Source organism: Streptomyces sp. CNT372 (genome assembly GCF_000377145.1).
The window spans coordinates 115,344-161,475 of record NZ_KB897789.1 but is presented as its reverse complement, the minus strand read 5'-3'; the positions used below and the strand labels follow the sequence as shown (position 1 = coordinate 161,475).

Annotated in this window: 45 protein-coding genes, 3 tRNA genes and 1 pseudogene (1 of these 49 running past the window's edge); 39 read left to right on the top strand and 10 right to left on the bottom strand. The window is 72.8% G+C overall.

Going from position 1 to position 46,132, the window contains the following annotated elements:
- The first annotated feature begins 21 nt into the window (after positions 1-21).
- The 3 genes from C593_RS0124940 to C593_RS0124930 all read left to right on the top strand — a co-directional run bounded on the left by C593_RS0124940 (position 22) and on the right by C593_RS0124930 (position 287).
- Positions 22-97 (top strand) — tRNA-Glu (locus tag C593_RS0124940).
- Positions 98-115: 18 nt separating this feature from the next.
- Positions 116-187, top strand: a tRNA-Gln gene (locus C593_RS0124935).
- A gap of 27 nt (positions 188-214) precedes the next feature.
- Positions 215-287, top strand: a tRNA-Glu gene (locus tag C593_RS0124930).
- A gap of 184 nt (positions 288-471) precedes the next feature.
- Here C593_RS0124930 and C593_RS0124925 read toward each other — a convergent pair.
- Both C593_RS0124925 and ndgR read right to left on the bottom strand, forming a co-directional pair.
- Positions 472-720, bottom strand: a complete 249-nt coding sequence (locus C593_RS0124925; RefSeq protein WP_018850055.1) for an SCO4226 family nickel-binding protein — start codon at positions 718-720, stop codon at positions 472-474.
- Positions 721-912: 192 nt separating this feature from the next.
- Complete coding sequence (gene ndgR, locus C593_RS0124920) at positions 913-1,629, bottom strand: IclR family transcriptional regulator NdgR (protein WP_026278050.1); 717 nt, start codon at positions 1,627-1,629, stop codon at positions 913-915.
- A 144-nt stretch (positions 1,630-1,773) separates the two neighbouring features.
- On the opposite strand from ndgR, the gene leuC reads away from it, so the two are divergent.
- The 4 genes from leuC to C593_RS0124900 all read left to right on the top strand — a co-directional run bounded on the left by leuC (position 1,774) and on the right by C593_RS0124900 (position 4,929).
- The gene (leuC, locus tag C593_RS0124915; RefSeq protein WP_018850053.1) at positions 1,774-3,204 is read left to right on the top strand and encodes a 3-isopropylmalate dehydratase large subunit; all 1,431 of its coding nucleotides are present in this window, start codon (positions 1,774-1,776) and stop codon (positions 3,202-3,204) included.
- Between the two features lie 6 nt (positions 3,205-3,210).
- A complete protein-coding gene (gene leuD / locus C593_RS0124910) occupies positions 3,211-3,804 on the top strand; it encodes a 3-isopropylmalate dehydratase small subunit (protein WP_018850052.1) in 594 nt (197 codons plus the stop codon).
- Between the two features lie 104 nt (positions 3,805-3,908).
- Positions 3,909-4,136, top strand: a complete 228-nt coding sequence (locus tag C593_RS0124905; protein ID WP_020610387.1) for an SCO5555 family protein — start codon at positions 3,909-3,911, stop codon at positions 4,134-4,136.
- Positions 4,137-4,281: 145 nt separating this feature from the next.
- Positions 4,282-4,929 (top strand): HU family DNA-binding protein, encoded by a 648-nt coding sequence (locus C593_RS0124900; protein ID WP_018850050.1) that lies wholly within the window; start codon positions 4,282-4,284, stop codon positions 4,927-4,929.
- Between the two features lie 105 nt (positions 4,930-5,034).
- Here the strand turns inward: C593_RS0124900 and C593_RS0124895 are convergent, their stop codons facing one another.
- Complete coding sequence (locus tag C593_RS0124895; protein ID WP_018850049.1) at positions 5,035-5,238, bottom strand: hypothetical protein; 204 nt, start codon at positions 5,236-5,238, stop codon at positions 5,035-5,037.
- A 55-nt stretch (positions 5,239-5,293) separates the two neighbouring features.
- The gene (gene cofC, locus C593_RS30470) at positions 5,294-5,992 is read right to left on the bottom strand and encodes a 2-phospho-L-lactate guanylyltransferase (RefSeq protein ID WP_018850048.1); all 699 of its coding nucleotides are present in this window, start codon (positions 5,990-5,992) and stop codon (positions 5,294-5,296) included.
- A gap of 208 nt (positions 5,993-6,200) precedes the next feature.
- On the opposite strand from cofC, the gene C593_RS0124885 reads away from it, so the two are divergent.
- Genes C593_RS0124885 through C593_RS0124875 form a run of 3 tightly spaced genes read left to right on the top strand, consistent with a single transcriptional unit; the run spans position 6,201 to position 9,152 of the window.
- Positions 6,201-6,953, top strand: a complete 753-nt coding sequence (locus C593_RS0124885; RefSeq protein WP_018850047.1) for a lysophospholipid acyltransferase family protein — start codon at positions 6,201-6,203, stop codon at positions 6,951-6,953.
- Complete coding sequence (locus tag C593_RS0124880; protein ID WP_018850046.1) at positions 6,950-7,960, top strand: NAD(P)H-dependent glycerol-3-phosphate dehydrogenase; 1,011 nt, start codon at positions 6,950-6,952, stop codon at positions 7,958-7,960. Before C593_RS0124885 ends, C593_RS0124880 begins: the two co-directional genes overlap by 4 nt.
- 34 nt (positions 7,961-7,994) lie before the next feature.
- Positions 7,995-9,152 (top strand): D-alanine--D-alanine ligase family protein, encoded by a 1,158-nt coding sequence (locus C593_RS0124875; protein ID WP_018850045.1) that lies wholly within the window; start codon positions 7,995-7,997, stop codon positions 9,150-9,152.
- Positions 9,153-9,459: 307 nt separating this feature from the next.
- Here C593_RS0124875 and C593_RS0124870 read toward each other — a convergent pair whose 3' ends face one another.
- Positions 9,460-9,693, bottom strand: coding sequence for an Lrp/AsnC ligand binding domain-containing protein (locus C593_RS0124870; RefSeq protein WP_018850044.1), 234 nt, complete (start codon positions 9,691-9,693; stop codon positions 9,460-9,462).
- A gap of 257 nt (positions 9,694-9,950) precedes the next feature.
- Here C593_RS0124870 and C593_RS0124865 point away from each other — a divergent pair, with 257 nt between their 5' ends.
- Together C593_RS0124865 and thiD are read left to right on the top strand one after the other, a co-directional pair.
- On the top strand, positions 9,951-10,925 hold the full coding sequence (locus tag C593_RS0124865; RefSeq protein WP_018850043.1) for a thiamine-phosphate kinase: 975 nt from the start codon (positions 9,951-9,953) through the stop codon (positions 10,923-10,925).
- An 83-nt stretch (positions 10,926-11,008) separates the two neighbouring features.
- Positions 11,009-11,815 carry a bifunctional hydroxymethylpyrimidine kinase/phosphomethylpyrimidine kinase gene (gene thiD / locus C593_RS0124860; RefSeq protein ID WP_078521871.1) on the top strand — a complete coding sequence of 269 codons (807 nt, stop codon included), beginning with the start codon at positions 11,009-11,011 and terminating at the stop codon, positions 11,813-11,815.
- Between the two features lie 152 nt (positions 11,816-11,967).
- Here the strand turns inward: thiD and rpmB are convergent, their stop codons facing one another.
- Entirely contained in the window at positions 11,968-12,153 is a 186-nt protein-coding gene (gene rpmB, locus C593_RS0124855; protein ID WP_003957616.1) for a 50S ribosomal protein L28, read from the bottom strand.
- A gap of 260 nt (positions 12,154-12,413) precedes the next feature.
- Between rpmB and C593_RS0124850 the strand changes: the two genes are divergently transcribed.
- The 9 genes from C593_RS0124850 to mutM all read left to right on the top strand — a co-directional run bounded on the left by C593_RS0124850 (position 12,414) and on the right by mutM (position 21,857).
- Positions 12,414-14,201 (top strand): DAK2 domain-containing protein, encoded by a 1,788-nt coding sequence (locus C593_RS0124850; protein ID WP_037747059.1) that lies wholly within the window; start codon positions 12,414-12,416, stop codon positions 14,199-14,201.
- A 26-nt stretch (positions 14,202-14,227) separates the two neighbouring features.
- A complete protein-coding gene (gene recG, locus C593_RS0124845; protein ID WP_018850040.1) occupies positions 14,228-16,423 on the top strand; it encodes an ATP-dependent DNA helicase RecG in 2,196 nt (731 codons plus the stop codon).
- 86 nt (positions 16,424-16,509) lie between these two features.
- On the top strand, positions 16,510-17,094 hold the full coding sequence (rsmD, locus tag C593_RS0124840; RefSeq protein WP_018850039.1) for a 16S rRNA (guanine(966)-N(2))-methyltransferase RsmD: 585 nt from the start codon (positions 16,510-16,512) through the stop codon (positions 17,092-17,094).
- A gap of 26 nt (positions 17,095-17,120) precedes the next feature.
- Positions 17,121-17,603 (top strand): pantetheine-phosphate adenylyltransferase, encoded by a 483-nt coding sequence (gene coaD, locus C593_RS0124835; RefSeq protein ID WP_018850038.1) that lies wholly within the window; start codon positions 17,121-17,123, stop codon positions 17,601-17,603.
- A 199-nt stretch (positions 17,604-17,802) separates the two neighbouring features.
- Positions 17,803-18,921, top strand: a complete 1,119-nt coding sequence (locus C593_RS0124830; RefSeq protein WP_018850037.1) for a hypothetical protein — start codon at positions 17,803-17,805, stop codon at positions 18,919-18,921.
- 242 nt (positions 18,922-19,163) lie between these two features.
- A complete protein-coding gene (locus tag C593_RS0124825) occupies positions 19,164-19,805 on the top strand; it encodes a DUF177 domain-containing protein (protein WP_078521865.1) in 642 nt (213 codons plus the stop codon).
- 2 nt (positions 19,806-19,807) lie between these two features.
- Positions 19,808-19,981 carry a 50S ribosomal protein L32 gene (gene rpmF, locus C593_RS0124820; protein WP_026165248.1) on the top strand — a complete coding sequence of 58 codons (174 nt, stop codon included), beginning with the start codon at positions 19,808-19,810 and terminating at the stop codon, positions 19,979-19,981.
- Between the two features lie 19 nt (positions 19,982-20,000).
- On the top strand, positions 20,001-20,900 hold the full coding sequence (gene rnc, locus C593_RS30465; RefSeq protein ID WP_018850035.1) for a ribonuclease III: 900 nt from the start codon (positions 20,001-20,003) through the stop codon (positions 20,898-20,900).
- A gap of 102 nt (positions 20,901-21,002) precedes the next feature.
- Positions 21,003-21,857: a bifunctional DNA-formamidopyrimidine glycosylase/DNA-(apurinic or apyrimidinic site) lyase gene (gene mutM, locus C593_RS0124810; RefSeq protein WP_018850034.1), complete on the top strand. Its 855-nt coding sequence runs from the start codon at positions 21,003-21,005 to the stop codon at positions 21,855-21,857.
- On the opposite strand, the gene C593_RS33115 is transcribed toward mutM, so the two are convergent.
- Entirely contained in the window at positions 21,854-22,009 is a 156-nt protein-coding gene (locus C593_RS33115) for a hypothetical protein (protein ID WP_158686874.1), read from the bottom strand. The two genes, mutM and C593_RS33115, sit on opposite strands and share 4 nt — an antisense overlap.
- Here C593_RS33115 and C593_RS33940 point away from each other — a divergent pair.
- A pseudogene (locus C593_RS33940) lies at positions 22,007-22,222 on the top strand (integrase); the annotation flags it as partial. The gene C593_RS33115 and the pseudogene C593_RS33940 sit on opposite strands and share 3 nt — an antisense overlap.
- A gap of 23 nt (positions 22,223-22,245) precedes the next feature.
- Here the strand turns inward: C593_RS33940 and C593_RS0124800 are convergent.
- A complete protein-coding gene (locus tag C593_RS0124800) occupies positions 22,246-23,145 on the bottom strand; it encodes a CAP domain-containing protein (RefSeq protein ID WP_018850032.1) in 900 nt (299 codons plus the stop codon).
- A 158-nt stretch (positions 23,146-23,303) separates the two neighbouring features.
- Here C593_RS0124800 and C593_RS0124795 point away from each other — a divergent pair, with 158 nt between their 5' ends.
- The 5 genes from C593_RS0124795 to ftsY all read left to right on the top strand — a co-directional run bounded on the left by C593_RS0124795 (position 23,304) and on the right by ftsY (position 30,970).
- The gene (locus C593_RS0124795) at positions 23,304-23,585 is read left to right on the top strand and encodes an acylphosphatase (RefSeq protein WP_026278047.1); all 282 of its coding nucleotides are present in this window, start codon (positions 23,304-23,306) and stop codon (positions 23,583-23,585) included.
- 405 nt (positions 23,586-23,990) lie between these two features.
- Complete coding sequence (locus tag C593_RS0124790; protein ID WP_018850030.1) at positions 23,991-24,209, top strand: hypothetical protein; 219 nt, start codon at positions 23,991-23,993, stop codon at positions 24,207-24,209.
- Positions 24,210-24,402: 193 nt separating this feature from the next.
- Complete coding sequence (gene smc / locus C593_RS0124785) at positions 24,403-27,957, top strand: chromosome segregation protein SMC (RefSeq protein WP_018850029.1); 3,555 nt, start codon at positions 24,403-24,405, stop codon at positions 27,955-27,957.
- Between the two features lie 232 nt (positions 27,958-28,189).
- On the top strand, positions 28,190-29,608 hold the full coding sequence (locus C593_RS0124780; protein WP_018850028.1) for a sugar porter family MFS transporter: 1,419 nt from the start codon (positions 28,190-28,192) through the stop codon (positions 29,606-29,608).
- A gap of 138 nt (positions 29,609-29,746) precedes the next feature.
- Positions 29,747-30,970, top strand: coding sequence for a signal recognition particle-docking protein FtsY (gene ftsY / locus C593_RS0124775; protein WP_018850027.1), 1,224 nt, complete (start codon positions 29,747-29,749; stop codon positions 30,968-30,970).
- 148 nt (positions 30,971-31,118) lie between these two features.
- Here ftsY and C593_RS0124770 read toward each other — a convergent pair whose 3' ends face one another.
- Positions 31,119-31,790 (bottom strand): bifunctional DNA primase/polymerase, encoded by a 672-nt coding sequence (locus C593_RS0124770; RefSeq protein ID WP_018850026.1) that lies wholly within the window; start codon positions 31,788-31,790, stop codon positions 31,119-31,121.
- Between the two features lie 425 nt (positions 31,791-32,215).
- On the opposite strand from C593_RS0124770, the gene nsdA reads away from it, so the two are divergent.
- The 5 genes from nsdA (at position 32,216) to ffh (ending at position 40,185) form a co-directional block, all read left to right on the top strand.
- Positions 32,216-33,691: a transcriptional repressor NsdA gene (nsdA, locus tag C593_RS0124765; RefSeq protein WP_018850025.1), complete on the top strand. Its 1,476-nt coding sequence runs from the start codon at positions 32,216-32,218 to the stop codon at positions 33,689-33,691.
- A 348-nt stretch (positions 33,692-34,039) separates the two neighbouring features.
- The gene (locus C593_RS0124760; protein ID WP_026278046.1) at positions 34,040-35,398 is read left to right on the top strand and encodes an ammonium transporter; all 1,359 of its coding nucleotides are present in this window, start codon (positions 34,040-34,042) and stop codon (positions 35,396-35,398) included.
- Positions 35,395-35,733 (top strand): P-II family nitrogen regulator, encoded by a 339-nt coding sequence (locus C593_RS0124755; protein ID WP_018850023.1) that lies wholly within the window; start codon positions 35,395-35,397, stop codon positions 35,731-35,733. Before C593_RS0124760 ends, C593_RS0124755 begins: the two co-directional genes overlap by 4 nt.
- A 227-nt stretch (positions 35,734-35,960) precedes the next feature.
- Positions 35,961-38,411 (top strand): [protein-PII] uridylyltransferase, encoded by a 2,451-nt coding sequence (locus C593_RS0124750; RefSeq protein ID WP_018850022.1) that lies wholly within the window; start codon positions 35,961-35,963, stop codon positions 38,409-38,411.
- Between the two features lie 232 nt (positions 38,412-38,643).
- Positions 38,644-40,185, top strand: a complete 1,542-nt coding sequence (ffh, locus tag C593_RS0124745; protein ID WP_018850021.1) for a signal recognition particle protein — start codon at positions 38,644-38,646, stop codon at positions 40,183-40,185.
- Between the two features lie 103 nt (positions 40,186-40,288).
- Here ffh and C593_RS0124740 read toward each other — a convergent pair whose 3' ends face one another.
- Positions 40,289-41,125 carry a methyltransferase domain-containing protein gene (locus tag C593_RS0124740; RefSeq protein WP_018850020.1) on the bottom strand — a complete coding sequence of 279 codons (837 nt, stop codon included), beginning with the start codon at positions 41,123-41,125 and terminating at the stop codon, positions 40,289-40,291.
- Between the two features lie 532 nt (positions 41,126-41,657).
- On the opposite strand from C593_RS0124740, the gene C593_RS0124735 reads away from it, so the two are divergent.
- From C593_RS0124735 to lepB, 7 genes are all read left to right on the top strand, one after another.
- Positions 41,658-42,290: a hypothetical protein gene (locus C593_RS0124735; protein ID WP_078521861.1), complete on the top strand. Its 633-nt coding sequence runs from the start codon at positions 41,658-41,660 to the stop codon at positions 42,288-42,290.
- Positions 42,291-42,474: 184 nt separating this feature from the next.
- Positions 42,475-42,912, top strand: a complete 438-nt coding sequence (rpsP, locus tag C593_RS0124730) for a 30S ribosomal protein S16 (RefSeq protein WP_018850018.1) — start codon at positions 42,475-42,477, stop codon at positions 42,910-42,912.
- Positions 42,913-42,914: 2 nt separating this feature from the next.
- On the top strand, positions 42,915-43,154 hold the full coding sequence (locus C593_RS0124725; protein ID WP_018850017.1) for an RNA-binding protein: 240 nt from the start codon (positions 42,915-42,917) through the stop codon (positions 43,152-43,154).
- Between the two features lie 112 nt (positions 43,155-43,266).
- Complete coding sequence (rimM, locus tag C593_RS30455; RefSeq protein ID WP_486591179.1) at positions 43,267-43,980, top strand: ribosome maturation factor RimM; 714 nt, start codon at positions 43,267-43,269, stop codon at positions 43,978-43,980.
- The gene (trmD, locus tag C593_RS0124715) at positions 43,980-44,801 is read left to right on the top strand and encodes a tRNA (guanosine(37)-N1)-methyltransferase TrmD (RefSeq protein ID WP_018850015.1); all 822 of its coding nucleotides are present in this window, start codon (positions 43,980-43,982) and stop codon (positions 44,799-44,801) included. The genes rimM and trmD overlap by 1 nt, the downstream gene beginning before the upstream one ends.
- Before the next feature lie 128 nt (positions 44,802-44,929).
- Complete coding sequence (rplS, locus tag C593_RS0124710; protein ID WP_018850014.1) at positions 44,930-45,280, top strand: 50S ribosomal protein L19; 351 nt, start codon at positions 44,930-44,932, stop codon at positions 45,278-45,280.
- 57 nt (positions 45,281-45,337) lie between these two features.
- Positions 45,338-46,132: the 5' portion of a signal peptidase I gene (lepB, locus tag C593_RS0124705; RefSeq protein ID WP_018850013.1), read on the top strand. Its footprint extends 21 nt past the window's final position; only the first 795 of its 816 coding nucleotides appear in the window; it begins with the start codon at positions 45,338-45,340; its stop codon lies beyond the right edge, outside the window.

Below are 46,132 nucleotides of genomic sequence, written 5' to 3'. Positions count from 1 at the left end.
TCTTGATGCAGGATCGCCAGGGCCCCCGTTGTGTAGCGGCCTAGCACGCCGCCCTCTCAAGGCGGTAGCGCCGGTTCGAATCCGGTCGGGGGTACCAGCTGGTCTAGACCACCAGTGGCCTATGGTGTAATTGGCAGCACGACTGATTCTGGTTCAGTTAGTCTTGGTTCGAGTCCAGGTAGGCCAGCGGATCCCCGCAAGGGATCAAGATCTCGCCCCCGTTGTGTAGCGGCCTAGCACGCCGCCCTCTCAAGGCGGTAGCGCCGGTTCGAATCCGGTCGGGGGTACGAGTCCGGAGGGGCCCTTCAGATGAAGGGCCCCTCCGGCGTTTCCGTGCCGGACGCTGTCCGGCCGATCCGTCTCGTGTACCGCGATCGCCTCCATCTGCCGTGCGTACGGCGCCGGTTCGGTGTCCCCCCGCCGCGGGCGCCGGCGCCGCGCCCGGCGCGTATGCGCCCGCGGCCGTCCCCGTCACACCGTGACCGGCACCGCGTGGACCTCGTCCGCCGGGTGTCCGGCGCGCTGGTGGACGCGCTGTACGGCGTCCGCGGACGGCCCCTCGGAGAGGCAGTAGACCGTCCCCGACTCGGGATCCGCCCAGGCGTGCTTGAAGTGCACGCCCTCTTCGCCCTCGATCGCGAGATCCGCGCGGTGCGCCTCCATCAACTGGTCGCCCGTGATGCCCTTCATGCCGCGGTGTACGTCCATGAACTCGGCCATCGCTCCTGCACCTCCGTCGGTCGGCAGGTACTTCCATGCTGCACCCGGACATCCGCGCGGACATCCGCGCGGAGGCCCCGCGCCCAGGGGAACACCCCAGGGGGACACCCCGGGAACGCCGACGGCCGGCCCCTGCGGCGTTGAAGGGGCCGGCCGGTCGACGGACGGGTGGGGCGTGGGACGGGGGCCGGATCAGCCGGACCGGCGCAGGGCCTCGCTGAGGCGGGCCGCCGCGTCGATGACCGCCTGGGCGTGCATCCGGCCGGGGTGGCGGGTCAGCCGCTCGATCGGTCCGGAGACCGAGACGGCCGCGACCACCCGGTTCGAGGGGCCGCGCACCGGCGCGGAGACCGAGGCCACGCCCGGCTCCCGCTCGCCGATCGACTGGGCCCAGCCGCGCCGCCGCACACCCGAGAGCGCGGTCGCGGTGAAGCGCGCGCCCTGGAGGCCGCGGTGCAGACGCTCGGGCTCCTCCCAGGCCATCAGGATCTGGGCCGAGGAGCCCGCCTTCATGGTGAGCGTGGAGCCCACGGGCACCGTGTCCCGCAGTCCGGACAGCCGCTCGGCGGCTGCCACGCAGATGCGCATGTCGCCCTGCCGGCGGTAGAGCTGCGCGCTCTCGCCCGTCACGTCCCGCAGGTGGGTCAGCACGGGCCCGGCCGTGGCCAGCAGCCGGTCCTCGCCCGCCGCGGCGGCGAGCTCCGCCAGCCGCGGGCCGAGGATGAACCGGCCCTGCATGTCCCGCGCCACCATACGGTGGTGTTCCAGTGCCACGGCCAGCCGGTGGGCCGTGGGTCGTGCGAGTCCGGTGGCCGCGACCAGCCCCGCGAGGGTGGCCGGGCCGGACTCCAGGGCGCTCAGGACAAGGGCCGCCTTGTCGAGAACACCCACGCCGCTAGAGTTGTCCATGCAACGATACTCACGTCTCACTCTGTGAAACGCAAGTTCACTTTCCCATGGAACTTGTCACGCTGTACGTGCGGCCCACGGACCAACGGGCACCGCACACGATCTCTAGTTGCGCCGGCGGCACAGCCGGCCGGAGGGAAAGCGATGGGTAGGACACTCGCGGAGAAGGTCTGGGACGACCATGTCGTCCGGCACGCCGATGGCGAGCCCGACCTCCTCTTCATCGATCTGCACCTGCTGCACGAGGTGACCAGCCCCCAGGCGTTCGACGGCCTGCGTCTCAGCGGCCGGCAGGTGCGGCGCCTGGACCTCACCATCGCCACCGAGGACCACAACACCCCGACCCTCGACATCGACAAGCCCATCGCCGACCCGGTCTCCCGAGCCCAGCTGGAGACCCTGCGCAAGAACTGCGCCGATTTCGGTGTCCGCCTGCACCCGCTGGGCGACGTGGAGCAGGGCGTCGTGCACGTGGTCGGACCGCAGCTCGGACTGACCCAGCCCGGCACCACCGTGGTCTGCGGCGACTCCCACACCTCCACCCACGGCGCGTTCGGCGCGCTGGCCTTCGGCATCGGCACCTCCCAGGTGGAGCACGTCCTGGCCACCCAGACCCTGCCGATGGCCCGCCCGAAGACCATGGCCATCACGGTCGAGGGCGAACTGCCCGAGGGCGTCACCGCCAAGGACCTGATCCTGGCGATCATCGCCAGGATCGGCACCGGCGGCGGCCAGGGCTACATCCTGGAGTACCGCGGCTCCGCCATCGAGAAGCTGTCGATGGAAGCCCGGATGACCATCTGCAACATGTCGATCGAGGCCGGCGCCCGCGCGGGCATGATCGCCCCGGACGACACCACCTTCGCCTACCTCAAGGGCCGCGACCACGCCCCCCGCGGCAAGGACTGGGACGAGGCCGTCGCCTACTGGCGCACCCTGCGCACCGACGACGACGCCGTCTTCGACGCCGAGGTGTTCATCGACGCCGCCGAACTCTCCCCGTTCGTCACCTGGGGCACCAACCCGGGCCAGGGCGCGCCGCTGGGCGCCAGCGTCCCCGACCCCGCTTCGTACGAGGACGCCTCGGAGCGCCTGGCCGCCGAAAAGGCCCTGGAGTACATGGGGTTGACCGCCGGGCAGCCGCTGCGGGACATCAGGGTCGACACCGTCTTCGTAGGCTCCTGCACCAACGGGCGCATCGAGGACCTGCGCTCGGTCGCCTCCGTCATCGGCGGCCGCAAAGTCGCCGACGGGGTGCGGATGCTGGTGGTCCCCGGCTCGGTGCGGGTCGCCCTCCAGGCCGTGGAGGAGGGCCTGGACAAGGTCTTCAAGGACGCCGGAGCCGAATGGCGCCACGCCGGCTGCTCCATGTGTCTGGGCATGAACCCCGACCAACTGGCCCCCGGTGAGCGCTCCGCGTCCACCTCCAACCGCAACTTCGAGGGCCGGCAGGGCAAGGGCGGACGCACCCACCTGGTCTCCCCGCAGGTCGCCGCCGCCACCGCGGTCCTCGGCCACCTGGCCTCCCCGGCCGACCTGTCCGACGTCGACGTCTCCACTCCCGCGGGGGTCTGAGGAACCATGGAAGCCTTCACCACGCACACCGGCCGTGCCGTCCCGCTGCGCCGCAGCAACGTCGACACCGACCAGATCATCCCCGCGCACTGGCTGAAGAAGGTCACCCGCGACGGCTTCGAGGACGGCCTGTTCGAGGCCTGGCGCAAGGACCCCCAGTTCGTGCTCAACCGCCCCGAGCGCCGGGGTGCCTCGGTCCTGGTCGCCGGACCCGACTTCGGCACCGGCTCCTCCCGCGAGCACGCGGTCTGGGCCCTCCAGAACTACGGCTTCAAGACCGTGATCTCGGCCCGCTTCGCCGACATCTTCCGCGGCAACTCCCTCAAGAACGGCCTCCTGACGGTGGTCCTCGACCAGGCGGTCGTGGACCGGCTGTGGGAGCTGACCGAGGCCGACCCCGATGCCGAGATCACCGTGGACCTGGAGCGGCGCAAGGTGCTCGCCCCGGGCGTCGACGCCGACTTCGAGCTCGACGAGAACGCCCGCTGGCGGCTGCTGAACGGTCTCGACGACATCAGCCTCACCCTTCAGAACGAAGCGGACATCGCGGCCTACGAGGCCGGCCGTCCCTCCTTCAAACCGCGGACGATTCAGGTCTGATCAGCGGCTTTCCCGCACTGCGCCCCCCACCGCCCGGTGGGGGGCGCAGTCGCTTGTTGAGACCCTGTCGGGCGACAACTCGCCCCAGATGGCACAATCGGTGCATGGAACGTGACAGCCAACTCGAGCTCTACGAGGCGGTCGCGGCCCGACTGAAGGAAGCGCACGCGCGAGTGCGCGCACTGCACGTACCGGAGGGCGTGAGGATGGCGCTGTCCCGGAAGCTGCTCGTCGTGACGGCGGCGGCAAAGCACGATCTCCCGGACGCGGCAAGGCGTCTGGACCAGTTGATGAAGGACCTCGACGAGGGCCGATTCCCTCGAGGTGACTGACCGCAGAACTCTCCGTCACGGCCGACTTCGTTGCGGCACTAGGGTGATTAGCCCGTTTCGTGTTTGATTTGCGGTATATATCTGCCTAACGTGCGAAAAAGCCTGGACGCAATCGTTCCGGCCAAATGTCTCCGAAGGGGAAGACGTGAACAAGGCGCAGCTCGTAGAAGCGATTGCCGACAAGCTCGGCGGCCGCCAGCAGGCCGCTGACGCTGTCGACGCGGTGCTGGACGCGATCGTCCGGGCGGTTGTCGGAGGAGACCGGGTCTCGGTCACCGGCTTCGGCTCGTTCGAGAAGGTCGAGCGCCCCGCCCGCTACGCCCGCAACCCCCAGACGGGCGAGCGCGTGCGGGTCAAGAAGACGTCCGTCCCGCGCTTCCGTGCCGGTCAGGGCTTCAAGGACCTGGTCAGCGGCTCGAAGAAGCTCCCCAAGGGCGGCGAGGTCTCCGTCAAGAAGGCGCCCAAGGGCAGCCTCTCGGGCGGCTCCTCCACCCGGACGACGGCCAAGGCCGCCGCCAAGAAGGCCACGGCCCGCAAGACCGCCGCCAAGAAGGCGACCACCGCCAAGAAGACGGCGGCGAAGAAGACCACGGCGGCCAAGACCACCGCGGCGAAGAAGACCACCGCCAAGAAGACGGCGGCGAAGAAGGCGACCACGGCGAAGACGGCGGCGAAGAAGACCACCGCCAAGAAGACCGCGCCCGCCAAGAAGGCCACCGCCAAGAAGGCCCCGGCCAAGAAGACGACGGCCCGCAAGACCGCCGCCAAGAAGTCCACCGCCCGCCGCAAGTAGGCGGTCCCGGTCCCTCCCAGCCACTCACACGCCGGGCCGGTCTCCTCGGGGAGACCGGCCCGCGGCATGTCCGCGGGAGGCGGCCGCCGGGACGCGGGGGCGAGGTCAGAAGGTCTGGAGCGTCACCAGGGTGATGCGCAGTTCCGCGCCCGACCCCTCGGTCTCGATCCGCACCCGCTGCCCGGACCGCAGCAGCCGCAGGCCGCCGGCGTCGAACGCGGCGGCGTCGAACGGGACCGGGGTCCCGTCGTCGAGCAGCACACTGCCGCAACGGGTGTCGGGGTCGTAGGTGTACGAGGTCGCCTGCATGGGCCCCAGCCTATGCCGCCGCCCGCCGCCCGCCGCCCGCCGCGTGAACGCCGGTTCAGGCGTGGTCCGGCTCCCGCGCCTGGGGGCCTCGCGCCCGGACCTCGCGCGCGGCCGCCCCGGGGGTGCGCGGATCACGCGCGGCCGGCAGCCGCAGCGCCGCCGCCCATGCGGCCGTACGGGGACCCACCCCGAGAGCCAGCGCCGCCGCCAGATCCGCTCCCGTGTCGACGTCCCGGCGTACCGAATCGACTCCGTCGAGAACGATTTCCACCGCCCCGGACGCCAAATGGCGGCGGCGCGAAGGCCCCCCGAATGCGGGACGCAATTCGACTCCCGGCAGTGCGCACAGCATTGTTGTGCCGATTCCCGCCGCATCCGCCAGAAATGCCCGCCCCAAAACCGATGCCGCACCGAGTACCCGGGCCAATTCCCGCGGGCGCAATGCCGGGAGATCCGCGTTCAGTGTCGCCACCGCCGCCCCGGGGCGCAGCGCCCGGGCGCTCGCCGCGCCGTGCGCCAGCGCCGCGTCCAGGCCGGCCGCCGGGGCGTCCGGCACGATCCGGGCGCCCAGCGCGGACAACGCGGCACCGGCCGTGTGATCGTCCGTGACGACCACCACATCGCGCACCAGCGGGCAGCCCAGCGCCGCGGCCACCGTGTCCTGGGCGAACGCCAGGGCGAGGCGGGGGCGCAGGTCCGCGCCGGCGGCGTCCGCCAGCCTGCTCTTGGCCCGCGCGAGCGGCTTCAGCGGCACGACGAGGGACCAGCCGAAGTGCGTGTCGGTGTCCGTGGCGAGCCCTCCCTCCGTGCGCGTCGGCCCCCATTCTCGCCCGGGACGCGGAAGGGTCCGGGACCCGGGGGTGCGCCCTGGGCGTACGGTGTCCTCGACAGACCAGGGGCCTGGGGCGACACTTGACCCCCAGCAGCCGGGCCGTGGCCCGGTCGTAGAGGAAGGTGTCCGAGTGTCCCGCCGTAGAATCGGCTTCTGGTACCGCCTGGCCGCGGTCATCGCAAAGCCCCCGCTGTTGCTTCTGTTCAAGCGGGACTGGCGGGGAATGGAGAACATTCCGGCCGAAGGCGGATTCATCACCGCCATCAACCACAACTCGTATCTCGACATGTTCTCCTACGGGCACTTCCAGTACAACAGCGGACGGGTGCCCCGCTTCCTCGCGAAGGCCGTGCTCTTCCGGACCCCCGGGGTGGGCCTGCTGCTGCGCGGCACCGGCCAGATCCCCGTGTTCCGCGAGTCCTCCAACGCCGTCGGCGCCTTCCGTGCCGCCGTCGACGCGGTCGAACGCGGCGAGTGCGTGGCCTTCTACCCCGAGGGCACCCTCACCCGCGACCCCGGTATGTGGCCGATGACCGCCAAGACCGGTGTGGCACGGGCCGCGCTGCAGACCAAGGCGCCCGTCATCCCCGTCGCCCAGTGGGGCGCCAACCTGGTGATGCCGCCGTACGCCAAGGAGAAGAAGGTCCGCCTCTTCCCCCGCAAGACCCTCCAGGTGCAGGCCGGTCCGCCGGTGGACCTCAGCCCCTACTACGGGCAGGAGCCCACGCCCGAGGTCCTCAAGGCGGCGACCGAGGAGATCATGGCCGCGATCACCCGCCAGCTGGAGGAGATCCGCGGCGAGAAGGCGCCCGAGAGGCCGTACGACCTGCGCGAAGCCCGCGCCGAGTTGCGCCGCAGGGGCGCCGGGGAGGAAGCGAAGTGAACGGGCCCGTCAAGGCGGCAGTCCTCGGAACGGGCTCGTGGGGCACCGCGTTCGGCATGGTCCTCGCGGACGCCGGGTGCGAGGTCGTCCTGTGGGGGCGGCGCGGCGAACTCGCCGAGGCCGTCAACACCACCGGCACCAACCCCGACTACCTCCCCGGGATCGAACTCCCCAAGAACCTCCGCGCCACCACCGACGCGGCCGAGGCCCTGGACGGCGCCGACTTCACCGTCCTCGCGGTCCCCTCGCAGACCCTGCGCGGCAACCTCGCCGGCTGGGCGCCCCTGCTCGCCCCGGACACCGTGCTCGTCTCCCTGATGAAAGGCGTCGAACTCGGCACCGCCAAGCGGATGAGCGAGGTGGTCGCCGAGGTCGCCGGTGTCACCGCCGAGCGGGTCGCCGTGGTCACCGGGCCCAACCTGGCCAAGGAGATCGCCTCCCGGATGCCCGCCGCGGCCGTGGTCGCGTGCACCGACGAGAACGTCGCCCGGCGGCTCCAGGCCGCCTGCCACACCCCGTACTTCCGCCCCTACACCAACACCGACGTGGTCGGCTGCGAACTGGGCGGCGCGGTCAAGAACGTCATCGGGCTGGCGGTGGGCATCGCCGACGGGATGGGGCTCGGCGACAACGCCAAGGGTTCCCTCATCACCCGCGGCCTCGCCGAGACCACCCGCCTCGGACTCGCCATGGGCGCCGACCCGCTGACCTTCTCCGGACTCGCGGGCCTCGGCGACCTGGTGGCCACCTGCTCCTCCCCGCTCTCCCGGAACCACACCTTCGGCACCAACCTCGGCCGGGGCATGACCCTTGAGGAGACCATCGCGGTCACCCGGCAGACCGCCGAGGGCGTCAAGTCCTGTGAGTCGGTGCTCGACCTGGCCCGCCGGCACGGTGTCGACATGCCCATCACGGAGACCGTCGTCGGGATCGTCCACGAGGGGAAGCCGCCGGTCGTCGCGCTCAAGGAGCTGATGTCCCGCGCCGCCAAGTCCGAGCGGCGCTGACGCCCGGGGTACCAGCAGGTACGCTCATCGCGATATGAGCACCGAGAACCTCCCCCAGAGCCCCGAGCAGCAGCTCCGCAAGCCGCGCGTAGCCGTCGTCTTCGGGGGCCGCAGCTCCGAACACGGGATCTCCGTGGTCACGGCCGGCGCGGTCCTGCGCGCCATCGACCGGTCCAAGTACGACGTGCTGCCCATCGGTATCACCGCCGACGGGCGCTGGGCGCTCACCGCCGACGAGCCCGAGCGGATGGCGATCACCGAACGGCGCACGCCCAGCGTCGAGGAACTGGCCGAGTCCACCGAGGGCGGCGTGGTGCTCTCCGTCGACCCGGGCAGCCGCGAGGTCGTCTACAGCGAACCGGGCTCCGTGCCCAAGGCGCTGGGCGAGGTCGACGTCGTCTTCCCGATGCTGCACGGCCCGTACGGGGAGGACGGCACCCTCCAGGGGCTGCTGGAGCTCTCCGGGGTGCCGTACGTCGGCTCGGGCGTGCTCTCCTCGGCCGTCGGCCAGGACAAGGAGTACATGAAGCGCGTCTTCACCTCCTTCGGCCTGCCCGTCGGGCCGTACGTGGTGATCCGGCCGCGCGAGTGGGACCGGGACCCGGCGGCCGCCCGGAAGAGGATCGTGGACTTCGCCGGCGAGCACGGCTGGCCGCTCTTCGTGAAGCCCGCCCGCGGCGGCTCGTCCATGGGCATCACCAAGGTCGACGACCTGGCCGGGCTGGACGAGGCCGTCGCGGAGGCGCAGCGCCACGACCCCAAGATCCTGGTCGAGTCGCTGCTGCGCGGACGCGAGATCGAGTGCGGTGTGCTGGAGTTCGAGGACGGGCCCCGGGCCAGCGTCCCCGCCGAGATCCCGCCCGTCACCGCCCACGAGTTCTACGACTTCGAGGCCAAGTACATCGACTCGGCCACCGGTCTGGTGCCCGCCCCGCTGAGCGCGGAGGAGACCGCCGAGGTGCAGCGGCTCGCGGTGGCCGCGTTCGAGGCGGCGGCCTGCGAGGGCCTGGTGCGCGCGGACTTCTTCCTCACCGAGGACGGCTCCGTCGTCATCAACGAGATCAACACCATGCCCGGCTTCACGCCGATCAGCATGTACCCGCGCATGTGGCAGGAGAGCGGGGTGCCCTACACCGAGCTGGTGGACCGGCTCATCCAGGCGGCACTGCGCCGGCCGACCGGCCTGCGCTGAGACCGGCCCGCACCGGGACCGGTCCGCACCGGGACCGGTCCGTGCTGGGACCTGCCCGCACCGGGACCGGTCGCGGAGGCACGGCTGCCGGTCCGGGGCGCGGGGGCCGGCCGGAGGGGACAGGAAAGCGGCCGGGCCCGTTCTCAGGACGGGCCCGGCCGGACGTGTGAGCGGGCGGGGCGCACGTCCCGCGCCCGGGGGCGGCCGTCCGCCCGGACCGGGCCACCGCGCGGCGCAGTACGATCGCGACCGACCGCGGCAGCGCGTCGGCCGGGCGCGGCACAGCGCAGACGGGGGCGAGGGAGTTCTAGAGGTGAACGACCGGGCAGGTCAGGGTGCGGGTGATGCCGTCCACCTGCTGGACCTTGGCGACCACCATGTGTCCCAGCTCGTCGACCGTGTCGGCCTGTGCCCGCACGATCACGTCGTAGGGGCCGGTCACATCCTCGGCCTGGATCACACCGGGAAGGGAGTTGATGGTCTCGGCGACCACCGACGCCTTGCCCACTTCGGTCTGGATGAGGATGTACGCCTGTACCACGGAGCCTCCAGGGCGGCAGCAGGATCTCGCCCCCTGCCGTCGGCGGAGAGATCCCAAGGAGAAGGGTCGCCACGGTATCGCGTCGCCGCGGGCCGCGGGGAGACCCTCGCGGCCGGGGCCGCTCGCGGTGTGGCGTACACAGAACAGAAGTTGACGTTTCTCTTGACGGTACCGAGGGCGGTGAGGGGCCGCGACCGCAGCAGTCGGGCGCGGACCGGAGCCCCGCGTACCACCGACGCATGGAGAGGTGAACCTCGGTGAAGGGCACTGTGGGCGAGTTGGGGGAGTTCGGGCTCATCGAGCAGCTCACCTCCCGGCTCACCTCCACCCCGGCGGTGCGGATCGGGCCCGGCGACGACGCCGCGGTCGTCTCCGCACCCGACCGGCGGGTCGTGGCGAGCACGGACATCCTGCTGGAGGGCCGGCACTTCCGCCGGGACTGGTCGACCGCCTACGACGTCGGCCGCAAGGCCGCCGCCCAGAACCTCGCCGACATCGCGGCCATGGGCGCGGTCCCCACGGCGCTGCTGCTGGGCCTGGTGGTCCCCGCCGAGCTGCCCGCCACCTGGGCCACCGAGCTGATGGACGGCATCCGGGACGAGTGCCAGGTCGCCGGGGCGGCCGTGGTCGGCGGCGACGTGGTGCGCGGCGACCTGATCACCCTCGCCATCACGGCCCTCGGCGACCTGCGCAACCACGAGCCGGTCACCCGGGGCGGGGCACAGCCCGGCGACGTCGTCGCGTACACCGGCTGGCTCGGGTGGTCCGCCGCCGGGCACGCGGTGCTCTCGCGCGGCTTCCGCTCGCCGCGCGCCTTCGTCGAGGCCCACCGCCGGCCCGAGCCGCCGTACCACGCGGGGCCCGCCGCGGCCGGGCTCGGCGCCACCGCGATGTGCGACGTGAGCGACGGACTCGTGGCCGACCTGGGGCACATCGCCCGGGCGAGCAAGGTCCGCATAGACCTGCGCTCGGGGCTGATCGACATCCCGACGCAGATGAACGACATCGGCCAGGCCGTCGGCGTCGACCCGATCCAGTGGGTGCTCACCGGGGGAGAGGACCACGCGATCGTGGCGACCTTCCCGCCGGACGCCAAGCTGCCCGCCCGCTGGAAGGTCATCGGTGAGGTGCTGAACCCCTCCGCGCTGCCGCAGGTGACCGTGGACGGCGCCCCGTGGACCCACACGGGCGGCTGGGACCACTTCGGGGACATCGAGGACGGGCGGGGCTGACCGCCCCGCCGCCCCGCCCCCACAACCGGGCGGGGCGGGGTCCGGCGGCGGGCGTGCCGGGGGCGGGCAGTAGATTCGCCGGCATGCAGACACCCCCGCTGTCACCGCCCCCGCGTGTGCTGACCGTCGCCGGTTCCGACTCCGGCGGCGGCGCAGGCATCCAGGCCGACCTGAAGACCATGCTCGCCCTCGGCGTCCACGGCATGAGCGTGCTGACGGCCGTGACCGCGCAGAACTCCGTCGGGGTGCAGGGCGCGTGGGAGCTGCCCGTCGAGGCGGTGACGGCCCAGTACCGCAGTGTGGCCGACGACATCGGCGTCCAGGCCGTGAAGACCGGGATGCTCTCCTCCGCCGCGCTGGTCTCTGCCGTCGCCGGGCTGCTCGCCACCACGGACGCCCCCGTCGTCGTCGACCCGGTGGGCGTCTCCAAGCACGGCGATTCGCTGCTCGCCGCCTCCGCACTGGACTCGGTACGCCGGGAGCTGCTCCCGGCGGCCACCGTGGCCACCCCCAACCTCGACGAGGTCGCCCAGCTCACCGGGATCACGGTGCACGACGAGGACGGCATGCGGGAGGCAGCCCGGGCCGTGCTGGACTTCGGGCCGCGCTGGGCGCTGATCAAGGGCGGTCACCTCGCGGGCGACGCGGTGGATCTGCTCACCGACGGCACCGAGGAGCACTGGCTGCGCGCCCCGCGACTGGACAACCGCCATACGCACGGCACGGGCTGCACCCTGGCGTCGGCCGTCGCGGCGGGCCTCGCGCGGGGCCTGACGGTCCCGGAGGCGGTACGGGCGGCCAAGGAGTACGTCACCGGGGCGATCGCGGCCGGCTTCGCCCTCGGGGCGGGGATCGGGCCGGTGGACCACGGCTGGCGGCAGCGGGCCTGAGCCGGCGGGCTTCCCGCCGGCTCCCGCCGTCCGCGGCCGGGTACGGCAAGAAGCCGGTCCACCGAGGTGGACCGGCTTCTCAAGGCAACCGCAGGGGCTGCGCTACGACGAGACGTCGGCGGGAGCTTCCCCGCTGACGCGGGGGAGCACACTTAGCGCGAGACCTTGCCGGCCTTGATGCACGAGGTGCAGACGTTGAGCCGCTTCGGCGTCCGACCGACCACGGCACGCACGCGCTGGATGTTCGGGTTCCAGCGACGGGACGTACGGCGGTGCGAGTGCGAAATGTTGTTGCCGAAGCCCGGCCCCTTGCCGCAGACGTCGCAGTTGGCAGCCACGGGTCACTCCAAAGACTTCAGATGCACTTACAGTGAAATCCGGCGTGCCGGATCAGTGATCTGAGTGGCTTGCCGGGGGAATGGCCCGATTCTCATCGGGCAACCGGAGCAGCATACAACGGCTGCTTCGGAGATACGAAACTACCACGGGATCTCCGGCCCCCGCCCCGGCCCGGGACCGGCACCCGGTCTACGCTGCGGTGCAGCCCGCCGCCCACGGCCCGTACGCCACCGAGGAGGACCACCAGGTGCCGCAGACGATGGACGCCGCAGCGGTGCGCGCCTGGTGTGCTCTCACCCTGGACGCCCTCGGCCGGGAGCGCGAGGAGATCGACGCGATCAACGTCTACCCCGTAGCGGACGGGGACACCGGCACCAACCTCTATCTGACCGCCGAGTCTGCGGTCCAGGCGGTGGAGGCGGTCTTCGCCGCCCACGAGACCGGGCGCACCGAGCCCGCGCTCGGTGACGTGGTCCGCGCGATGGCGCACGGCGCGCTGCTGGGCGCCCGGGGGAACTCCGGCACGATCCTGGCGCAGCTGCTGCGCGGCATGTCCGAACGCCTCGCGGCCGGCGCGGGCCTCGCCCCGGCCCTGGCCCGCGCCGCGGCCCTGGCCCGCCAGGCGGTCGCCCACCCGGTCGAGGGCACGATCCTGACGGTCGCGGACGCCGCGGCGACGGCTGCGGGGCGCTGTGCGCCGGCGGCGCCCGCGGGCCCGGCGGGCGCCCCGGGGGCGGGGGACGCCCCCGGCGGGCCGAACACCGCCGGAGCGCGGGGCGCCGCACCGGGGCCCGCAGCGGCCTCCCGGCCCGCCGGGCCGGTGCCCGCGGCCGACCCCGGACCGGCCGCCCCCGGACCGGACGGGCCCGGACCCGACGGGCCCGGTTCCGCACCCCCCGCCGGTGACGGCGAGGTCGCGCGGGCCGCCTGGGCCGGGGCCAGGGAGGCGCTGCCCGCGACGACCGGGCAGCTCGCGGTGCTCGGGCGGGCCGGCGTCGTGGACGCGGGCGGGCTCGGGCTCCTCGCCGTGCTCGGGGCGCTCGTCGAGGCGCTGACGGGCGAGGCCCCCGAGCCCCCCGCCCCCCGACGGGCCCGGTCCGCCGTGACCCGTGCCCCCGAAGCCCCCGAACCCTGCGCCGAGGGCGGGCCCGCCTACGAGGTGATCTACCTCCTGGAGGCGGACGAGGCCCCCGTCGCACGGCTGCGGGAGCGGCTGGACACCCTCGGGGACTCCCTCGTCGTCGTCGGCGGCGACGGGCTGTGGAACGTCCACGTCCATGTCGACGACGCCGGCGCGGCCGTCGAGGCCGGCGTCGAGGCCGGCCGCCCGTACCGCATCCGGATCACCCACTTCGCCTCCGGCACCGCCGCCCCGCCCCGTGAACAGGTGCAGCGCGCCGTCGTCGCCGTCGTGCCCGGGGACGGGCTGCCCGCGCTCTGCGCCGAGGCCGGGGCGACGGCCGTGCCCACCCGTCCCGGCGAACCCCCCGCCAGCGGCGAACTCGTCGACGCCATCCGCCGGGCCCACGCCCGGGAGGTCGTCCTGCTGCCCAACGACCCCGCCCTGCGCCACACCGCCGCCGCAGCCGCCGAACAGGCCCGCGCGGAGGGCGTGCGCGTCGCCCTCATCCCCACCCGCTCCCCGGTCCAGGGCCTCGCCGCCCTCGCCGTGCACGAGGCCGGTCGCAGCTTCGACGAGGACGTGGTGGCCATGACCGCCGCCGCGGGCGCCACCCGCTACGCCGAACTCGCCGTCGCCGAGCGCCAGTCGTGGACCTCCGCCGGGGTCTGCCAGGCCGGTGACGTCCTCGGCCTGATCGACGGGGACGTCGCCGTCATCGGCGAGGACCTCGCCGCCACCGCCGCCGCCGTCCTCGACCGCATGCTCTCCTCCGGCGGCGAACTCGTCACCCTGGTCCTCGGCGACCCCGCCCCCGACGGGCTCGCCGCCCGGCTGGAGGACCATGTGCGCGAGGGCTACCTGGCCGTCGACACCGTCAGCTACCCGGGAGGCGGCCCCACCCCGCTGCTCATCGGCGTCGAATGACCCCGCTGTCGGCGGTGTGGTGTGCAATGGAGGGCGTGCCCGCGCTCGGTGAACCCCTCAAGAACGCGCTCGGCGCCGCCACCGCCAAGGTGATGGCCGAGCACCTGGACCTCCACACCCTCGGCGACCTGCTGCACCACTACCCGCGGCGGTACGCGGAGCGGGGCGAGCTGACCTCCCTCGCCGACCTCCCGCTCGACGAACACGTCACCGTCGTCGCCCAGGTCGCCGACGCCCGGGTGCACACCTTCAACGGCGGCCGCGGCAGACGGCTGGAGGTGACCATCACCGACGGCTACGGCAGGCTCCAGCTGGTCTTCTTCGGCAAGGGCGTCCACAAGCCGCACAAGGAACTGCTCCCCGGCACCCGCGCGATGTTCGCCGGCAAGGTGTCCATGTTCAACCGCCGGCTCCAGCTCTCCCACCCGGCGTACGAGCCGCTGAGCGGTGACGCCTCCGCCGCCGACGCCGTGGACGCCTTCGCCGGGCGGCTCATCCCGATCTACCCGGCCTGCAAGCAACTGGAGTCCTGGAAGATCTCCAAGGCCGTCGACGCCGTCCTCGACCGGGCCGCCGACGCCGTGGACCCGCTGCCCGCCGCCCTGCGCGAGGGCCGCGGCATGGTCCCCCTCCCCGAGGCGCTGCGCCTGATCCACCGCCCGCGCACCAAGGACGACATCGAGCGGGCCCGCGAACGGCTCAAGTGGGACGAGGCGTTCGTCCTCCAGGTCGCCCTGGCCCGGCGCCGGTTCGCCGACACCCAGCTCCCCGCCGCCCCCCGCGTCCCCGCCGAGGACGGCCTGCTCACCGCCTTCGACGCCCGGCTGCCCTTCACCCTCACCGAGGGCCAGCGCACCGTCAGCAAGGAGATCTTCGACGACCTCGCCACGGCCCACCCCATGCACCGCCTCCTCCAGGGCGAGGTCGGCTCCGGCAAGACCATGGTCGCCCTGCGGGCCATGCTCGCCGTCGTCGACGCGGGCGGACAGGCCGCGATGCTCGCGCCCACCGAGGTCCTGGCCCAGCAGCACCACCGCTCGATCACCGAGATGATGGGCGACCTCGCCGAGGCCGGACTGCTCGGCGGCGCGGAGCACGGCACCAAGGTCGTGCTGCTGACCGGCTCCATGGGCGCCGCCGCCCGCCGGCAGGCCCTGCTCGACCTGGTGACCGGCGAGGCCGGCATCGTCATCGGCACCCACGCGCTCATCGAGGACAAGGTCCAGTTCCACGACCTGGGCCTGGTCGTCGTCGACGAACAGCACCGCTTCGGCGTCGAGCAGCGCGACGCCCTCCGCTCCAAGGGCAAGCAGCCGCCCCACCTGCTCGTCATGACCGCCACCCCCATCCCGCGCACCGTCGCCATGACGGTCTTCGGCGATCTGGAGACCTCGGTCCTCGACCAGCTCCCGGCCGGCCGCTCGCCGATCGCCAGCCATGTCGTCCCGGCCGCCGACAAGCCGCACTTCCTGGCCCGCGCCTGGGAACGGGTGCGCGAGGAGGTCGAGAGCGGCCACCAGGCGTACGTGGTCTGCCCCCGCATCGGCGACGAGGAGGACGAGAAGAAGGCCGCCGCGAAGAAGGGCCCCGCCGACGATGCCGAGAAGCGCCCGCCCCTCGCCGTCCTGGAGGTCGCCGAACAGCTCGCCCGCGGCCCCCTGGCCGGCCTCCGGGTCGAGGTGCTGCACGGCAGGATGCAGCCCGACGACAAGGACGCGGTGATGCGCCGCTTCGCCGCCGGCGAGACGGACGTGCTGGTCGCCACCACCGTCATCGAGGTCGGCGTCAACGTCCCCAACGCCACCGCCATGGTCATCATGGACGCGGACCGGTTCGGCGTCTCCCAGCTGCACCAGCTGCGCGGCCGGGTCGGCCGCGGCTCCGCCCCCGGACTCTGCCTGCTGGTCACCGAGATGCCCGAGGCGAGCCCCGCCCGCGCCCGGCTCGGCGCCGTCGCCGCCACCCTGGACGGCTTCGAGCTCTCCCGCATCGACCTGGAGCAGCGCCGCGAGGGCGACGTCCTCGGCCAGGCCCAGTCCGGGGTGCGCACCTCGCTGCGGATGCTCGCCGTCATCGAGGACGAGGAGATCATCGCGGCGGCCCGGGAGGAGGCCGTCGCCGTCGTCCGCGAGGACCCGGAGCTGGAGCGCCTGCCCGGGCTGCGCACCGCCCTGGACGCCCTGCTCGACAAGGAGCGGGAGCAGTACCTCGACAAGGGCTGAGACACTGGTCGCACACGCCCCGGCCCCCGTCACCGGCCCCGCGCCCCGCGCGGCCGGGCGGGGCACGGACCACAGGAAGGCCCTCCATGACCCGCGTGATCGCCGGCGCTGCCGGCGGACGCCGGCTCGCCGTACCGCCCGGCAACGGCACCCGTCCCACCTCCGACCGCGCCCGCGAGGGGCTGTTCTCCAGCTGGCAGGCACAGCTCGGCACCCTGCACGGGGTCCGGGTGGCCGACCTGTACGCCGGCTCCGGGGCCGTCGGCCTGGAGGCCCTGTCCCGGGGCGCGTCGCACGCCCTGCTGGTCGAGGCGGACGCCCGGGCCGCCCGTACCGTCCGGGAGAACGTCCGCGCCCTCGGCCTGCCCGGCGCCGAGGTGCGCACCGGCCGGGCCGAACAGGTCGCCGCGGGACCGGCCCCCGAACAGCCCTACGACATCGTGTTCCTGGACCCTCCGTACGCCGTCACCGACGACGATCTTCGCGAGATTCTGCTCACACTCCGCCGTGGGGGCTGGCTCGCGGGCGACGCGCTCGCCACCGTGGAGCGCAGCACCAGGGGCGGGGCGTTCGACTGGCCCGGGGGCTTCGAGGCCGTACGGGCCCGTCGCTACGGCGAGGGAACGCTTTGGTACGGTCGCGCCGCCTCTACGTGCGAAGACGCACCATGACCGGACCGGAGAGCGAGGGACTTCAGTTGCGCCGCGCAGTCTGTCCGGGGTCGTTCGACCCCATCACCAACGGACACCTCGACATCATCGCCCGCGCCTCCAAGCTGTACGACGTGGTGCATGTCGCGGTGATGATCAACAAGTCCAAGCAGGGCCTGTTCACCGTGGACGAGCGGATCGACCTGATCCGCGAGGTCACCGGCGAGTACGGGAACGTCGTCGTCGAGTCCCACCACGGTCTGCTCGTCGACTTCTGCAAGGAGCGCGACATCCCCGCCATCGTCAAGGGGCTGCGGGCCGTCAGCGACTTCGACTACGAGCTCCAGATGGCCCAGATGAACAACGGGCTCTCGGGCGTCGAGACCCTGTTCGTCCCGACCAACCCGACCTACAGCTTCCTCTCCTCCAGCCTGGTCAAGGAGGTTGCGGCCTGGGGCGGGGACGTCTCCCACCTGCTGCCCGAGGCCGTCCACCGCGCCCTCGTCCGGCGGCTCGGCGAACGCGGCTGAGCAGCCGGGGCCGCCCGGTCCGGCCGCCCGGTCCGGCCGCCCGGGGCACGCCGGGACCGGACCCCGGGCCGCCGACGGTCCGTCATCCGGTGTCCGCGGACCGGCGACTGGCCGTACAGTCGTCCCGTCCGTCCTCTCGCAGCCCCGGACGGACACGGGGAGCAGGGGCTCCGATTCACCGGGAGAGTGGCGAACCACCGTGGATGTGCAGAAGAAGCTCGACGACATCGTCGAGGCGGTCACCAGCGCCCGGTCGATGCCCATGTCGGCCTCCTGCGTGGTCAACCGCGCCGAACTGCTGGCCATGCTCGAAGAGGTCCGCGACGCGCTGCCGGGCTCCCTGGCCCAGGCCCAGGAGCTGATCGGCGGCCGGGAGCAGATGGTGGAGCAGGCCCGCCGGGAGGCGGAGCGGATCATCGAGTCCGCGCACGCCGAACGCGGCTCCCTGATCTCGGACACCCATGTGGCCCGCCAGTCGCAGGACGAGGCCGACCGCATCCTCGCCGAGGCCCGCCGGGAGGCCGAGGAGATCCGCGCGGAGGCCGACGAGTACGTGGACTCCAAGCTCGCCAACTTCGAGGTCGTCCTCACCAAAACCATCGGCTCGGTCGACCGCGGCCGCGAGAAGCTCCTCGGCCGGGGCCCCGGCCTCGACGAGCAGGGCTACGCGGACGAGGACGCCCCCGAGCACAGCAGCGACCCCGCCACCCTGATCAACCGCGCGGACGAGTACGTGGACGCCAAGCTCGGCGCCTTCGAGGCGGTCCTCTCCAAGACCCTGGACGCCGTCGGCCGCGGCCGGCAGAAGCTGCACGGCCGGACCGCCGGGGACGACCTGGGCGACCACATGGCCGCGCAGGACGCCGCCGGGAACCCGCTGCACACCAGCGACGCCGACTACCTCGCGGGCCTCGCGGAACTGGCCGACCCGGCGCCCGCCCCGGCCCGGGCCCCGGTCCCGCAGCAGCAGGCCGCCCCCGCCGCCGAGCACCCCGGGCACCAGCCGTACGTGCCCGCCGCACCCCAGATCCCGGCCCAGCACGACCCGTACGGGTACGCCGCCCAGTCCGAGGACCCCTATGGGGGCTACGGACAGCAGCAGCCCGACCCGTACGCCGCGGCCGGCTACGGCGCCCAGCAGGGCTACGAGCAGCAGGGCTACGACCAGCAGGGCTACGGCCACCAGGACCCCTATGCCTACGCGCCCCCGCAGCCGGCGAACCCGCCCCAGCAGGCCGCCGCGCTGGACGAGACCAGCCTCTTCGACACCAGCATGATCGACATGGAGCAGCTGCGGCGCTACGAGCAGGGCCGCTGAGCCGGCGCCCGCCCGCCACGGCCGCGCTCCGCACCGACCGGGCCCGGGACCGCACCGGTCCGAGCCCGGACCGAAGCGATCCGGGGCGATCCGAGGCGGTCCGGGGCGGCCCCGGACCGGATTGGGTCTACGGCGGCCCTTGAAGTATCCTGGCTCTTCGGTCGCGCCCAGTTCCGCGATTCCGCCTGCCCGTTTCGCCCCGCGAACCGGGCACACCCCACGATCCGAAAGCAGGAAGACCCCTGAGCACGCGCCTCGACCACCGCAACCCCCTCGTGTTCGACACACACGAGCTGGGACGGCGGCCCGGTGCGCTCCAGCGGATCTCCCGCACGGTGGACGCACCCGCGCCGCCGGCCGTCCTCGGCATCGACGGGGTCATCGGCGTGCCCGAGGGCAGGCCGGTCGAGCTGGACCTCCGCCTGGAGTCCGTCATGGAGGGGGTACTCGTCACGGGTACCGCCCGTGCGGCCGCCGAGGGGGAGTGCGTAAGGTGTCTGGAGCCGCTGCGCGTCGATGTCGCGGCGGACTTCCAGGAGATGTTCACGTATCCCGACGCCGACGACCGGGGCCGCACCGCGGAGCCCGCCGACGACGCCGAGGACGAGGACATCCTCTATCTCGAGGACGGCATGTTCGACCTCGAGCCCGTGCTGCGTGACGCGGTGGTGCTCGCACTGCCGATGCAGCCGGTGTGCCGGGAGGACTGCGAGGGTCTGTGCTCCGAGTGCGGGGCCAACCTGAACGACGACCCGGACCACCACCACGACGCCGTCGACATCCGTTGGGCGGCACTGCAGGGACTCGCCGAGACCATTCAGGACGGCGAGAAGGACAACATGGGCGGCGCCGAAGCGGGCGTCGACGAGAAGCAGGAGAAGTAGCCGTGGCTGTTCCGAAGCGGAAGATGTCGCGCAGCAACACGCGCCACCGCCGGTCGCAGTGGAAGGCTGCGGTCCCCACCCTGGTTTCGTGTGAGCGTTGCCAGGAGCCGAAGCAGCAGCACATCGCGTGCCCGAGCTGCGGCACCTACAACAAGCGCCAGGTCCTCGAGGTCTGAGCGGCTGGTGAGAGGCGCCATGTCTGAGTCCAGCAAGACGGACAATGCCTCGTCCCACACGCTTCTGGAAGGGCGGCTCGGGTACCGACTCGAGTCCGCCCTTCTGGTGCGTGCGCTGACGCACCGCAGCTACGCGTACGAGAACGGCGGTCTGCCCACCAACGAGCGGCTGGAGTTCCTCGGGGACTCCGTGCTCGGCCTGGTGGTCACCGACACGCTGTACCGCACCCACCCCGACCTGCCCGAGGGCCAACTGGCCAAGCTGCGGGCCGCGGTGGTCAACTCGCGTGCGCTGGCGGAGGTCGGCCGCGGCCTCGAACTCGGCTCGTTCATCCGGCTCGGCCGGGGTGAAGAGGGCACGGGCGGCCGGGACAAGGCGTCCATCCTCGCCGACACCCTGGAAGCGGTGATCGGCGCGGTCTATCTCGACCAGGGCCTCGAAGCGGCGTCCGAGCTGGTGCACCGGCTCTTCGACCCGCTGATCGAGAAGTCCTCGAACCTGGGCGCGGGCCTGGACTGGAAGACCAGTCTCCAGGAACTGACCGCCGCCGAGGGGCTCGGCGTCCCGGAGTACCTCGTCAGCGAGACCGGGCCCGACCACGAGAAGACCTTTACTGCTGCCGCCCGCGTCGGTGGTGTCTCGTACGGCACCGGCACCGGCCGCAGCAAGAAGGAGGCGGAGCAGCAGGCGGCGGAGTCCGCCTGGCGGGAGATCCGCGCCGCCGCGGAGGACCGGGCCAAGGCTGCCGCGGCCGCCGAGGCGTCGTCGGCTTCGGCGGACGGGTCCTCCGGTGCGGACGAGGCCCTCGCGGATTCGCCGTCCGACGGGGGAGGGCCCGCCGGCACCCCCGCCGCCGCGGAGCCGGAATCCGCCGCGGAGCAAGAATCCGTCACGGAGTCGGACCGGGCGTCCGCCTGACCCGTCCGTCCTCCCGTCCGTCCGGTCCGCAGGGCCCCTCGCGCTCCCGTGCGAGGGGCCCTGCGGCACCCTGCCGCCCACCCCTTCCCCCGAGGAGACCCGTTGCCCGAGCTGCCCGAGGTCGAAGTCGTCCGCCGCGGACTCGCCACCTGGGTCACCGGCCGCACGATCGCCGAGGTGGAAGTCCTGCACCCCCGCGCGGTCCGTCGGCACCTCGCCGGCGGCGAGGACTTCGCCGCCCGCCTGCGCGGACGGCGCGTGGCCGACGCCCGCCGCCGGGGCAAGTACCTCTGGCTCCCCCTGGAGGGCACCGGCAGCTCGGTCCTCGGCCACCTCGGCATGAGCGGCCAGCTCCTGGTCCAGCCGGTCACCGCGGTCTCCGAGAAGCACCTCAGGATCCGCCTCCGCTTCGACGACACCCTCGGCACCGAGCTCCGCTTCGTCGACCAGCGCACCTTCGGCGGCTTGTCCGTCCACGACGACACCCCCGAGGGCCTCCCCGACGTCATCGCGCACATCGCCCGCGACCCGCTCGACCCCCTCTTCGACGACGCCGCCTTCCACACGGCCCTGCGCGCCCGCCGCACCACCGTCAAGCGCGCCCTCCTCGACCAGTCCCTGATCAGCGGTGTCGGCAACATCTACGCCGACGAGGCCCTCTGGCGCGCCCGCCTCCACTACGACCGCCCGACGGCCACCCTCACCCGCCCCAGGTCCACCGAACTCCTGGCCCACGTCCGCGAGGTCATGACCGCCGCGCTGGCGGTGGGCGGCACCACCTTCGACAGCCTCTACGTCAACGTCAACGGAGAATCCGGCTACTTCGACCGCTCCCTCGACGCCTACGGCCGCGAGAACGAACCCTGCCGCCGCTGCGGAACCCCGATCCGCCGCCGCCCGTGGATGAACCGCTCCAGCTACTTCTGCCCGAGGTGCCAGCGACCGCCGAGGGCCTAGGAGCGCCGCTTGCGCTTCGGGCGGCCTCGATCCTTCTTCGAGCGCCCCGGCAACTGCTGTGCCCGGTACGTGTGGCCCATCTCCGTCAGCAGCCCCGCAAGGACTTCGGTGACCGAGACCGTGTCCGGATGGTCGTGGCCGAGGTGACGCACGCGCTCCGGCACTTCTGTGCGTCAGTGCTCCTGGACGCGGGGGAGAGCATCAAGGCTCCGAGTGAGTACCGGGGCCACCATGACCCCGGCTTCACGCTGCGGACGTACACGCACCTGATGCCGTCGAGCGAGACCCGCACGAGGGCCGCCGTGGATACAGTCTGGGCCGCCTCGGTTGCCGATCACGGCCCCGAGACGGCCCAGGGAAGCTGACAAGTCGCTGACCTGCGGAAATCTCAGTAGCCGAAGTTCTGCGTCCACCAGGGCCCGCCGTCCCCCTCGTGCACCCCGACGCCCATCGTCGTGAAGTCGCAGTTCAGGATGTTCGCGCGGTGGCCGTCGCTCTCCATCCAGGCGTTCATGACCGCACCGGCGTCGGCCTGGCCGCGGGCGATGTTCTCGGCGCCGAGGTTGGTGATGCCGGCCGCGTCGGCGCGGGTCCAGGGGCTCGCGCCGTCGGGGGAGGTGTGGTCGAAGTAGTTGCGGGCCGCCATGTCGTCGGAGTGGGCCCGGGCCAGCTTCGACAGGGCGTCGCTCTCCTTCACCGGGGCGCAGCCCACCAGGGCGCGCTCCTCGTTGACGAGGGCGAAGACGGCGGACGTGAGGGACGGCGAGGGGGCCGAGGTGCTCGGTGCCGGCGGCTCGGCGGAGGGCTTCTTCGGCGCGGGCGCCTTCTCACGGGCCGGGGTCGGGGACGGGCTCGGGCGCTTCGCCTCGGGAGTCCCGGGGGTCGTGGACTTCTGCGCGGGCTTCTCGGCGGCCCGCTCGGTCGGCTTGGGCTTCGGCTTCTCGGCGGGCTTCGTGGAGGGCGTCGCCGACGGCTTCGGCTTCTTCGAGGGCTCGGCCGCCTTCTTCGGCGGGGCCGAGGGGGCCGGGGACTTCGACGCCTCGGCCGTCCGGCTCGGGGACGGTGTCGCCTCGGCGCTGGTGCCCCCGTACGGCTGGAGCTTCGGCGGTCCGTCGGTGCGGATCCCGGACGCCGGGGAGGAGTTGCCCGAGGAACCGATGGTGAACGTGTCGCCACCCGGCAGCAGCCCGGTCGCGACGGCGACGGCGCCGACCGCCGCGGCGGCGGAGACACCGAGCAGGCCGGTGCGCACAGGCGTGCCCGCCCGCTTCTTCCCATGGCGACCCATGTGATGTGCCTTCCTGGTCCCGGTTCCCGGCCCGCTGACCGCGGCGCCGACTCGGCGCTCCCACCCGAACGAGTGAGGCGCATTGCGTCCGGACTGTACGCCAATGCGTCCCGGGGGTGGGGTGATCCATCCGTATTCCGCCCGTTACCGTCATGAGCATGAACGACGATGCGCGCCTCACGGCGTGGGTACGCGGCCGGGTACAGGGAGTGGGCTTCCGCTGGTTCACCAGGGAGAACGCCATGGCGATCGGCGAGCTGAAAGGCTTCGCCCTCAACCTCGACGACGGCCGGGTCCAGGTCGTGGCGGAAGGGCCGCGTGAGAATTGCCACCGTCTCCTGGACTGGCTGCGGTCCTCCGACACACCCGGCCGCGTCGACGGTGTCACTGAGATCTGGGCCACGCCGAGGGGCGGATATCCGGACTTCGCGATCCGCTGACGGGCGTCACGGCCGTCCCGACACGCCGGGTACGGGCCGGCTCCGCGCGCGTCACCGCGTCGCCCCGGGTACGCGCGCGGAGACGGAAAGTACCAGGTGGTTGCCAAGACGGGCCATCCCGTGCCAGGCTGCGGCGGAACCAAAGATCGCGACGCCCCCAGGGCCCCGCAGGTCAGGCACCCCGCGCCGAGGCGACGGGCGTGTGCCCCCGGGACGCCCGTGGATACGGGGTGTGATCGTGTTGACCGTCAAACTTTTTGGTGAGACTCTGGAATCCCCGCGCACCTGAGCTGTCCGGCAGCTGGAACCGCAAGCACCACAAGAGCTGTCGCGCACCGCGGGTGCGAAAATCCCTCACGACCCACACCGCATCGGTCGGTCACTCATTGTGGAGGACCACTCATCATGGCAAAGGCGCTTCTCGGTTACGTCGGCGGTTCCGACCCGCGACTCCTCGCCGAGATGCGACGGCTTCAGCAGCGCGTCCAGGACCTCGAATCCGAGCTCGTACGGATCCAGTCCGAGAACGACGCGCTGAGCGCTGCCGTCGCCAAGCACCCGGGAGAGTCGCTGCTCGAAGGCATCGACATCGACGTTCCCCAGGCGGAGCCCGCGCTCACCTGAGCCGCGCGTCGCCGGAGATTCACCGCGCACCAGGATATGCAAGGGACGCCCCGGCGTCCCTTCTTTCTTCCCCCGCTTCCCCGCTTCCGCAGCCTCTGCCAGGCCCCCACCCCCGTGCGCGCGTTCTCGTACCGTCTGAGATGCCCTGCGCCTTCGGGGGCGAAACCGCGGGGGAAAGGTAGAGTCCGGCGGCGTGCACCTCAAGGCCATGACCCTGCGCGGCTTCAAGTCCTTCGCGTCCGCCACGACGCTGCGCTTCGAACCGGGAATCACCTGCGTCGTCGGCCCCAACGGCTCGGGCAAGTCCAACGTGGTCGACGCGCTCTCCTGGGTCATGGGCGAACAGGGCGCCAAGTCGCTGCGCGGCGGCAAGATGGAGGACGTCATCTTCGCCGGGACCACCGGCCGCCCGCCGCTCGGCCGGGCCGAGGTCTCCCTCACGATCGACAACAGCGACGGCGCCCTGCCCATCGAGTACGCCGAGGTCACCATCACGCGGATCATGTTCCGCAACGGCGGCAGCGAGTACCAGATCAACGGCGACACCTGCCGGCTGCTCGACATCCAGGAACTCCTCTCCGACTCCGGTATCGGCCGCGAGATGCACGTCATCGTCGGACAGGGCCGGCTCGACTCCGTGCTGCACGCCGACCCGATGGGCCGGCGGGCCTTCATCGAGGAGGCCGCCGGCGTCCTCAAGCACCGCAAGCGCAAGGAGAAGGCGCTGCGGAAGCTCGATGCGATGCAGGCCAACCTCGCGCGCGTGCAGGACCTCACCGACGAACTGCGCCGCCAGCTCAAGCCGCTGGGCCGCCAGGCCGCCGTCGCCCGCCGGGCCGCCGTGATCCAGGCCGATCTGCGCGACGCCCGGCTGCGGCTGCTCGCCGACGACCTGGTGCGGCTGCGCGAGGCCCTCGGCGCCGAGATCGCCGACGAGGCCGCCCTCAAAGAGCGCAAGGAGGCGGCCGAGACCGAACTCAAGGCGGCCCTCGGCCGGGAAGCCGATCTGGAGGACGAGGTCCGCCGCCTCGCCCCGCGGCTCCAGCGCGCCCAGCAGACCTGGTACGACCTCTCCCAGCTCGCCGAGCGCGTCCGCGGCACCGTCTCGCTGGCCGACGCCCGGGTCAGGAGCGCCACCGACCGGCCCGCCGAGGAGCGCCGGGGCCGCGACCCCGAGGACATGGAGCGCGAGGCCGCCCGGATCCGGGAGCAGGAAGCCGAACTGGAGGCCGCGCTGGAGGCCGCCGAACGCGCGCTGGAGGACACCGTCGCCCACCGCGCGGAGCTGGAGCGGCAGCTCCTCGCCGAGGAACGCCGGCTCAAGGACGCCGCGCGGGCCATCGCCGACCGGCGCGAGGGGCTGGCCCGGCTCAACGGGCAGGTGGGCGCAGCCCGTTCCCGCGCCGCCGCGGCCCAGTCCGAGATCGACCGGCTGGCCGCCGCACGGGACGAGGCACGCGAGCGCGCCGCCGCCGCGCAGGAGGAGTACGAGCAGCTCAAGGCGGAAGTCGACGGGCTCGACGCCGACGACACCGCCCTCGCCGCGCGGCACGAGGCCGCCAAGCGCGAACTCGCCGAGGCGGAGGCCGGGCTGACCGCCGCCCGGGAAGCCCTCACCGCCGCCGAACGGGCCCGGGCCGCCGTGACCGCCCGCCGCGACGCCCTCGCCCTCGGCCTGCGCCGCAAGGACGGCACCGGCGCCCTGCTCGCCGCCGGCGACCGGCTCGACGGCCTCCTCGGACCGGCCGCCGCCCTGCTCACCGTGACCCCCGGCTACGAGGTCCCCGTCGCCGCCGCGCTCGGCGCCGCCGCCGACGCGGTGGCCGTCGCCGGTCCGGCCACCGCGGCCGAGGCCCTCCGTCTGCTGCGCAAGCAGGACGGCGGCCGGGCCGCCCTCCTCCTCGCGGGCGGGCCCGAGACGGACAGCGCCCCGGCCGGCACCGACGGCCGGCCGTGCGCCGCGGACCTGGTCGGCGGCCCCGAGGAGCTGATGCCCGCCGTCCGGGCGCTGCTGCGCACCACCGTCGTCGTGGAGGGTCTGGAGGACGCCGAGGAGCTGGTCCGGTCCCGGCCCGCGCTCACCGCGGTCACCGCCGAGGGGGACGTGCTCGGCGCCCACTTCGCCCAGGGCGGTTCGGCGGGCGCGCCCAGCCTGCTGGAGGTGCAGGCCTCGGTCGACGAGGCCACCACGGAGCTGGAGCGGCTGGACGCCACCTGCGAGGAACTGGCCGGGGCCCAGCAGCGGGCCGCCGAGGACCGCCGCACCCGGGCCTCGCGGGTGGAGGAGCTGGGGGAGCGGCGGCGGGCCGCCGACCGGGAGAAGTCCTCGGTCTCCGGCCGGCTGGGCAGCCTCGCCGGCCAGGCCCGGGCGGCCGCCGGGGAGGCCGAGCGGGCCGGGACGGCGGCGGCGCGGGCGCAGGAGGCCCTGGAGCGGGCGCTGGAGGAGGTCGAGGAGCTGGCCGAGCGGCTGCTCGTCGCCGAGGAGACGCCCGTCGAGGAGGAGCCGGACACCCATGTGCGCGACCGGCTCGCCGCCGACGGCGCCAACGCGCGCCAGACGGAGATGGAGGCCCGCCTCCAGGTCCGCACCCACGAGGAGCGGGTGAAGGGGCTCGCGGGCCGGGCCGACGCGCTCGACCGGGGAGCGCGCGCCGAGCGCGAGGCGCGGGCGCGCGCCGAGCGCGTGCGCGCCCGGCTGCGTCACGAGGCGGAGGTCGCGGCGGCCGTGGCGAGCGGCGCCCGCCAGCTGCTGGCGCATGTCGAGGTCTCCCTCGTCCGCGCCGAGGCGGAACGGGCCGCGGCCGACGCGGCCAAGGCCGAGCGGGAACGGGAGCTGGCGGCCGCCCGGTCGGCGGGCCGCGACCTCAAGGGGGAGCTGGACAAGCTCACCGACTCGGTGCACCGGGGCGAGGTGCTGGGCGCCGAGAAGCGGTTGCGGATCGAGCAGCTGGAGACCAGGGCCCTGGAGGAGCTGGGCGTGGAGCCGACCGCTCTGGTGGCCGAGTACGGTCCCGGCCAGCTCGTGCCGCCCTCGCTGCCCGCCGAGGGGGAGGAGCTGCCCGAGGACCCGGAGCACCCGCGCAACCGGCCCCGGCCGTTCGTCCGCGCCGAGCAGGAGAAGCGGCTCAAGTCGGCCGAACGGGCGTACCAGCAGCTCGGGAAGGTGAACCCGCTGGCCCTGGAGGAGTTCTCCGCCCTGGAGGAGCGCCACCAGTTCCTGTCGGAGCAGCTGGAGGACCTGAAGAAGACCCGCGCCGATCTGCTCCAGGTCGTGAAGGAGGTCGACGAGCGTGTCGAGCAGGTCTTCACCGAGGCGTACCGGGACACCGCGCGGGAGTTCGAGGGCGTGTTCTCCCGGCTCTTCCCGGGCGGTGAGGGGCGGCTGATCCTCACCGATCCGGACAACATGCTCACCACCGGCGTGGACGTGGAGGCGCGTCCGCCGGGCAAGAAGGTGAAGCGCCTGTCCCTGCTGTCGGGCGGGGAGCGGTCGCTGACCGCCGTGGCCATGCTGGTGTCGATCTTCAAGGCCCGGCCGAGTCCGTTCTACGTGATGGACGAGGTGGAGGCGGCCCTCGACGACACCAACCTCCAGCGGCTGATCCGCATCATGCAGGAGCTCCAGGAGAGCTCCCAGCTCATCGTCATCACGCACCAGAAGCGGACGATGGAGGTCGCCGACGCGCTCTACGGGGTGTCGATGCAGGGGGACGGCGTGTCCAAGGTCATCAGCCAGCGACTGCGCTGAGCGCGACGGGGTAGACGGTCACCGTTCCTGCACCAGTGCTTCAAGACTTGAATTCTCAAGGTGATCCAATTGGTTTCCTCTGATCACGGACCGCCTCTTGACTTCGACACTTGAAGGCATATTCTCTGCAACGTTGTTTTTACCTTCAAGTGGTGGGTGACAGGAAGCTGTGCCCCACGTGAAGGGCTCGCCCCCACGCCCGGCGACGCTGCCGGTGGCCCCAGGAGTATTCGTGACCAGCACTGCCCAGCCCCCGGGATCGGGAGCCCGCCAGGCGCACCCCGAACACCTCGGGCACGTCGTCTTCATCACGGCAGCCGCCGCCATGGGCGGGTTCCTCTTCGGCTACGACAGTTCCGTGATCAACGGCGCCGTCGAGGCGATCCGCGACCGCTACGACATCGGGTCGGGCACCCTGGCCCAGGTCATCGCCATCGCCCTGATCGGCTGCGCCGTCGGCGCCGCGACCGCCGGCCGCATCGCCGACCGGATCGGCCGCATCCGCTGTATGCAGATCGCCGCGGTGCTCTTCACCGTCAGCGCCGTCGGCTCCGCCCTCCCGTTCGCCCTCTGGGACCTGGCGATGTGGCGGATCATCGGCGGCTTCGCCATCGGTATGGCGTCCGTCATCGGCCCCGCGTACATCGCCGAGGTCTCCCCGCCGGCCTACCGGGGGCGCCTGGCCTCCTTCCAGCAGGGCGCCATCGTCATCGGCATCGCCGTCTCCCAGCTCGTCAACTACGGCATCCTCCAGATCGCCGGCGGCGACCAGCGCGGGGAGATCGCCGGCCTGGAGGCCTGGCAGTGGATGCTCGGCGTGATGGTCGTCCCGGCCGTGCTCTACGGGCTGCTGTCCTTCGCGATCCCCGAGTCCCCGCGCTTCCTCGTCTCCGTCGGCCGGATCGACAAGGCGAAGGCCGTGCTGGAGGAGGTCGAGGGCAAGAAGGTCGACCTGGCGGCCCGCGTCGAGGAGATCCGCACGGCGATGCGCCGTGAGCACAAGTCCACCTTCAAGGACCTCCTCGGCGGACGCTTCTACTTCCTGCCCATCGTCTGGATCGGCATCGGCCTCTCGCTCTTCCAGCAGCTCGTCGGCATCAACGTCGCCTTCTACTACTCCGCGACGCTCTGGCAGTCGGTGGGCGTCGACCCGAGCAGTTCGTTCTTCTACTCGTTCACCACGTCGATCATCAACATCATCGGCACCGTGATCGCCATGATCTTCGTGGACCGGATCGGCCGCCGGCCGCTCGCCCTGATCGGCTCCACCGGTATGGCGATCGCCCTGGCCGTGGAGGCGTGGGCCTTCTCCGCCGACCTGGTCGACGGGAAGCTGCCGGAGACCCAGGGGGCCGTGGCCCTGATCGCGGCCCATGTCTTCGTGCTGTTCTTCGCGCTCTCCTGGGGTGTGGTCGTCTGGGTCTTCCTGGGCGAGATGTTCCCCAACCGGATCCGCGCCGCCGCGCTGGGCGTCGCCGCCTCCGCGCAGTGGATCGCCAACTGGGCCATCACCGCGAGCTTCCCGAGCCTCGCCGACTGGAACCTGTCCGGCACCTATGTGATCTACACCGTCTTCGCCGTGCTCTCGATCCCCTTCGTGCTCAAGTTCGTGAAGGAGACCAAGGGCAAGGCGTTGGAGGAGATGGGCTGAACCCCGCTGCCCCGCTCCTCTCCACTGCCCCGGCTCAGCGCGTGAGCCGGGGCAGTGCTCGCGTTCCCGAGGCCGTGACGACACCGTGCTCCGGGGAGCCGGACCGGCCCCTCGGGCGTCGCGCATACTGGACGGACCATGGAAATCGTCATCCTTGCCGTAGTCATCGCCCTGGTCGCGATCGGTGCGATCAGCGGGCTCGTGGTCAGCAGCCGCAAGAAGCGGAAGCTGCCGCCACCGGCGCCGCCGAGCACGCCGACCATCACCGCCCCGTCCGCCGAACCCCGTGTCGGCGAGGAGGCGGAGACTCCACGCGACGAGTCCCGCCGCACCATCGAGGAGGTCGGACTCCCGACGGCCGAGGAGGCCGTCGAGACCCCCGCGGCCGTCGAGGACCCCGTCGTCGCCGAGCCGCCGGCCCCCGAGATCGAGATCCCGGAGCCGACCGCCGGACGCCTGGTGCGGCTGCGCGCCCGTCTGGCCCGCTCCCAGAACTCCCTCGGCAAGGGGCTGCTGACCCTGCTGTCGCGCGAGCACCTCGACGAGGACACCTGGGAGGAGATCGAGGACACCCTCCTCACCGCCGATGTGGGCGTGGCGCCCACCCAGGAACTGGTCGAGCGACTGCGCGAGCGCGTGAAGGTCCTCGGCACCCGCACCCCCGACGAGCTGCGCACCCTGCTGCGCGAGGAACTGCTCGCCCTCATCGGCACCGACACGGACCGCGCCGTGAAGACCGAGAGCGGCCTCGACACCCCGGGCGTCGTGATGGTCGTCGGCGTCAACGGCACCGGCAAGACCACCACCACCGGCAAGCTCGCCCGGGTCCTCGTCGCGGACGGGCGGTCCGTGGTGCTGGGCGCGGCCGACACCTTCCGCGCCGCCGCCGCCGACCAGCTCCAGACCTGGGGCGAGCGCGTCGGCGCCCGCACGGTCCGCGGCCCCGAGGGCGGCGACCCGGCGTCGATCGCCTTCGACGCGGTCAAGGAGGGCATCGCCGAGGGCGCGGACGTCGTCCTCATCGACACCGCCGGTCGGCTGCACACCAAGACCGGGCTCATGGACGAGCTGGGCAAGGTCAAGCGGGTCGTGGAGAAGCACGGCCCGCTGGACGAGGTGCTGCTCGTCCTGGACGCCACGACCGGGCAGAACGGCCTGGTGCAGGCCCGCGTCTTCGCCGAGGTCGTGGACATCACCGGCATCGTGCTCACCAAGCTGGACGGCACCGCCAAGGGCGGCATCGTCATCGCCGTGCAGCGCGAGCTGGGCGTCCCGGTGAAGCTGGTCGGCCTGGGGGAGGGCCCGGACGACCTGGCGCCGTTCGAGCCCGAGGCGTTCGTGGACGCGCTCATCGGCGACTGAGCCGGCGCGCCGCGCCCCCGCGCGGACGAGGGCCCCGCGACCCGACCGGGTCGCGGGGCCCTCGCGCGTCCTACGGCCGCCTGTCGTGACGGCCCTGTCGCTACGACGGCCTGCCGCTACGGCCGCACGTCGTTACGGCCGCCCGTCGTCACGGCCGGCGCGCGCCGGAGCGGTGGCAGATGTACGCCAGGGTGCCCAGCAGCAGCCGGGCCTCCGGGGGCGCGGTCGCCGTGTCCGGTGCCGGGGCGCGCAGCCACCGGACGGGGCCCAGCCCGCCCCGGTCCGAGGGCGGGGCCGTGATGTACGCCCCGGGGCCGAGGCAGCGCAGGTCCAGGTCCGCGTCGTCCCAGCCCATCCGGTAGAGTAGCCGGGGCAGTCCGGCCGCCGCGCCCGGGGCCACGAAGAACTGGCAGCGCCCGTCCGGGGTGAGGCACACCGGGCCCGGCCGCACCCCCATCCGCTCCATCCGCACCAGCGCCCGCTGCCCGGCCGGGGCCGCCACGTCCAGGACGTCGAAGGCCCGCCCGGCGGGGAGCATCAGCGCGGCGCCGGGGACCTCGGCCCAGGCGCGCCCCGCCTCGTCCAGGGTGGCCCCGGCCGGTACCTCGCGGGCGAAGTCCAGCGGATGGGCCCCCGGCGCGGGACAGCCGTCCGCGCCGCAGGAGCACCGGCCGGCCGAGGCGCGCGCGCCCGGCGTCACCGCCCAGCCCCAGAGGCCGGTGTACTCGGCCACCGCGGTGGCCTCCGTCGTGCGCCCGCGGCGTCTGGTGCCGGGCCGGATCTGACCGATCCCCCGGGTGCCGCCGATCGTGAAGCCCATGCCCCCTCCAACGGGTCGAGTACGCCGGTGGTTACGTGAAGGAGCACAGGCGTGACGCTCCGTGGTCACTGTTCTGTCTCCGGTGGCGCGTGGATGCGTACGGGGGAGTGCGCGGTGCGACACGCGCCCGCGTGTGCAACGGTGCACCCCCCTGGATCGTGCTGTGTCAAGTGAATCGCGCCCGGCCGTAAGTGAGTTCACTCGGAGGGGTGGCGAATGGTGGCGTTTCTGCAATCCCACTCGCGGAGGCGTGATCGCGGGACTACTTTCGGTACCCGAGCCTGCAATTGCAGTTGGCGGTGGGTATGCCCCGGGCAACCGGGGAGCGGAGACCGTGCGGTGCAAGTGGGCTACCGGAAGCCGTGATTCGCGGCATTCTGGTAAGAGTTCGGCCGACGAGGGCATGGACGGATGGGGGCAATCCAGTGAGCGGCAGCGGCGCAGACGGTTCGAGCACCGGCAAGCGCCCCAATGAGCAGCTGAGTTCGTGGTTCCTGCGCAGCGGCTGGTCGAAGGGCGAACTCGCCCGCCAGGTGAACCGCAGGGCGCGCCAGATGGGCGCGCACCACATCAGCACGGACACCTCACGGGTCCGGCGCTGGCTCGACGGCGAACAGCCCCGTGAGCCGATCCCGCGCATCCTCTCCGAGCTGTTCTCCGAACGCTTCGGCAGCGTGGTCGCGATCGAGGACCTCGGACTGCGCACCGCGCACCAGGCCCCCTCCGTCTCCGGGGTCGACCTGCCCTGGGCCGGGCCCCAGACAGTCGCCCTGCTCGGCGAGTTCTCCCGCAGCGACCTGATGCTCGCCCGCCGCGGCTTCCTCGGCACCTCCCTCGCCCTGTCGGCCGGGCCCGCCCTCATCGAGCCCATGCAGCGCTGGCTGGTCCCCACACCCGCCGCCGAACCGGCCGCGGCCCAGGCCCCCGCGCCGCCCCGCCGGGCGGGCCGGCTCTCCGAGCCGGAGCTCCAGCTCCTGGAGTCGACCACCGCCATGTTCCGTCTGTGGGACGCCCAGTGCGGCGGCGGGCTGCGCCGCAAGGCCGTCGTCGGCCAGCTCCACGAGGTGACCGATCTCCTCCAGGAGCCCCAGCCGGCCGCGACCTCCCGCCGCCTCTTCCGCTGCGCCGCCGAACTTGCCGAACTGGCGGGCTGGATGAGCTACGACGTGGGCCTCCAGCCGACCGCCCAGAAGTACTTCGTGCTCGCCCTGCACGCCTCCAAGGAGGCCGGTGACAAGCCGCTCGGCTCCTACATCCTGTCCTCGATGAGCCGCCAGATGATCCATCTCGGCCGCCCGGACGACGCTCTGGAGCTCATCCACCTCGCCCAGTACGGCAGCCGCGACTGCGCCACCGCCCGCACCCAGGCCATGCTGTACGCGATGGAGGCCCGCGCCTACGCCAACATGGGCCAGCCCAGCAAGTGCAAGCGCGCCGTGCGCATGGCGGAGGACACCTTCGCCGACGCCGGCCTCGACGGCGAGCCCGAGCCCGACTGGATCCGCTTCTTCTCCGAGGCCGAGCTCAACGGCGAGAACGCCCACTCCTACCGCGACCTCGCCTACGTCGCCGGCCGCAGCCCCACCTACGCCTCCCTCGCGGAGCCCGTGATGGCCCGCGCGGTGGAGCTTTTCAGCCAGGACGGCGAGCACCAGCGGTCGTATGCACTCAACCTGATCGGCATGGCCACCGTCCACCTCCTCAAGCGGGAGCCGGAAGCGGCCACCGCGCTGGCCGACGAGGCCCTGCGCATCGCCTCCAAGGTCCGCTCCGAGCGGGTCAACACCCGGCTGCGCAAGACCGTCGACAGCGCCGCCCGCGACTTCCGCGACGTGCCGCAGGTCATCGACATCACCGAGCGGCTCGCCGCCCGGCTCCCCGAGACCGCCGAGGCGGTCTGACCCCACGAGCCCCCCGTCCGTACGGCCCCCGCGGCCCCCGCGGACGGGGCAGCAGACCCCGGCCGCGGCCCTCTCCCCGTACTGTCCGACTCGGCTCCCCCCGTGCCAGGTCACCCGGGAGAGTGCCGCGGCCGGCCGCTGATGTGGGCAGATGGTACGTCCGGGCCCCCCCGGACGATCAGCGCGTTCATGGGGGCGTAACACGCCCGGTCTCTTCGTCACGGCCGCGAAACATCGAGCGGCCTTTGCGGAAACCCCGCTGCGTCAACCTCATGGCGCATAACGGCCCCGCCCGCAGTCCGCCAAGGCTCCGCCCGCACGCGGCCGCACGACGACGAGGAGACGCCGATGCCCCCAGGCATCTCGACCCTTGCCGCAGACGCTCCCGAGCTGTCTGCCGCCAACACAGGGTTCATGCTCATCTGTTCCGCCCTGGTGATGCTCATGACACCGGGCCTCGCCTTCTTCTACGGAGGCATGGTCCGGGTCAAGTCCACCCTGAACATGCTGATGATGAGCTTCATCAGCCTCGGGATCGTCAGCATCCTGTGGGTGCTGTACGGATTCAGCCTCGCCTTCGGCAGTGACATCGGCTCCGTCGTCGGCTGGAGCTCCGAGTACGTCGGACTCAGCGGTATCGGCGTCAACGAGCTGTGGGACGGCTACACCATCCCCGTCTTCGTCTTCTCCGTCTTCCAGCTGATGTTCGCCGTGCTGACGCCCGCGCTGATCAGCGGCGCCCTGGCGGACCGGGTGAAGTTCACCGCCTGGGCCCTGTTCATCGCCCTGTGGGTGACCGTCGTCTACTTCCCGGTCGCGCACTGGGTCTGGGGCTCCGGCGGCTGGCTCTTCGAGATGGGCGTCATCGACTTCGCGGGCGGCACGGCCGTCCACATCAACGCGGGTGCGGCGGCGCTCGGCGTGATCCTCGTCATCGGCAAGCGCGTCGGCTTCAAGAAGGACCCGATGCGCCCGCACAGCCTCCCGCTGGTCATGCTCGGCGCGGCCCTGCTGTGGTTCGGCTGGTTCGGCTTCAACGCCGGCTCCTGGCTGGGCAACGACGACGGCGTCGGCGCCGTGATGTTCGTGAACACCCAGGTCGCCACGGGTGCCGCGGTCCTCGCCTGGCTGGTCTACGAGAAGATCCGCCACGGCGCGTTCACCACCCTCGGCGCGGCCTCCGGCGCGGTCGCCGGTCTCGTCGCCATCACCCCGGCCGGCGGCTCGGTCTCCCCGCTCGGCGCCATCGCGGTCGGCGCGATCGCCGGACTGGTCTGCGCCATGGCCGTCGGCCTGAAGTACCGCTTCAACTACGACGACTCCCTCGACGTGGTGGGCGTCCACCTGGTCGGCGGCGTCATCGGCTCCGTCCTCGTCGGCTTCTTCGCCACCGGCGGCGTACAGTCCGACGCGGCGGGTCTGTTCTACGGCGGCGGCCTGGAGCAGCTCGGCAAGCAGGTCGTCGGCGTCGTCGCGGTCCTCGCCTACTCCCTGGTGATGTCGGCCCTCCTCGCCCTCGTCCTGCACAGGACGATCGGGATGCGGGTCGACGAGGACGACGAGATCGCGGGCATCGACCAGGTCGAGCACGCCGAGACCGCGTACGACTTCAGCGGTGCCGGCGGCGGCGCCGGCTCCCGCAAGGCCGCCCCCGCCGCGGCCGACATCGTGGCAGCGGCGGCAGAATCCAAGAAGGTGGACGCATGAAGCTCATCACCGCAGTCGTGAAGCCGCACCGGCTGGACGAGATCAAGGAGGCCCTCCAGGCCTTCGGCGTCCAGGGGCTCACGGTCACCGAGGCCAGCGGCTACGGCCGGCAGCGCGGCCACACCGAGGTCTACCGCGGCGCCGAGTACACCGTGGACCTGGTCCCCAAGATCCGCATCGAGGTGCTGGTCGAGGAAGACGACGCCGAACAGCTGGTGGACGTGATCGTCAAGGCCGCCCGCACCGGCAAGATCGGTGACGGCAAGGTCTGGAGCGTTCCGGTCGACACCGCGGTACGGGTCCGCACGGGCGAGCGGGGCCCGGACGCACTCTAGGAACGCCCGGCCGGGGCGGCCCCACCACGGGCCGCCCCGGCCGCGTCCCGTTCCCCGGGCACCCGGACCGGGCGCGGCGGTCGGCGGTCACCAGCAGCACCGGCATCTGCAACGGCATCTGCAACGGCATCAGCACCCGGACGACCAGCACCCGCACGACGAGCACCCGGACGACGAGCACCCAGACGACGAGCACCGCGCACGCACCGAGCAGAGGAGCCGCCGGCGTGACGAGCCCCGAGACCACCGATGTGAACGACGCCTTTGGACCCGGCGGCTACGCGGCGGCCCGGCTGCGCCTCCTCTCCGAGGGGGCGGGCTCCGGACCGTCGCGCCGCGCCGCCCTCTCCGGCCTCACCGACACCTGGCTCGCCGCCCTGTTCACCGCCGCGGCCGCCGAGACCGGGGCCGGCGGCGCCGCCCTCGTCGCCGTCGGCGGCTACGGCCGCGGCGAACTCTCCCCCCGCAGCGACCTCGACCTCCTGCTCCTCCACGACGGCCACACGGACGCCGGCGCGATCGCCGCCCTCGCCGACCGGATCTGGTACCCGGTGTGGGACCTCGGCCTCGCCCTCGACCACTCCGTGCGCACCCCCGCCGAGGCCCGCGCCACCGCCGCCGAGGACCTCAAGGTGCAGCTCGGCCTCCTCGACGCCCGCCATGTCGCCGGCGACCTCGGCCAGGTCGCCGCCCTGCGCACCACCGTCCTCGCCGACTGGCGCAACCAGGCCCCCAGGCGCCTCCCCGAACTCGACGCCCTCTGCCGCGAGCGCGCCGAACGCCAGGGCGAGCTCCAGTACCTCCTGGAACCCGACCTCAAGGAGGCCCGCGGCGGCCTCAGGGACGTCACCGCGCTGCGTGCCGTCGCCGCCTCCTGGCTCGCCGACGCCCCCCGCGAAGGGCTCGCCGAGGCCCGCCGCGTCCTCCTCGACGTCCGCGACGCCCTCCACCGCGCCACCGGCCGCGCCACCGACCGTCTCTCCCTCCAGGACCAGGACCAGGTCGCCGCCGAACTCGGCCTCCTCGACGCCGACGCCCTGCTCCGACAGGTCTACGAGGCCGCCCGGACCGTCTCCTACGCGGGCGACGTCACCTGGCGCGAGGTCGGCCGGGTGCTCCGCTCGCGCGCCCGCCGGCCCCGGCTGCGCGCCATGCTCTCCGGCGGACGCGGCCAGGCCCCCGAGCGCACCCCGCTCGCCGAGGGCGTGGTCGAGCAGGACGGCGAGGTCGTCCTCGCCCGCACCGCCCGCCCCGACCGCGATCCGGTCCTCCCGCTGCGCGCCGCGGCCGCCGCCGCCCAGTCCGGCCTGACCCTCTCCCGCTACGCCGTCCGCCGGCTCGCCCAGAGCGCCGCCCCGCTGCCCGCGCCCTGGCCGGCCGAGGCCCGCGAGGAACTGGTCACCCTGCTCGGCGCGGGCGAGGCGACCGTCCCGGTCTGGGAGGCCCTGGAGGCGGAGGGGCTGATCACCCGGCTGGTGCCGGACTGGGAGCGGGTGCGCTGCCGCCCCCAGCGCAACGCCGTGCACACCTGGACCGTGGACCGGCACCTGGTCGAAACCGCCGTCCGGGCCTCGGCCCTCACCCGCCGCGTCGGCCGCCCCGACCTCCTCCTCGTCGCCGCCCTGCTGCACGACATCGGCAAGGGCTGGCCGGGCGACCACTCCGAGGTCGGCGAGACCATCGCCCGGGACATCGCCGGCCGGATCGGCTTCGACCGCGCCGACACCGACACCGTCGCCACCCTCGTCCGTCACCACCTCCTCCTCGTCGAGACCGCGACCCGGCGGGACCTGGACGACCCGGCGACCGTGGAGGCCGTCGCCAAGGCCGTCGGCTCCGCCGGCGCCCTGGAACTGCTGCACGCGCTCACCGAGGCGGACGCCCTCGCCACCGGCCCGGCCGCCTGGTCCGCCTGGCGCGGCTCCCTCGTCGCCGAGCTCGCCCGCCGGGTCGCCGCCGTCCTCGCCGGTGACCCGCCGCCCGACCCCGGGCAGGCCGCGCCCAGCGCCCAGGAGGAACGGCTCGCCATCGAGGCGCTGCGCACCGGCGAACCCGTCCTCGCCCTGCGCACCGAGCCCGCCGAGCCGCCGCAGGAGGACGCACCCGAACCCGTCGGCGTCGAACTCCTCATCGCCCTGCCCGACCAGCCCGGCGTCCTGCCCGCCGTCGCGGGCGTCCTCGCCCTCCACCGGCTGACCGTGCGCGCCGCCGAACTGCGCGCGGTGCACCTGCCGACCGGGCTCGGCCGGGACACCGTCCTGGTGCTGAACTGGCGGGTCGCCGCCGAGTACGGCTCGCTGCCGCAGGCCGCGCGGCTCCGCGCCGACCTGGTCCGTGTCCTCGACGGCTCCCTCGACATCCGGGGGCGCCTCGCCGAGCGGGAGGCGGCCTACCCGCGCCGCCGGGGGCTCACCGCCCCGCCGCCCCGGGTGAGGGTCGCGCCCGCCGTCTCCGACCGCGCCACCGTGATCGAGGTCCGCGCCCAGGACGCCCCCGGCCTGCTGCACCGCATCGGGCGGGCACTGGAGGGCGCCGACGTACGGGTACGCAGCGCCCATGTCTCGACGCTGGGCGCCAACGCGGTCGACGCCTTCTACGTGACCGGCCCCGAGGGCGCTCCGCTGGCGCCCGCCGCCGCGACGGCCCTCGCGACGGCGCTGGAGGAGGCGCTGCGGTAGGAAACGCGAGCGCAGGGCGGGGAGCTCGCTGACGATGGAGTGCTCCCCGCGCGAGTGGGGGTGGTCCCGCCCTTCGGGGCGAGGGACGCCTCGCCGATGCCTGCTCCCCGTCCGAGCGGCAACGGGCCCCCGCCCGCCGTATCCGGCGGGCGAGGGTTCCATTGCCGAGCGGCCGGATACCCTGGACTCCGACTGCCCGCCCGCTCCCTAGACCCGAGGATCCGCGACCGCCGTGTTCGACACCCTCTCCGACCGCCTTGCAGCGTCTTTCAAAAACCTTCGCGGCAAAGGAAGGCTGACCGAGGCGGACATCGACGCCACCGCGCGCGAGATCCGTATCGCCCTGCTCGAGGCCGACGTCGCGCTGCCGGTCGTGCGGGCGTTCATCAAGAACGTGAAGGAGCGGGCGCTCGGGACCGAGATCTCCAAGGCGCTCAACCCCGCGCAGCAGTTCATCAAGGTCGTCAACGAAGAGCTGGTCACGATCCTCGGCGGCGAGACCCGCCGGCTGCGGTTCGCCAAGACCGCCCCGACCGTGATCATGCTCGCCGGTCTCCAGGGCGCCGGTAAGACCACCCTCGCCGGAAAGCTCGGCTTCTGGCTGAAGAGCCAGGGCCACTCCCCGCTGCTGGTCGCCTGCGACCTCCAGCGCCCCAACGCCGTCAACCAGCTCTCCGTGGTCGCCGAGCGTGCCGGTGTCGGCGTCTACGCGCCGCAGCCCGGCAACGGCGTGGGCGACCCGGTGCAGGTGGCGAAGGACTCGATCGAGTACGCCCGCACCAAGCAGTACGACGTCGTCGTGGTCGACACCGCCGGCCGTCTCGGCATCGACCAGGAGCTGATGCGGCAGGCCGCGGACATCCGCGACGCCGTCAGTCCCGACGAGGTCCTCTTCGTCGTCGACGCGATGATCGGTCAGGACGCGGTCAACACCGCGGAGGCCTTCCGCGACGGCGTCGGCTTCGACGGCGTGGTCCTGTCCAAGCTGGACGGCGACGCCCGCGGTGGTGCGGCGCTCTCCATCGCGCACGTCACCGGCAAGCAGATCATGTTCGCCTCCAACGGCGAGAAGCTGGACGAGTTCGACGCGTTCCACCCGGACCGCATGGCCTCCCGCATCCTCGGCATGGGCGACATGCTCTCCCTGATCGAGAAGGCCGAGCAGACCTTCAGCCAGGAAGAGGCCGCCAAGATGGCCTCCAAGCTGGCGAGCAGCAAGGGCAAGGAGTTCACGCTCGACGACTTCCTGGCCCAGATGGAACAGGTCCGCAAGATGGGCAGCATCAGCAAGCTGCTCGGGATGCTGCCGGGCATGGCCCAGATGAAGGACCAGATCAACAACATCGACGAGCGCGACGTGGACCGCACCGCCGCGATCATCAAGTCGATGACGCCCGGGGAGCGCCAGGACCCGACGATCATCAACGGTTCGCGCCGCGCCCGTATCGCGCGGGGTTCCGGTGTCGAGGTCAGCGCCGTGAAGAACCTGGTCGAGCGGTTCTTCGAGGCCCGCAAGATGATGTCCCGGATGGCCCAGGGCGGCGGCATGCCGGGCATCCCGGGCATGGGCGGCGGCCCCGGCCGCCAGAAGAAGCAGCAGAAGCAGGCCAAGGGCAAGCGCAAGAGCGGCAACCCGATGAAGCGGAAGGCCGAGGAGGCGGCGGAGGCCGCACGGCGCGAGCAGGCCCAGCAGGGCGGCGCGTTCGGCCTGCCGGCCGGGCAGCCGGGGCAGGACTTCGAGCTGCCGGACGAGTTCAAGAAGTTCATGGGCTGACGGCCCGGGCGGCCCGGACACGCCCGTCCGCGTCCTCACACGTCTGTACACGGAAGGGGCCCGCGACCGCTCAAGCGGTCGCGGGCCCCTTCCGTGCGTGCCCTCAGGGGGTGCGGGCGATCAGGTACCGGAAGACGTTCGGCATCCAGACCGTGCCGTCCGGGCGGACATACGGGTGCAGCGCCTCCGTGATCTCCTTCTCCACCTGGGCGCGCTCCGACTCGCGTACCGCCGCGTCGTAGAGGCCGGTCGACATCAGGCCCCGGACGGCGCTGTCGGTGTCCGCGTAGCCGAAGGGGCAGGCGACCCGCCCCGAGCCGTCCGGACGCAGGCCCGCGCGGGCCGCGACCTCCTCCAGCTCGTCGCGCGGGGACGGTGCCCGGCCGGTGGCCTTGTCCGCGACCCGGAGCACTCCGGAGGTGGCGCACCGCTCCGGCGGCCCCCAGCCGGTGAGCACCACGGCCGCGCCGCGCTCGGCCCGCGATGCCGCCTCGCGCAGCGCCGCGTCGAGTCCGGCCGCCTCCTCCTCGCCGCCGAGCGGCTGGAAGAGGGTGACCAGGGTGTACGGGAGGCCCGGGACCGTCTCGCCCCCCGTGCCGCCGGGCCCGTCCGCGTGGAACCGGGCGTCCGTGGCCCCGGCCGCCGCCAGGCGTTCGCGGGCCAGCTCCAGCCGGGCGGTGTCGGGGTCGGCGCCCGTCACGGACGCGCCGCGCGCCGCCGCGATCAGCAGGGCCAGACCGGAGCCGCAGCCCAGTCCCAGCAGCCGGGAGTGCGGCCCGACCTCCAGGCGCTCGTAGACCGCCTCGTAGAGCGGAACGAGCATGCGCTCCTGGATCTCGGCCCAGTCCCGGGCCCGTTCCGAGGTCCGGGAGTCCCGGTCCGTGCGAGGTGAGGACGCCGACGCCGTGCGGGGCCGGTGCCGGACGAGCGTGGATGCCATCGATACGCCCCATTCCGCCGAGTGAGTCGTGTGCCGTGCGTGCCCGTGCGTGCCGGGCGTGCCCGTGTGTGCGACGCATGCCGTGCATGTCCGCAAGGGGCGCCCCGTGTGCGTTTCGCACCGACCCCGTATGCCAGGGAACTGCGTGTGCGCCCCCGCGTCCAGGGGTCGTGCGGCACTCCTTGTGCGCCCGGCGCGTGCGCCCCGGGTCGCGTGGCCGGATCCCGCCCCTGTCCGCGTCGCCGCCGGGATGCGCGCCGTACGGCTCCGGCCTCGGGAGCCGTCCACCAGTCTGACCCGACTCGGGAGGCCGGGCACCTCGGGGACGGGGCGGTGGCCCCTGGCGGCGGCCGCCCCGGTACCGTCGCGGTCGTGGCCCGCGCCCCGCTCCGGCGGCGCCCGCCTCCCGTATCCCGCCATGGTGTGACCTGCGGCTCTTCTGTGCAGATCGGCGCAGTTCGGCGCACCCGCCCCCGTCCGGTCCATCGACGGCAACTGACTGGTACGTGCAAATTATTTGGGATGCCCCGGAATGGAACCCGGGCGGCTTCCGGCTCGTTATCACGACGTGAGCACGACACCACCTGTCCTCGCCGCAGAGCTGGCACAGGCGTGGGCCGACATTCAACGGCACCACCCCGAACTGCCCGATCTTGCCGCGCCCGAGTCCCTGATCGGAGAGTCGTCGTCCGCCTGCGGCGCCGAACTCTCCTTCGAGCGACTGCTCCACGAGGCAGTCCACGGCATCGCCGCCGCCCGAGGAGTCCGTGACACCTCGCGTGCCGGCCGCTACCACAACCGCCGCTTCCTCGCGATCGCCGAGGAGATGGGCCTGGACCATCCCGAGGAACCGCACCCCAGCAGCGGCTTCTCCCTGGTCACGCTCAATCCCGAGGCCAAGCGCCGGTACCGCCAGACGATCGAGCGGCTCCAGCGCGCCCTCAAGGCGCACACCGTGGCCACCGCGTCCGACACCAAGCGCAGCTTCCGCGGCCCCGCGGCGCGGCACGGCTCCTCCGGGGGCGGTGTGCGGGTGAAGGCCGTGTGCGACTGCGGGCGGAACGTGAGAGTCGTCCCGTCGGTCCTCGCGCAGGCCCCGATCATGTGCGGAGGCTGCGGGAAACCCTTCCGCATCCCGGAGGTCGTGGGCGCCGCGGGCGGCTGACGGGAGGGCCGCGGGCGGGTGAGAGGGGGGCCTCGGGGGTGTGGCACAATGGCTAGCTGTACTCGACAGCCGCACAGGAACCCTCTCGCCTCCGGCTGACGCGTCCATCGGGCACCCGAGTACCGCAACCCCACGTGGCATCTCGTTGTGCCCAACCACGTCAACACCAGGAGACACCACTCCCGTGGCAGTCAAGATCAAGCTGAAGCGTCTCGGCAAGATTCGCCAGCCCCACTACCGCATCGTCGTCGCCGACTCCCGTACCCGCCGTGACGGCCGGGCCATCGAGGAGATCGGGCTGTACCACCCGACGTACAACCCCTCGCGCATCGAGGTCGACTCCGAGCGTGCCCAGTACTGGCTCTCCGTCGGCGCCCAGCCGACCGAGCCGGTTCTCGCCATCCTGAAGCTCACCGGTGACTGGCAGAAGCACAAGGGCCTGCCCGCCCCGGAGAAGCCGCTGCTGGCCCCGGCGACCAAGGAGGACAAGCGCGCCTCCTTCGACGCCTTCGCCAAGGCTCTCGAGGGTGACGACGCCAAGGGCGAGGCCATCACGCCGAAGGCCAAGAAGGCCGAGAAGAAGGCGGACGAGGCCGAGGCCGCCGAGTCCACCGAGGCCTGAGCATGCTCGAGGAGGCTCTCGAGCACCTCGTGAAGGGCATCGTCGACAACCCGGACGACGTGCAGGTGGCTTCGCGGAATCTGCGCCGCGGCCGCGTGCTGGAGGTCCGGGTGCACCCCGACGATCTCGGTAAGGTGATCGGCCGCAACGGCCGCACCGCGCGCGCCCTGCGCACCGTCGTGGGCGCCATCGGCGGACGTGGTATCCGCGTCGACCTCGTCGACGTGGATCAGGTCCACTGATCCGAAGTTGAACACCGGCTCGGGCCGGGGAGGGCCACCGGTCCTGCCCGGCCCTTGTCGTTTCGCGGTCCGGCGTGCCCGTGCGGACCATCCGTGGTGAGGAGAGGCAAGCGTGCAGCTTGTAGTGGGGCGGATCGGCCGCGCCCATGGCATCAAGGGCGAGGTCACCGTCGAGGTGCGCACCGACGAGCCCGAACTGCGGCTCGGCCCCGGAGCGGTGCTGGCCACCGACCCGGCCGCGGCCGGACCGCTGACCATCGCGGCGGGCCGGGTGCACAGCGGCCGGCTGCTGCTGCGCTTCGAGGGCGTGGGCGACCGCAACGCCGCCGAGGCGCTGCGCAACACCCTCCTGATCGCCGAGGTCGACCCGGAGGAACTCCCGGAGGACCCGGAGGAGTTCTACGACCACCAGCTCATGGACCTCGACGTGGTCCTGGCGGACGGCACGGAGATCGGCCGGATCACCGAGATCAGCCATCTGCCCTCCCAGGACCTGTTCATCGTGGAACGGCCCGACGGCAGCGAGGTCATGATCCCCTTCGTGGCGGAGATCGTGTCCGAGATCGACCTGGAGGAGCAGCGCGCGGTCATCACCCCGCCGCCCGGGCTGATCGACGACAGCGAGGCGGAGATCGCCTCCGCGCGCGACGCGGACGCCGGTGCCGGTACGAAGGTCCGTGCCGACGAGGTCTCGGGCTCCACGGCCCCGGCGGACCCGGCGGGCTCCCAGGACTCCCCGGGCTCCCAGGTCTCCGGCGGCGAGGACTCCGGCGGCAAGGGCTCCGGCGGCGAGGACTCCGACGACAAGGCCGGGGACGGCTCCTGATGCGGCTCGACGTCGTCACGATCTTCCCCGAGTACCTGGAGCCGCTGAACGTCTCCCTGGTGGGCAAGGCCCGCGCCCGCGGGCAGCTCGGTGTCCAGGTGCACGACCTGCGCGACTGGACCTACGACCGCCACAACACGGTCGACGACACCCCCTACGGCGGCGGCCCCGGCATGGTCATGAAGACCGAGCCCTGGGGGGACGCTCTCGACGACGTCCTCGCCGCGGGCTACGAGGCCGGCGCGCACGGCCCCGCCCTGGTCGTCCCCACCCCCAGCGGCCGGCCCTTCACCCAGGAACTCGCGGTCGAACTCTCCGAGCGCCCCTGGCTGATCTTCACCCCGGCCCGCTACGAGGGCATCGACCGCCGCGTCGTCGACGAGTACGCGACCCGGCTGCCCGTGTACGAGGTCTCCATCGGCGACTATGTGCTCGCCGGCGGCGAGGCCGCGGTACTGGTCGTCACCGAGGCCGTGGCGCGGCTGCTGCCGGGCGTCCTCGGCAACGCCGAGTCCCACCGCGACGACTCCTTCGCGCCCGGGGCCATGGCCAACCTGCTCGAAGGACCGGTCTACACCAAGCCCCCCGCCTGGCGCGGACGGGAGATCCCCGAGGTGCTCGTCAGCGGTCACCACGGGAAGATCGCGCGCTGGCGGCGGGACGAGGCGATCCGCCGCACCGCGGCCAACCGGCCCGACCTGATCGAGCGTTGCGACCCCTCGGCCTTCGACAGGAAGGACCGGGAGATGCTCTCGATCCTGGGCTGGGCCCCGGAGCCCGGGGGGCGATTTTGGCGCAGGCCGCAGGCCGTGGAAGAATGAGCCGCTGCTGTGCGTCCGGCCGGCGCCCCTGCCACAGGGGGAACGACGCCCGCCCGACCGGCAGCATCCCTGATCTCGAACCGACATACCGTCGATGACCTGTGGCATCGGCGAGGAAGCAGACCACCATGGCTCACCTGCTCGACAGCGTCAACACGGCGTCGCTCCGCTCCGACATCCCGTCCTTCCGCCCCGGCGACACCGTGAACGTCCACGTGCGCGTCATCGAGGGCAACCGCTCCCGTATCCAGCAGTTCAAGGGCGTCGTCATCCGCCGCCAGGGCGCGGGCGTGAGCGAGACCTTCACGGTCCGCAAGGTCTCCTTCTCCGTCGGCGTGGAGCGCACCTTCCCGGTGCACAGCCCGATCTTCGAGAAGATCGAGCTCGTCACCCGCGGTGACGTCCGCCGCGCCAAGCTGTACTACCTCCGTGAGCTGCGCGGCAAGGCCGCGAAGATCAAGGAGAAGCGCGAGAACTGAGCCCCGGCTCACACGCGCCGCCGGTGTCTCGGGGCGGCCGGATAGGCTCGGCCCCCGATGGACACCGACGCACAGCCCCTGGAGCGCGACCGCTCCTCCGCCCCAGACGAGGGGAGCACGGAGGAGGGGTCGCGCTCCACGTGTTCCCGGGCCCGCTCCCGGCTCGCCGCCGGGCCGGGGAGGGGCGCCGGGCTGCGGCTGTCCTTGCGGACCGCGACCCTCCTCGGCGCGTTCTGCGCCGTCTTCGTCCTGCTGCTGAGCACCTTCGTCGTCCAGCCCTTCCAGATCCCCAGCGGCTCCATGGAGCCGACGCTCCAGGTCGGCGACCGGATCCTGGTCAACAAGCTCGCCTATGACGACGCCACGCCGCCCGCCCGCGGCGACGTCGTCGTCTTCGACGGCCGAGGTTCCTTCGTTCGGGAGGAACTGACGGAAAACCCCGTGAGTTCCGTAGTACGAGAGGGACTGGCAATGCTCGGACTCGCCGAGCCCGCCGACACCGACTTCGTCAAACGCGTCGTCGGGACCGGCGGCGACCGCGTGGTCTGCTGCGACGACAAGGGCAGGGTCGAGGTGAACGGTGCACCGGTGGACGAGACGTACCTCCACCCCGGCGACGTCCCTTCCGAGGCGGCGTTCGACATCGTGGTGCCCGAGGGGCGGCTGTGGGTCATGGGCGACCACCGCAGCCGGTCCAGCGACTCCCGGGACCACCTCGGCTCCCCGGGCGGCGGCATGGTTCCGGTGGACCGCGTGATCGGCCGCGCCGACTGGATCGGCTGGCCGTTCGGGCGCTGGACCACCCTCACCCCCACCGACGCCTTCCGCCACGTCCCCCCGCCCGCCCCGCCG

Bases quoted from the DNA above. Each gene is read 5' to 3' on its own strand.
- leuD (WP_018850052.1), top strand. From the start codon at position 3,211: ATGGAAGCCTTCACCACGCACACCGGCCGTGCCGTCCCGCTGCGCCGC.
- ftsY (WP_018850027.1), top strand. From the start codon at position 29,747: ATGGAAATCGTCATCCTTGCCGTAGTCATCGCCCTGGTCGCGATCGGT.
- C593_RS0124760 (WP_026278046.1), top strand. From the start codon at position 34,040: ATGCCCCCAGGCATCTCGACCCTTGCCGCAGACGCTCCCGAGCTGTCT.
- C593_RS0124755 (WP_018850023.1), top strand. From the start codon at position 35,395: ATGAAGCTCATCACCGCAGTCGTGAAGCCGCACCGGCTGGACGAGATC.
- leuC (WP_018850053.1), top strand. From the start codon at position 1,774: ATGGGTAGGACACTCGCGGAGAAGGTCTGGGACGACCATGTCGTCCGG.
- thiD (WP_078521871.1), top strand. From the start codon at position 11,009: ATGCAGACACCCCCGCTGTCACCGCCCCCGCGTGTGCTGACCGTCGCC.
- C593_RS0124790 (WP_018850030.1), top strand. From the start codon at position 23,991: ATGGCAAAGGCGCTTCTCGGTTACGTCGGCGGTTCCGACCCGCGACTC.
- C593_RS0124850 (WP_037747059.1), top strand. From the start codon at position 12,414: ATGGACGCCGCAGCGGTGCGCGCCTGGTGTGCTCTCACCCTGGACGCC.
- rplS (WP_018850014.1), top strand. From the start codon at position 44,930: ATGGCTCACCTGCTCGACAGCGTCAACACGGCGTCGCTCCGCTCCGAC.
- C593_RS0124800 (WP_018850032.1), bottom strand. From the start codon at position 23,145: ATGGGTCGCCATGGGAAGAAGCGGGCGGGCACGCCTGTGCGCACCGGC.
- C593_RS0124725 (WP_018850017.1), top strand. From the start codon at position 42,915: ATGCTCGAGGAGGCTCTCGAGCACCTCGTGAAGGGCATCGTCGACAAC.
- C593_RS0124735 (WP_078521861.1), top strand. From the start codon at position 41,658: ATGGAACCCGGGCGGCTTCCGGCTCGTTATCACGACGTGAGCACGACA.
- trmD (WP_018850015.1), top strand. From the start codon at position 43,980: ATGCGGCTCGACGTCGTCACGATCTTCCCCGAGTACCTGGAGCCGCTG.
- C593_RS0124925 (WP_018850055.1), bottom strand. From the start codon at position 720: ATGGCCGAGTTCATGGACGTACACCGCGGCATGAAGGGCATCACGGGC.
- C593_RS0124770 (WP_018850026.1), bottom strand. From the start codon at position 31,790: ATGGGCTTCACGATCGGCGGCACCCGGGGGATCGGTCAGATCCGGCCC.
- ndgR (WP_026278050.1), bottom strand. From the start codon at position 1,629: ATGGACAACTCTAGCGGCGTGGGTGTTCTCGACAAGGCGGCCCTTGTC.
- rsmD (WP_018850039.1), top strand. From the start codon at position 16,510: ATGACCCGCGTGATCGCCGGCGCTGCCGGCGGACGCCGGCTCGCCGTA.
- C593_RS0124875 (WP_018850045.1), top strand. From the start codon at position 7,995: ATGAGCACCGAGAACCTCCCCCAGAGCCCCGAGCAGCAGCTCCGCAAG.
- rnc (WP_018850035.1), top strand. From the start codon at position 20,001: ATGTCTGAGTCCAGCAAGACGGACAATGCCTCGTCCCACACGCTTCTG.
- C593_RS0124905 (WP_020610387.1), top strand. From the start codon at position 3,909: ATGGAACGTGACAGCCAACTCGAGCTCTACGAGGCGGTCGCGGCCCGA.
- C593_RS0124895 (WP_018850049.1), bottom strand. From the start codon at position 5,238: ATGCAGGCGACCTCGTACACCTACGACCCCGACACCCGTTGCGGCAGT.
- recG (WP_018850040.1), top strand. From the start codon at position 14,228: ATGGAGGGCGTGCCCGCGCTCGGTGAACCCCTCAAGAACGCGCTCGGC.
- C593_RS0124740 (WP_018850020.1), bottom strand. From the start codon at position 41,125: ATGGCATCCACGCTCGTCCGGCACCGGCCCCGCACGGCGTCGGCGTCC.
- C593_RS0124795 (WP_026278047.1), top strand. From the start codon at position 23,304: ATGAACGACGATGCGCGCCTCACGGCGTGGGTACGCGGCCGGGTACAG.